This window comes from Variovorax sp. PMC12 (assembly GCF_003019815.1).
Classification (GTDB): domain Bacteria; phylum Pseudomonadota; class Gammaproteobacteria; order Burkholderiales; family Burkholderiaceae_C; genus Variovorax.
In genome coordinates, this window is sequence record NZ_CP027774.1 from 57672 (window position 1) to 114957 (window position 57286).

Sequence of the window (57286 nt, forward strand, 5' to 3'; positions counted from 1 at the left end):
TCGGAGGCTCCATCGAGTTCGAGGTGGCGCCGCAGGTGGGCTCGGCACTCGCGGTGCTTCTGTTCTCGGCGGCGTTGGCCCACAGGCTGCTCGAAGAGCGCCGCCAGCGCGCCATCGCGGCGGAGCTTGCGCGGACCAACGCGACACTGGCCGACTCCATGCGCGTGCAGCAGCAGCGCTCCGAGCTCCTGCTGAAAATCAAGGACCGTCTGCGCACCGATGCCGAGCGCAGGGACCAGCGAAAATCCCGCTTCCTGGCCGATGCCATCCACGATTTGCGCCAGCCGCTGCAGGTGATCGGGAACGCACTCGAACCCATCGGTGAAGCGATTCAGGCGGGTCGCACGGCCGACGCTCTTGGCCTCGCCGGGATGGCGAGCCGCGCAGCGGGCAACATGCGCGCCCAGCTGGCCGCCATCATGGATCTCTCGCGGCTGGAGTCGGGCTTCGTGAAGGCGGAGCTGTCCGACTTCGACCTGGTGGCGCTGCTCAGGGACACGGTCGAGCAGACCAGGGCCATCGCCCACGAAAGCGGCACCTGCGTCGAATTCGATCCGCCCCCGGGGAAGCCGGTGTTCGTGAGGAGCGACCGCCACTTCCTCCAGCGCATTCTCTTGAATCTCGTCAGCAACGGCGTCAAGTACCGGTCCGCGGAAGGGGGACGCCGCAGCCACGTGCGCCTGCTCCTGACGGCGCACGGCGAGCTCACGCGCCTGGCCATTCAGGACAACGGCCTCGGAATAGCCGAGGAAGCCCTGCGCAGCGACATCATCTTCCGCCCCTTCGTCCAGCTGAACAATCGACATGCGCAGGCGGCCGACAAGGGCGTGGGCCTGGGGCTGTCGATCGTCTCGGCCATGCTGAAACTGCTCGACGGCCATCAGCTTTCGATCCAGTCCGAGGTGGGCGTGGGAAGCACCTTCACGCTGGAGATTCCGGCATCGGTGATCGCACCGGCCTTCGACGGCATTGCGCTCGACGACTTCATGGCCGGCGGCGTCGAAGCGAGCCGCGGCAAGTACGTCGTGCTGATCGAGGACGACGAGTTGGTCAGGCGGTCGCTCGCCGCGGTATTCAATGCGCACGGCGTGTTGCACGAGGCGTGGGGGTCGATCGAGGAGATGAGGCGACAACTGCCGCTGACCGAGCGGGCGCCCGATGTCCTGCTCAGCGACTATCGTTTGCCGGACGGGAAAACCGCCCTCGATGCGATCGAACTGATGCGCGCGCACTGGGGCGATGTGCCCACCCTCATCGTGACCGGCGAGTCGCTGAACTCCTATGCGCTCACGTCCTTGCGCGGGATCCCGATCTGCTACAAGCCCGTGGCGCCTCTGGACCTGCTGCGCCGGATTGCCGCCAGCGCGAGGCGCGCGGCCGAGCCGCCGGGTGCTGCCGGCGACGACGATCAATCGCCGTAGCTTTTCCCGACCCGCATCAGTTCCGGCGTACCGATCACCTCGTTGAGTGCGTCGAAATCCAGCATCTGTGAGCGCCAGGGCTGCGTGGTGCGGTGCCGGTGCAGGCTCGCGTAGTAGCCCTGCAGGGTGTGCACCACCGCACGGGCGGTGCCGCCGGGGAAGATGGCGATGCGAAAACCGTGCCTTTGCAGCGCGTCCGCATCCTGGATCGGCGTCTTGCCGCCTTCGACCATGTTGGCCAGCAGCGGCACGCGGTGCGCGAAGCGGCTGCAGGCCGCATCCATCTGCTCGGGCGAACGCAATGCCTCGATGAAGAGCGCGTCCACACCGCATGCGAGGTACGCTTCGGCCCGCTCCAGTGCGGCGTCCAGGCCCTCCACCGCCACCGCGTCGGTACGGGCCAGGATCAGCGTGTCGCTCGACGCACGCGCGTCGAGCGCGGCCTTGAGCTTTCCGACCATCTCGCGCTCGGGCACCACGGCCTTGCCGTCGAGGTGCCCGCAGCGCTTGGGGAAGGTCTGGTCCTCGATCTGGATCATGGCCGCGCCCGCGCGTTCGAAACCGCGCACGGTGCGCTGCGTGTTCAGCGCATTGCCGAAGCCGGTGTCGGCATCGACGATCACCGGCAGGCGCACGCGCTCGGTGATGTGCGCAAGCGTGTCGGCCACCTCGGTGAAGGTCGTCAGGCCGATGTCGGACCGGCCGAGTCGCGTATAGGCGATGGATGCGCCCGAAAGGTACAGCGCCTCGAAGCCCGCCTGCTCGGCCACCAGCGCGCTCAGCGCGTCGTACACGCCGGGGGCCAGCACCACGTCGGGCTTCGACAGGCGGCTCTTGAGGGTGTGATTCGTCATGCCGACGTCTCCTTGGATCGAATGAGCGCGGCGGCCGTGCGCGCCGCGATGAAGCCACCGGCCACGGCGCTCAGCAGTCCGTTGCCGGAGAGGTAGCCCCACACCGCGTCGCCGGAAACGCCACCGGCCGCGCCGCCTGCGGCCAGCAGGTTGGGCAGGGGGGTGCCGTCCTCGCGCAGCACGCGGGTGTCGGCGGCAATGTCGAGGCCACCCTGGGTGTGGAAGAGCGCGCCTGTCACCTTGACCGCGAAATACGGGGCGTCGAGACCGCGTGCGAACACGCGTCCATCGGGTGCCGGCGCGCTGCCTCGCAGCGTGTCGAGCGTTTGCTGCAGCACGGCGTCGTCGCAGCCGATGCAGGCGGCCAGTTCGTGCACCGACTCGCATCGGCGCAACGCGCCGGCCGCTTCGGCATCGCAGAAATCCGGAAAGCCCCGTGCCAGCGCGAGCAGCGGTGTGTCGAACACGTTCCATGCCACGCCGCCGGGCTGCGCCAGCACATGCACCGCAGCCTCCGAGTAGCCCTGCGTCTCGTCGTGAAAGCGCCGACCCTCGCGGTTGATCTGCACCCCGCCTTCCATCATCACGGCCCACGACATCAGCGCGCCCTGCGGGGTGACCCAGGAGCCGTGTCCCTGGTAGCCGCCCAGGTCGCGCAGCCGCGCGCCCAGCGCCTGGCCCCAGAGGATGGCGCTGCCGTCGTTGCCCACATGGCCGCCGAATGCGGCTTCGGCCATCTCGGGCAGCAGCGCGCGCACCATCTGTGCATTGCCCCCGAAGCCGTTGCAGGCCAGCAGCAGCGCGTCGCAGCCGAGCGACTCGCGCCGGCCGTCAGGGCGCAGGTAGTCGATGCCGATCACGCGGTCGTCGGCGTCGAGCACCAGCGTCTCGGCCACGGCCTGCGTCAGCACCGGAATGCCCGCGGCTTCGGCCGCCGCCTGGAGCCTTGCCATCAGCGCGGCGCCGGTCTTCTGGGGCAGCGTGTGCATGCGGTGCACGCTGTGGCCGGGGTAGAGAAAGCCGTCGAGCAGCGTCCAGTCGAAGCCGTGGCGCGCCTGCAGCGCATCGAGCGCCGGGCCGATGGCGGCGGCATACGCATCGACCAGCACCGGCGCGGCGCGGCCGTGCGCCTTGGCCTGGATGTCGGCGGCGAATCGCGCGGCGCTGTCGTCGACACCGTGCGCGCGTTGCACGCGCGTGCCCGGCGCGGGAATGAAGCCCGAGGACAGCGCCGTCGAGCCGCCCGGCTGCGCATCGCGTTCGAGCACCACGCAATCGACGCCTGCGTCCGCCAGCATCAACGCGGCCGTGAGCCCGCAGGCACCGCCCCCGACAACGGCCACCGACACATGCGCGTCGGCCGGAAGCGACGCCGCACGGCGGACGGTTCGCACGGGCGCCGTCGTCATGCCAGCGAATCCGCGAAGGGTTGGCACGCCGTGACCTCGGCCACATTGCGCATGTCGGCCAGCGCTGTCTGGTGGCGCTCCTCGCCGAAGGCCGCGCAGCCGTCCGCCAGCACCAGCGTGCGGTAGTCGCGCATGTGGGCGTCGCGCACGGTGCTCGCCACACCGCCGTTGGTCACGATGCCGCATACGGCCACCGTGTCGATGCCCGCGCGGCGCAGCACCCAGTCGAGCTGCGTGTTGAAGAATGCCGAGTACGCGACCTTGCTGACCGTCACGTCGATCAGACCGGTTAACGCATCCACGTTCGCCTGCCCCCAGCTGCCGGGGGCAAAGTCGCCCTTCTTCAGGTATGGGCGCAGGGCCTTGAGATGCGGCGACACCATCGGCTCTCCGCTCGCATCGGGCCACAGCGTGAACTGGCTCGCGACGACCAGTCCACCGGCCGCCTTCAGCGCGCGTGCCACGGCTGCCACGCGATCGGGCAGCAGCAAGGCGGGTGGATTGGTGTCGCCGCCGCGTGCGTAAGCGCCCTTCGCGTCCAGGAAGTCGTTCTGCAGATCGATGATGACCAGCGCCGTATTGGCCGCGACGATGCGTTGCCCTTCGCTCATGACGGCCTCACCAGCAGGTTGCCGTACGCATCGACCTCGGCATGGAAGCCCGGCTCCAGCCAGACGGTGGTGTCGGCCTGCTCCAGGATGGCGGGGCCGTCGATGCGCGCGCCCACCGGCAGTTCGAGGCGGGCGTAGCGCGCGGCGTCGTGCCACTGGCCCTGATGGAACACGCGCTGCGTGCCCAGCGGCGCAATGCTGCCCTCGCCTTCGGGCGCCAGCACGGCCAGGTCGAACTTGGGGCGCACGCCGATGCGCGCATAGCGCAGGTTCATCACGCGGATCGCGATGCCGTCGAGCACGCGGCCGAAGGCGGCGCTGTAAGCGGCTTCGAAGGCGGCGCGGACCGATGCGGCGGTCAGCGGCGTCTTGCCGGTGTCGGCCAGCGTCACCGGCAGCGTGTGCGTCTGGCCCGCGTAGAGCATGTCCAGCGCCACCACCTCGCGCACTTCGTCGAAGCGCACGCCCGACGAGTCCAGCCGCTGCTGGCAGCTGGCGGCCAGTTCGTCGATGCGGCGCCGCAGGTCGGCCACGTCGAGATCGGCCAGCGGCGTATTGAGGGTCTGCACCGCGTCATGCCGCATGTCGGCGATCACGCAGCCCAGCGCCGAGGTGACACCGGGATAGCGCGGCACGATGCCGGTGGCCACGCCCACTTCACGCATCATCGCGCACACGTGCAGCGCTCCGCCGCCGCCAAAGGGCATGTAGGCGAAGCGGCGCGGGTCGTGCCCGCGCTCGATGGAGACCAGACGGATCGCGCCGGCCATGCGTGCATTGGCCAGAGTCAGGATCGCCTCGGCCGCCGCATGCACGTCGAGCCCCAGCGGGCGCGCCACGTGCACTTCGATGGCCTCGCGCGACTTCTGCGCATCCAGCGCCGCGAGCAAACCGCCACCCAGCGGCCGGTCGGCGGCGATGCGCCCGAGCAGCACGTTGGCATCGGTCACCGTAGGGCGCATGTTGCCGCGTCCGTAGCATGCCGGCCCGGGCACGCTGCCCGCCGACTCCGGCCCGACCTGGAGCATGCCGCTGGCGTCGACGGACGCGATGGAGCCGCCGCCGGCGCCGATGGTCTCGATCTGGATCATCGGCGAGCGGATCACCATGCCGAACTCGATGGCGGTCTGCGCCGCCAGCGCGGCCTCGCCGTTGGCCACCAGCGACACGTCGAACGACGTGCCGCCCATGTCGCCCGTGATGGCGTTCGGAAAGCCCGCCGCACGCGCGATTGCCGCGCAGGCGATGACGCCCGCCGCCGGGCCCGAGAGCGCGGTGCGCACCGGCAGGTCGCTCGCGGTCTGGCGCGACATCACGCCGCCGTTGCTTTGCACCACCAGCAGTTCGCCCGCGAAGCCCTGCGCACGCAGGTCGCTCTCCAGGCGTCCGAGGTAGCTGCCCACCACCGGCTGCAGCGCCGCGTTGAGCGTGGCGGTCGAGCAGCGCTCGAACTCGCGGATCTCGGGCAACACCTCGCTGGCCGAGGTGACGTGCGGGTTCGGCCAGATCTCGCGCACCGCCGCCACCGCGAGGCGCTCGTTCTCGGGGTTGGCGTAGGTGTTGATGAAGAACACGCAAACCGCCTCGCAGCCGGCTTCGAGCAGCGAACGCGCTTCGGCGCGCACCTGCGCCAGGTCGACTGCCGTGTGCAGCGTGCCGTCGGCCAGCACGCGCTCGTCGACCTCGCGGCGCAGGTCCCGCGGCACCACCGGCAGGAAGCTGCCGCGCAGGCCCCAGGTCTGCGGGCGGTCGCGGCGGCGCATCTCGAGCACGTCGCGAAAGCCGCGCGTGGTGATGATGCCGGTGCGGGCCACCTTGCGCTCGAGCAGCGCATTGGTGCCGACCGTGGTGCCGTGCACGATGGTGGCGATGGCCGCGGCCGAATTGGCCACGCGCGCCACGCCGTTCATGAAGCCGCGCGCTTCCTCGCCACGCGTGGAAGGCACCTTGACGATGCGCGCGGTGCCGAGGGCTTCGTCGAGCACGAAGAGGTCGGTGAAGGTGCCGCCGACATCGACGCCGACGACCAGGGATTTGCCAGGGGAACTCATTGGGACGCTTTCTTGTCGTTGCTGCCGTTGGTCACATAGCCCATGGCGGCATCGGCTGCTCGCTGTTCGAGGGGCCGCCCGGCGGCGTGGCCCCAGCCGCCGCCGCCGGGGGTTTCGAGGCGCACGCGCTCGCCGCGCGCCAGCGTGATGCCACGCATCTTCGACACCATGGGCGGCGTATGCCATTCGCCGGCGTTCTCGTAGCGGAACACGTTGACGGCACCGCTGCCGCCGCCCGCGATGCCCTTGGGCGGCGAAGTGCCGCGCTCGCCGAAGACGAACACTTCCGCATCCTTCTCGAGCAGCTCGATTTCGTAGACGGCCCCCAGGCCGCCCCGATGCTGGCCATCGCCGCCGGAGTCGGCGCGCAGCGACCATTCGGTGAATCGCACGGGATACGCCGCCTCCAGAATCTCCAGCGGCGGAATCGTTGCCGTGGAGATCGGCGCGTTGCCGTGCGCCAGGCCGTCGCCGCCCGAATGGCCGCCATGGCCGCCGCCGAAGAAGCTGAACATCACCCAGCGCTGGCCCTCGCGGCCCTTGTCGCTGCGATGCCCGGCAATCGACAGCGCATTGATGGTGCCGTAGGCCTGCGCCACGGCGCGCGTGGGATCGGCCTGCGCGGCGGCGCTGAAGATCACGTCGATCATGCGCAGGATGGTCTCGGTGTAGCCGCCGACCGGGCGCGGGCGCTCGCAGCTGATCACCAGCTTGTCGGGAATGACGAAGTCCACCGCGTCGAGCACCCCCGCGTTCGCGGGCACGTCGGGAAACAGGTGCTTGAGCGCGACGTAGCAGGCAGCCACCGCGGTCGCGCGCGAGATGTTCACCGGCCCCGCGCATTGCGGCGACGTGCGCGAGAAATCGAGTGTGAGCCGGTCGCCCGCCACGGTCATGTCCAGTGCGATGGTCAGCGGCTCGTTGACGATGCCGTCGTTGTCCAGCACATCCTCGAAGCTGTAGCGCCCGTCGGGCAGCGAGGCGATGTGCGAGCGCATCAGGCGCAGCGCGCGGCCGCGCAGTTCGCCCAGCGCGTTCATCACCAGGTCGTCGCCGTACTCGTCGAGCAGGCCGTTCAGCCGCCTGGCGCCGAGTTCCAGCGCGGCGAGCTGGCCGTTCAGGTCGCCCCAGAGGCTGTCGGGCAGGCGCGTGTTGGCCTGCAGGATGGCGAGCACGTCGACGTCGAGTTCGCCATTGCGCACGATGCGCACGGGCGGGATCTGCACCGCCTCCTGCCAGCATTCGGTGGCGGCGGGGTTGTAGTTGCCGGGTACCGCGCCGCCGACGTCGTGCCAATGGGCCGCCGAGGCCATGTGGCAATACAGCTTGCCGTTGCGGAAGAAGGGCTTGACCAGCTTGAAGTCGTTGGCGTGCGTGCCGCCGTCGTAGGCGTCATTGCTGATCCAGACGTCGCCGTCCTTCATCCCGCCGCGGGCGTCGGCGGCCTTGGCCGTGGCTCGCACGGCGAAGGCCATGGCGCCCACGAACACCGGCAGGCCCGACTTGCCCTGCACCAGGGTGTCGCCGGTGACGGCGTCGTACAGGCCGTGGCAGGCGTCGTGCGCCTCGGCAATGATGGGATTGAACGCGCTTCGATAGAGCGTGGCATCCATTTCGTCGGCCACCTGTTCGAGGCGGCCGCGCAGCACGGCGAGCGTGACGGGGTCGAGGGTCGGGGCACAGGAGAGATCAGGCATCGGGGGCTTTCGTGAAGGCGGTTCGGGCAGCGCGCTGGCGCAGCTGGTTCAACAATCCGCCGGCGCGGACCATGTCCATGAGAAATCCGGGCACCGGCTCGCAAGCCAGGCGCCGTGCGCCGGGCGCGACGATCTCCGGCGAGCCCGTGTCGAGGGCGATCTGATCGCCCTCGCTCAGCGTCTCTGCCTCGGCGCAGGTCAGCAGCAGCAGCCCCACGTTGAAGGCATTGCGAAAGTAGAGGCCGCTGTACGAGGGCGCGATGACCGCCGCCACGCCCAGTTGCACCAGCACGGCGGCGGCCTGCTCGCGCGAGGAACCGATGCCGAAGTTGGGCCCGGCCACCAGCACGTCGCCGGGCGCCACGCCCGCGGCGAAGTCGGGGCGGATGGCCTCCAGGCAGTGCTTCGCGATCACGTCGATGCCGTGCTTCATGGCATGGCCCGGCGCGAGCAGGTCGGTGTCGATGTCTGCGCCCAGGCGCCAGACGCGATGGGTGGCCCGGGTGACGCTCATGCCAGCACCTCGCGCGGATCGGTCACGCGGCCGCGCAGTGCCGCGGCGGCCACCGTGTAGGGTGAGCCCAGGTACACCTGCGCGGTCGGCGAGCCCATGCGGCCCTTGAAGTTGCGCGCCGTGGTCGAGATGACGGTGATGTCGTCGCCCATCGGGTCGCCATAGCCCGAGCAGGCTCCGCACGCGGTCGGAAGCAGCTCAGCGCCCGCGTCCATCAGCGCCTGCAGAACGCCCTCGGCGCGCGCCTGCTCCTGGTCCTGGATGCTGGCGGGCGCGACGATCAGGCGTATGCCGGGCGCCACCCTGTGTCCGCGCAGCACCTGCGCCGCGGCGCGCAGGTCGTCGAGCTTCGCGCCGGTGCACGCGCCGATGTAGGCCACATCCACGCGCGTGCCCGCATAGCGGCTCACGCCGTGCGAGTTGGCCGGGCTGTGCGGCGCGGCGATGTGCGGCTCCAGCATGGCGGCGTCGAAGCGGTGGCGCGTGAAGTCCGCGTCTTCGTCGGTGAACCAGCGCGCCATGTCGGCGCGCGGTGCGCCCGCGCCTTCGAGGAAAGCAGCCGTGGTTTCGTCGGGCGCGATCAGCCCGGCCTGCGCGCCCAGCTCGGCGCTCATGTTCGACAGCGTCATGCGCTCCTGCATCGACAGCGCGGCCACCGCCGGCCCCGCGAACTCCACGGCCTGATAGCGTCCACCGTTCATGCCGAAGCGCCCGATCATGTGCAGCATCATGTCCTTGGCGGTCACCCCGGCGGGCAGCGCGCCGTCCCACCACATGCGGATGGTCTCGGGCACGCGCAGCCAGATCTCGCCGGTGACGACCACGCCCAGCATCTCCGTGCTGCCCACGCCGAACATGTAGGCACCGAATGCCCCGCCGGTGGGCGAGTGCGAGTCGCCGCCCACGCACAGCATGCCGGGACGGATGTGGCCGTGCTGCGGCACCACCACATGGCAGATGCCCTGGCTGTCGTACACGTGCGGCAGCTGCTGGTCGCGCGCCCAGTCGCGCGCGATGCGCACGATGCGCCGCGAGTCGTCGTCGCGCTCGGGCACGTAGTGGTCCATCACCAGCACGATGCGCGAGCGGTCCCAGATCTGTGCGCCCAGTTCCTCGAGCATGGGTTTCAGGCGGCGCGGACCCGAGGAGTCATGGAACATGGCGAGGTCGACGCCGCAGGTCACGATCTCGCCCACCGCCACGTGCGCCCGGCCGCTCGCGCGCGCGATGAGCTTCTGCGCCAGTGTCTGCGGCGCTGTGCGGCTTGGCATTCGGGTTGCTGCGGAAGGGCTCATTCCGGCTTGGCTCCCGAGAACTTGACGACCTTGGCCCAGCGCGGAATCTCGCTTTGCACGAACGCGGCGAACTGCTCGGGCGAGTTGCCGACCGCCACGGCACCCTCGGTGTCCAGCCGCTTGAGCATGTCGGGCTGCTGCAGCGCATGGCGCGCCGCGTCGCTGAGCTTGCGCGCCACGTCGGCTGGCAGGCGCGCCGGGCCGAACAGCCCGAACCACGCGCTCGACTCGTAGCCCGGCAAGGCCTCCGCGATGGCCGGGACGTCGGGGAACGCGGGCAGGCGCTTCGCGGTGGTCACGCCCAGCGCCTTGAGCTTGCCGGCCTGGATGTGTGCCTTGACGTTGCCTACCGCCGCGAACATCAGCTGCACCTGGCCGGCGAGCAGATCCTGCACGGCGGGCGCGGTGCCTTTGTAGGGGATGTTCACGATGTCCACGCCCGACTGCATCTTGAAGGCCTCGCCGGCCATGTGCAGCGAGGAGCCCACCGCGCCGATGGCGAAATTGAGCTGTCCGGGCCTGGCCTTGGCCAGCGCTATGAGCTCGCGCACGTCCTTCACCGGCAGGCTGGGACTGGCCACGAGGATGGACGGCGAGGTGGCCACGCAGGTGAGCGCGGTGAAGTCCTTCACCGGGTCGAAAGGCAGCGTGGGGTATAGCGTGGCATTGATGGCGTGGCTGGTGAAGCTCAGCAGCAGCGTATTGCCGTCGGACGCGGCCTTGGCGACCGCGTCGGCGGCGATGTTGCCGCCCGCGCCGGGCCTGTTCTCGACGATCACGGTGCGGCCCAGGGCGGGGCCCATGCTGACGGCCAGCGAGCGCGCGAGCGTGTCGGTCGAGCCGCCGGCGGGCGCACCGACGAGGATGCGCACGGGCGCGTTGCCGACCTGCGCACGGGCGCCGGCGGCAAAGGCCAGCGCGGCCAGTGCGGGGGGCGCGATGAGGATGTCACGGCGTTTCATCGGGAGGTCTCCTTGTATTTCTTGAAGGGCTCGGTGGGCTCACAGGCCCAGGTACGCACGCCGCAGCTCGTCGCTGCGCATCAGCGCATCGGGCTTGCCGGAGAAGCGCACGCTGCCGTTCTCCAGCACGTAGGCGCGGTCGGCGATCTCCAGCGACTGGCCCACGTTCTGCTCGACCAGCAGCACCGCGAGGCCGCCGTCGCGCAACTCGCGAATGAGCGTGAACATTTCTTCCACCAGCAGCGGCGACAGGCCGAGCGAGGGTTCGTCGAGGATCAGCAGCACGGGTTCGGCCATGAGCCCGCGCGCGATGGCCAGCATCTGCTGCTCGCCCCCGCTCATGGTGCCGGCGTGCTGCGCCATGCGTTCGCGCAGGCGCGGGAAGATGTGGAACATCTTCTCGACGTTGGCCGCGCGGCGTGCGCGTGCGCGCGTGAAGGAGCCGAGCTCCAGGTTCTCCAGCACGCTGAGGTTGGGAAACACCTTGCGCCCTTCGGGCACCTGGATGAGACCGGCCTTGACCACGTCGCGGTAGTGCGCACCGCTCAGGTCCTTGCCGTCGAAGCGCACGCTGCCGCTCCATGCGGGCACCAGGCCGCAGACCACCTTGTTCAGGGTCGACTTGCCCGCGCCGTTGCTGCCGAGCAGCGCGACCATCTCGCCGGCGTCGACCTGCAGGTCGACGCCGCGCAGCACCTCGACGCGGCCATAGCCGCCGCGCAGGCCCTGGATGTCGAGCAGCGCGCTCATGCGGATGCTCCCGCAGCGGCCTTGCGCAGCCGCGCCGCCGTGCCGTGCCCGAGGTACGCCTCGACGACCCGGTCGTCGGAAGTCACCTGCGCGGGGTTGCCCTCGGCGATGAGCCGGCCCTGCGCCAGCACCCACACGTGCTCGGCGAGGTTCATCACGGCCTGCATCACGTGTTCGATCATCAGCACGGTCACGCCGCTGTCGGCGATGCCGCGCACCACCGGCATCATCTCGGCGATCTCCTGCGGGTTGAGGCCTGCGAGCACTTCGTCGAGCAACAGCAGGCGCGGGCGCGTGGCAAGCGCGCGGGCGAGTTCCAGGCGCTTGCGGCCGGCCACGGTGAGGTCAGATGCGGCCTTGTCCAGCTGCGGCGCCAGGCCCACGCGCTGCGCGACCGCCTCGGCGTTGCGCAATGCCTCGGCGCGGTTGCGCACGTGCAGGTGCGCGCCCACGGCGATGTTCTCGCGCACGGTCTGCGCGGCGAAGGGCTTCACGATCTGGAAGGTGCGCGTCATGCCGAGCACCGCATTGCGGTGCGGCTCGTGGCCGGTGATGTCCTGCCCGGCGAAGCGCACGCTGCCGGTGTCGGGCTTCAGAAAGCCGGACATCAGCGCGAACAGCGTGGTCTTGCCCGCGCCATTGGGACCGATCAGCGCCGTGAGGCTGCCCTGCGTGACGGCCAGGCTCACGTCCTGCACGGCTTTCAGGCCGCCGAAGGAGCGCGAGATGCCGTCGAGTTTCAACAAGGGCTCAGTCATTGCGCTCTCCCTTTGCCTTCCACAACTGCCGCACCGACAGGCCCAGCCCCGCCACGCCGCGCGGCAGGAAGATCACGATCAGCACGAGCACCGTGCCGTAGATGACCATGTTGATGCCCGGCAGCTCGCCGAACAGGTTGCGCGTGAGGTCCGACAGCAGATGCAGCACGGCCGCGCCCAGCACCGGCCCCCACAGCGTGCCCATGCCGCCCACGATGGCCGCGACCAGCGCCTCCACCGAGGTGACGGAGCCGTAGGCGATGCCCGCGTCGATGTACTGGAACACCTGCACGTAGAACGCACCGGCCGCGCCCATGAAGGCGGCCGACAGGCCGATGGCCGCGAGCTTGACGCGAAACGGATTCACGCCCACGGCGCGCGCGGCGTCCTCGTTGTCGCGCACCGCCTGCAGGTAGGCCCCGAAGCGGCCGTTGCGCAGCCACCAGGTCACGAGCAGCGCCACGACCACCATTGCCAGCACCACCCACAGGTAGCCCGCGCGCGACGCGAACTGCATGTTGCCCACCGCTTCGCGCAGCGGCACCATGAGGCCGACGCCACCGCCGGTGAAGGGCACCGAAGTCGCGACGATGCGGAACACCTCGGCGAAGGCCAGCGTGACCAGCGCGAAGTAGGAGCCCTTCAGGCCATAGCGGAAGGTGAGCGCGCCGACGAAAAGGCCCACCACCGCGGCACCAGCCACCGCCAGCGGCAGCGCGACCCACGCGTTGATGCCGCCCTGCAGCTGTGCGATGGCCTGGATGTAGGCGCCGGTGCCGAAGAACAGTGCGTGCCCGAAGGAGAACTGCCCGCCAAAGCCGCCGAGGATGTTCCAGGCCTGCGCGATGAGCGTGGCGTAGAGCGCCATCATCACGAAGTTCAGCATGACGCCCGACTGGGTGACCAGAGGCACGCAGCCGACGACCACGGCAAAGAGCGCGATGGCCGCGAGCTGTCTGTATCCGGCGTTGATTCCCGCTTTCATGCCTTGGCTCCGAACATGCCCTGCGGGCGGAACAGCACCACGCCGATGAAGATGGCGAAGATGCCGATCTGCCCGAGCGACTCGCCCAGGTACAGTCCGCCGAGCGACTCGACCACGCCCACGAGGAAGCCGCCGATGAGCGCGCCCACGAAGCTGCCCATGCCGCCGAGCACGACGATCGTGAAGGCCACGAGCACGAAGCCGCTGCCGACCTGCGGGTTGACGTAGTACGCGGGCAGCAGGAAGCACGCGGCCGCGCCGAGGCAGGCCAGGCCGATGCCGAAGCTCATGGCGTACACGTGGTCGACGTCGATGCCCATGAGCTTGGCGCCCTCTTTCTCCTTGGCGACGGCGCGAATGGCACGGCCCAGGTCGGTGCGGCCCATGATCCAGAACAGGATGCCCGAGACCACCAGCGCGCCGGCAAAGGCGACCAGCTTGGGCACCGCGATCATGGCGGGGCCGATGGCCACGGTGCTCAGCGAATAGGCGGTCTCGATGCTGCGGGTGTCGGACTTGAAGAACAGCAGCGCGAGGTTCTCCATGACGATGGCGATGCCCAGCGTGGCGAGCAGGATGTTCTCGTCCTTGCCGTGGCCTGCCTTGTTGATGACGACGCGCTGCAGCGCATAGCCCAGCGCGAACATGCCGATGATGGCAATCGGCAAGGCCATGTAGGGGTCGATGCCCCAGCGCTCCTTCAGGAAGTACACGGCGTACAGGGCCAGCATCAGGCTTGCGCCATGGGCGAAGTTGATGATGTGCAACACGCCGTAGATGAGCGTGAGTCCCACGGCGATCAGGGCGTATACGGCGCCCGTCGTCAGTCCGTTGAGGACCGAGGGGAAAAGAATGTTGATGTCTGGCATGAGGCTGGCTGGTGCTTGGCTTCTTGTCTCTTCATGAAGGCCGCCCGCCATGCGGTGCCGGCCCTGCGGCTCAAGCCTTCAGCGGGAAGACGGGGTCCACTTCGCGGTAGTCGCGCGGGATGATCACCTTGATGTCGTTCTTCACCACCTGCGTCATCAGGGGCTGCGCGCCTTCGTTCTGTCCGTTGACGAACTTGGTGGGGCCGTACGGCATGATGTGATTCGAGAAGGTGCTCTTCTCCAGCGCGTCGATGATGGCGGCGCGCTCCGTCGACTTCGCGCGCTCGATGGCATCGGCCAGCAGCCACATCGAGGTGTAGGTCATGAAAACCTCGTAGCTGAAGAACTGGCCCTTGGCCTCCACGCGCTTGCGCAGTTCCTGCGAGCGCTTGTCCTTCGGGTTGAACCAATGGTTGCAGTCGATGATGCCGTTGGCCGCGTCCGGAAACTCCTTGACGAACTTGTAGCTCGACGCGGCGCCGCCCAGCACCGAGAAGATCGCCTTGGGCACGACCTTCTGTTGCTGCATGGTGCGCACCAGCAGTGCGTATTCGTTGTAGTAGTTGGCGGGGATCACGATGTCGGGGTTGACCGACTTCATGCGCAGCACGATGTTGTTGAAGTCGCGCGTGGGGTTGGCATGCTTGACCACCTCCTTCACCTCGAAGCCGTAGCCCGGGAGCTCGCGCGACAGCAGCTGCGCGGTGCCAGCGCCGAACAGCGACTCCTCGTGGATGATCATCACGGTCTTGGCGGGGCTGCCCGCGGCCTTGTTGAGCACCAGCAGGTTGGCCATGGCCACCTCGGTCGACTTCCTGTAGCCGGGACCGAAGCGGAAGGTGTTCTTCAGGCCGCGCTCGACGATCTGGTCGGCCACGCCCACATCCACCACATGCGGCAGGTTGTACTTGGCGGCGGCCTGCGTGGTGGCCAGGCAGATGGCCGAGGCGAAGGCGCCCACGATGGCCGAGACACCGGCTTCGTTCATCTTCTCGACCTCGGCCGCGCCGGCCTGCGGCTGCGACTGCGCATCGCCCAGCAGCGCCTCGAGCTTCGCGCCGCCGAGCGACTTGATGCCTCCCGCGGCGTTGATGTCCTCGATGGCCATGAGCGCACCCAGGCGGCACTGCTGGCCGGAATAGGCGAGCGCACCGGTGACCGGATGCAGCACACCGACCTTGACGGTCTTGGGCTGCGCGCCGGCCACGAGCGGGAAGGCGACGGCAGTGGCCAGGGCGGCGGACTGCGAAACGAAACTGCGGCGGTTCTGCATGGGGCTTTCCTTCTTCTTCAGTTGAACTGGGCTGACACGTCTTTGCTGACCCACACCTTCGCGTCGATGCTGCCCACGCGGGAGAGCTGCATCTCGTAGGTGTAGCGGTCGGGGCGATAGAGGCCGTGCAGCCACTGCACGGGCCGCTCGTCTTCGTCGTAGATCAGGCGGCGCACCGCGAGCAGCGCGGAGCCGACGGACACATCCAGGTGCTGTGCGAGCACGTTGTCCGCCAACCGCGCCGAAATGGTCTGGTGCGCGCGCCCCACCTTGACGCCGGACTCTTCCAGCAGCACGAGAATGGGCTTCTTCGACAGCTCGCGCCGGCCGAAGCGGCGTGCGATGGAGTCGGGCACATAGGTCGTGATGTGCGAGAGCGGCCCTTCCTTGGTGGAGCGCACGCGCACGGCCTTCTGAACCGGATCGCCGAGGTCCAGTTGCAGAGCCTGGGCGACCTGCGTGGACGCGGTGATGGTCGCCACCTCGATCACCTTGACGGAGGTATGAAGGCCCATGGTCACCAGGTTCTCGAGCAGGCCGCGCAGATTGGCACGCTCCATGCTCTTGCCCTCAGGCCCGTCGCCCGCGACGGGCGGCGCCAGTGCGCGCGTGCGGCGCCCCGGGTTGCGCGCGATCAGGCCCTCCGAGGCCAGCTGTTCCAGCGCGCGCCGGACCGTGACACGCGCGACATTGAACTGCGCCATCAGCGCAAGTTCGCCCGGCAGGCCTTCCGCGAAACGCCCCTCGTGCAACTGCTCACGCAGGACCAGATAGATCTGGTGGTATTTCGGCAAAGGCATTTGCGACATGCCTTTGATGTTTTTGCAGTTTCAATGTTCTGTCAATGGGACATTTAAAACGCCAACGCTTTCCGGACTAGTCGCACGGTCACCCTAAAGTTTTCCTATTTGTTACCGATATGTGAAACCGTGGGCGTTCAGCGTCCGGCAGGCGCAGTCCGCGTGGGCAAGGCGATGGCGGAGCGCTGACGCACATGCGACGCGACCGGCGAGGTCGATGCGCTTCGTTTCGGCCCCAGTCCCGGACGGATTGGCTCGGCGCCAGACACCGCGTAAGGGGCTCTCACAACCATCAGAGGAAAAGACAAGTGACTATTCGGACTTACTACAGGCCACTGGCTGCGGTGAGCGCTGCCGCGCTGCTGCTGCTTTCAGCATGTGGCGGTGGTAGCAATGGGGGAGGCTCGTTCTTCGCGGGCGTCGGTGCAAACGGGAACACCAGCAGCAGCGGCAACAGCGGCAATCCGCCTACCAGCGGCGAGACCACAACCAACACCGACTCGACCGCCAAATTCACGATCGGCGGCACCATCTCGGGCTTGAGCGCCGAAGGGCTGGCACTTCAGAACAACGGTGCGGACTCGCTTTCAGTGGCCAGCGGTGCCACGAGCTTCAAGTTCTCAAGGGCACTGACGTCCGGCGCCTCGTACAGCGTTGGTGTCGCGGGCCATCCCTTCGGCGAAGTCTGTTTCGTCAACGGTCCGTCTGGTACCGCGACCGCGGACGTGGTGTCGATTGCCATCGTATGCGGTGACTGGGTCGCGGTCTCGGCGAAAGTCGATGTGTTCTCGGGCGCCACGACGCCGGGCGTCGCGGACGGGGCCGGTTCCAGCGCACGCTTCAAGGGACCCTATGGGCTCGCCTTCGGTCCTGACGGAACCATGTACGTTGCGGACACCGCTAACAACACGATCCGCAGTATCACGCCCGCAGGCGTCGTTTCGACGCTCGCCGGCGATTCCAGCCTGCCAAGCGGGGGGCACGACGACGGAGCCGGAACGGCAGCGAGCTTCAAGGGACCCAGAGGTGCCGCCGTCGGTGCGGACGGCACCATCTATGTGGCCGACTATGAGAATCACATGATCCGCAAGATCACGCCCCAAGGTGCCGTGAGCGTCTTTGCGGGCAGTACGGCTGCGGGCAACGCCGATGGCTCGGGCACCAGCGCGCAATTCCAGTATCCATGGGGCATCGTGGTGGACGCCGGCGGCAATCTCTTTGTCGCGGACCAAGGCAATCATCTGATCCGCAAGATCACGCCCGCGGGTGTCGTTTCGACCTTCGCTGGCTCGGGCGCGCCGGGATTCGTGAATGCCAACGGGACGAGCGCGCAGTTCCACTACCCCACCGGACTGGCCATCGATGCCGCGGGCAACCTCTATGTGGGAGACCAGAACAACAACGTGATTCGCCAGATCACCCCCCTGGGGACAGTGTCGACATACGCCGGCAGTGGGGTGTCGGCTTCCATCGACGGCACAGGCTCGTCGGCGGCGTTCAATCTCCCGATCGGCGTCGCGATAGATGCCGGCGGCAACGTCTACGTGACGGAGTTGCTCAGCAACAGCATCCGCAAGATCTCGCCGGCGCAGAAGGTGACGACGCTGGCCGGTGGCAGCTCTCTCGGCGCATACGTGGATGGTCCCGGTAACGACGCGCGCTTCAGCGACCCGATGGGTGTTGCCGTCGATCGCAACGGCGATGTGTTCGTTGCGGATCGCTCGAACAACATGATCCGCAGGATCACGCGCACCCACTGACCCTGTCCTTCCCACGAAGCCGACGGGCGCATCCTGTATGCGGAAGCGCCTGGCGGCTGGTGCGCAAGAAGATCGTCGAGCGTGCTGGCCATTCGCTTGGCGCCTTGGCAGCCGTCAGCAGCATGCGGAGAGTGCATGAGCCGCGAACTCGCCAGCAAATGCAACCCCGACGGTCCTGACCCGCAGAGCCACGACCGAACCAAGGCGCTACTTGAAATCGTCCGCCAGGATGTCGAACTTGCGCAGCTTGTCGTGCAGCGTCTGCCGCGCGATGGCCAGCGCGGCGGCCGTGGCGGGCTGGTCGCCCTTGTGCTTGCGCAGCGCCTCGACGATCACCGCGCGCTCGAAAGCCTCGACTTGCTGCGGCAGCGCACGCGGCAATGCCGGCAGGCCGTCGCCGCTGGCGCGCGTCTGCGTGAGGCGCTCGCCGAGCAGGCCCAGCACGAAGCGGTCCGCCACGTTGCGCAGTTCGCGTACGTTGCCTGGCCACGCATAGGCCATCAGGTCGGCCAACTGCGCGTTGGTCAGCGCTGGCGCCGGGCGCTCGTAGCGGTTCGCGGCCAGCAGCGTGAAGTGCTCGAACAGCAGCGGAATATCTTCGCGCCTCTCGCGCAGCGGCGGCAGTTCGATGAAGGCCACGCCGAGCCGGTAGTACAGGTCGGCCCGGAATTTCTGGCGGTCGCTCATTTCCTTCAGGTCCTCCTTGCTCGCGGCCACCACGCGGCAGTCGAAGGGAATGGCCTTGTTGGAGCCGATGCGCTCGATGCTGCGCTCCTGAAGCGCGCGAAGCAGCTTGATCTGCACCGGCATCGGCATGCTCTCGATCTCGTCGAGGAACAGCGTGCCGCCGTTGGCGTATTCGAACTTGCCCACCCGCGCGCGGTTGGCGCTGGTGAAGGCGCCGGCTTCGTGGCCGAACAGCTCGCTCTCGGCCAATGCCTCCGGCAGGCCGCCGCAGTTGAGGGGCACGAAATGCTGGCGGCGGCGCTCGCTGTGCGCATGCAGGCATTGGGCGACGAGTTCCTTGCCGGTGCCGGTTTCGCCGTAGACCAGCACGTCGGCCGAGGTCTCGGCCAGCGTCATCACGGTGCGGCGCACGTGCTGCATCTGGGCCGAGCGGCCGAGCAGCACCGACTGGATGCCGTTCCAGTTGTCCAGCGCGTCGCGCAGCTTGCGCACCTGCAGCGTGAGCTCGCGTCGTTCGATGGCGTGGCGCACGATGGCCACCAGTCGCTCGGAGCTGAAGGGTTTCTCGATGAAGTCGTAGGCACCCTCTCGCATCGCCTGCACAGCCATCGCGATGTGTCCGTGCCCCGTGACCAGGATGACTGGAAGCTCCGCGTCGGCCGTGTGCAGTTCGTTCAGCCATTCGGTGCCGCTCATGCCCGGCAGGCGCACGTCGCTGATCACGATCGCCGGAACGCCGAAACTGATGTGCGCCCGGGCGCGCTCGACACTGGCGAAGGCTTCGACCTCGAAGCCCGCCAGGGCCAGCACCTGGGCCGTGCTCAGGCGGACGTCTTCGTCGTCCTCCACCAGCAGCACACGGATGGCAGGGTTGTCGCTCACTTGGGCATCACTCCTGTGCATTGGAATCAAGGGAATTGGAAGGAAAGGAACCGGGCGGGTTGTGGATCACGGCAATGGCAGCAGGCAAGTCGACCACGAAGCAGGCACCGCCCTGCGGCAGGTTGGCTGCGCGCAGCGTGCCGTCCATCGCGCGCACCAATTGTGCCGAGATCACGAGGCCCAGGCCCAGACCGGCACCCGCCGGCTTGCTGGTGACAAAAGGTTCGAACAGCCGCGGCAGGATGTCGGGATGGATGCCGGTGCCGGTATCGCTCACACGAAGGATCACACGGCCCTCCTCCAGCCGCGCTGCGAGCCTGAGTGTGCGCACGGGCGCCTCCTGCATGGCGTCGACGGCATTGCGCATCAGGTTGGCCAGCACGCTGCCCAGCGCCGCCTCCTCGGCCATGACGCTCAGCGTGGCGGGCTGCACATCGACCTCGATGCCGATGCGGTGCTTCCTCGCGGCCTCGGCCACCATCGCCTGTGCATCGGCTATGGCCTGCGACAACGGCAGCGGCACCAATGGCAGGTCGCTGCGGTGCGCGAATGTCTTCAATTGCGAGGTCAGGCGCGCGAGCCGGTCGACCATGCCGCAGATGCGCTGCAGGTTGCCGCGCACGTCGTCTAACCGATTCCTGTCGAGCAGGATGCCGGCGCTCTCGGAGAGAGTGCGCATGGCCGTGAGTGGCTGGTTGAGTTCGTGCGCCACGCCGACCGACATCTGGCCCAAAGCGGCCAACTTGCCCGCATGCACCAGTTCGCCCTGGGCCGCGCGCAGCTGCGCGGTTCGAGCCACCACGGTCGATTCGAGCGTGTCATGCGCCGCCTGCAGCGCCGCCTGGTTGGCGAGCTTCTGGTGCACCGCGCGTCGGCGCTGCAAGAGCGCGACGGCCACCAGCAACAGCACCGCCATGGCCAGGCTCGCGGTGATGGCCGTGTTGCGCGCCGCCACCCGCACCGGCGCCAGATTGTCGAGCACCATCAGTTGCCAGGGGGCATCTCGCAGAGGCCTAGCCGAGGCGAGCTGATCGGTACCGTCCAGCGCGATCACCTGGACGTTGCGGTCCAGCGCCTGCTTCTGCGTCCACTGCAGTGGCTGCAACGTGGCGTTGCCGTAGGGACGCGAGCGCAAGACCTCGGCGCGTTGCAGGGCGTCGAGCGGCAGCAGTGGACGGAATTTGAGGTCTTTGCGCGTGGAGAGGATCACCACGCCGCGCTGGTCGATCAGCGCCACGTCGCCCGGCAGCTTGCGCCAGGCGCGCTCGGCCTCCTCGAGGTTGACCTTGACGGCCACCACGCCACGCGTGGGCTGGCCACGCCGAAGCGCGTACGACAGGTAGTAGCCTGGCCGGTTGCTGGTGATGCCCACGCCATAGAAGCGGCCTCGCCCCTGGCTCAGCGCGTCGATCACGTAGGGTCGGAACGACAGGTCCTGTCCCAGGGTGGTACCGGGCCTGTTCCAGTCGGACGCCGCCTGCGAGATGCCGGAGCGGTCGAGCACGTAGAGCATCTCGGCGCCCGCGGTGGCGTTGACGCCGTCGAGGTAGCGGTTGACCGCGTCGCGCAGGTGTGTGTCTGACGGCGTTTCGAGCAGCGCGGGGACGATCGGGGTCATCTCCAGTAGCGCAGGCAGGTACTCGAAGCGGGCCAGGTCGGCGTCCAGGCCCGTCGCGAGCATGTCGAGGCGATGGTCCGCAGCTTCGCGCAGCCGCGCCAGGCCGGCCTGCATGGCGAACTGGTGGCCCGCGAAGGCGGCCATTGCCACCAGCGCCAGCGCGCCGCACCAGCGCGCCAGGCCGCGCCATCGTCTGGAATCGTCGAAAGGCAAATCGAAGCGCCGGGCCGGCTCCCTTGAAGTCAAGGAAGCGTTATTGCACAAGGCCGTGGGGCGCGCATCGGTGCCTGCCCGGTGACGGGCGGGCAGTAAGTGAAAGATGAGGTGGGCCGCGGACCGCATACCACCGAGTATCGGGGCGGACGGCCGCCTGATCTTGCTGTCGCGCGCCGCCTCGCCGCTTGCGAGACAGCGACGGCGCTCAGCGCACCGAGCCGGCGGGCATGTGTGCCTCGGTGGCGTCGAGCACGCGCTCGGGCTCGTCGGCTTCCAGCGGACTTTCCTGGTTCAGGTGCTGGTGCATGCGCACTGTGTCGAGGTCGCCGGTCCACTTGGCGACCACGATGGTGGCCACGCCGTTGCCGATCAAGTTGGTGAGCGCACGGGCTTCCGACATGAAGCGGTCGATGCCCAGGATGAGCGCGAGCCCCGCCACCGGTACGTGGCCCACAGCCGACAGCGTGGCTGCCAGCACGATGAAGCCGCTGCCCGTGACGCCTGCGGCCCCCTTCGATGTGAGCAGCAGCACCGCCAGCAGCGTGAGCTGCTGCGTGAGCGTCATGTCGGTGTTGGTGGCCTGCGCGATGAATACAGCCGCCATCGTCAGGTAGATCGACGTGCCGTCGAGGTTGAACGAGTAGCCCGTGGGCACCACCAGGCCGACCACAGACTTCTTCGCGCCCAGATTCTCGAGCTTGGCCATCATGCGCGGCAGCACCGATTCGCTGGACGACGTGCCCAGCACGATCAGCAGTTCTTCCTTGATGTACTTGATGAACTTCCAGATGCTGAAACCATGGGCCCTGGCGATGCCCCCGAGCACCACGAAAATGAACAGCAGACAGGTCGCGTAGAAAGTGGCCATCAGCTGGCCCAGTTGCAGCAGTGAGCTCACGCCGTACTTGCCGATGGTGAAGGCCATCGCGCCAAAGGCGCCGATGGGCGCGACCTTCATGATGTAGCCCACGATCACGAAGAGCACGTGCGAGCCCTTCTCGATCACGTCGAACACCAGCGTGCCGCGCCCGCCGAAGCGGTGCAGCGCAAAGCCGAACAGCACGGCAATCAGCAGAACCTGCAGGATCTCGCCCTTGGCGAAGGCGTCGACCAGCGTGTTGGGGATGATGTTCAGGATGAAATCGGTGGTGCTCTGCATCTTTCCAGGGCCCGTGTAGGCCGCGATGCTCTTGGTGTCGAGCTGGCTCACGTCCACGTTCATGCCCGCACCGGGCCGCACGATGTTGATGATGACCAGGCCCACCACCAGCGCGATGCTGGAGACGATCTCAAAGTAAAGCAGCGCCAGGCCGCCGGTCTTGCCGACCTTCTTCATGTCCTCCATGCCGGCGATGCCGACCACCACCGTGCAGAAGATGATCGGCGCGATGATCATCTTGATGAGCTTGATGAAGCCGTCGCCCAGCGGCTTCATCGACGCGCCGGTGTCCGGGTAGAAATGCCCCAGAAGCACACCGAGCACGATCGCGGTGATGACCTGGAAGTACAGGGACTTGTAGAAGGGTTTGGGTGCGGATTGGGATTGGTTGTCCACGGAGGGTCTCCTAGAAATTGTCGGGGGCCGGCAGGGGCGAGGCATGGCGTGGCAAGGTCGGCGACGGCACAGTGGTGCCGTACATCTCGCCCGTGGGGACGAGCTCGCCCATGTGGCTCATCGGCCTGTCTCCTGTGTCATGGCCGCGACTCGCATCGGACATGCGGCGGGCCTTGTCCCTCAGCAATCGACATGCCACGGCCCCGGCGCACGCAGAAATGCGCTAAGTCGTTGATTTTTCGAGGGCTCCTGCAGACGAAGGAGCGCTGTCGCGCCGACATCCCGGATGAAGCGGTGACGAGCCGTCCGGCCATCCGGATCAACGGATGAGTACAAACCCTAGGGTTGCATCCTGGTCGCGGCGAACGCTCGGTGTGGATGAGATCCCCGACGACCTTTGAGCGCGGCTGATGACCGCCGCGCTGAAGGAGAGCTGCCGGACCTCGAGAAGCTTGGCCGAAATCGTCGTCCAGGAATGCGGCCTGTCCGAAGCGGCACTGACACTGCTGTTCCCTGTCGAGCACAAGCGCGGTCTTGGAGTTGCACCTAACCTCTCCCCTCGCCGCTTGGCCCCATCTTTTGTCTGCCGCGAAAGCCCTGAATAGAGTCAGTTAAAAAAAGACTAACGGCATTGGCCGCAAAAGAAACCAGTTTTCCGAAAGCAAGTCGCGCAACTCCCATATTGATGCATGCCGTTAGTATGTTTATCATCCTGAACCATGGCCGCCGCCCCACCACCTCCTCGCCGTGCCGACGCTCCCCACCCTACAGGAAACGTGACTGCCTTCGGGGAAGCTTTCGAGGCTTGGCTCTCCGACCAGCGCGACTCGGGCCTGCTGCGTCAGGAAGGCTCGGTTTCCGTCTACCAAGACATGTGGCAAGCCTTTGTGGCCTGGTGCCTGGGACAGTCCCCTGTGGTGAGCCTGTCCAGCCTGGATCTGGCTGACCTGCAGGCATTCCAAGCAGCACGCTTCGGTCGCAAGACCTCGGATCAGTCGCTCACCCCCCGCTATGCACTGCGGCTGATACGACTGATCGACAGGGTGCTCCGCCACCATGCAGCGAGAACCGATACCAAGGTCAACACGGCTGCGGCAAACTGGCTGGCGGCCAATCCCGAGGTCCGCTATGCAGATGCCTCGCATGCCGATCCGCTGCCGGAGTACCTCTCGCCGAGCGAAGCCGGGCAGCTCATCGCCTTTCTTTCGGCCGCCCGACCACGGCCCGGCACTGTGCGAGAAACTCAGCCAGCGCTGCCCTGGCAGGAAGTCCGCAACCGCGTGTCCGTGGCTTTGCAGCTCGGCGCCGGGCTCACGCCGGGCGACGTGCGGGCGTTGACGCTCGCCTCGCCTCTCACGCAAGGCGGCAACGCACGCGAGCGACCGTGGAAGCTTCATGTGCCTGGAAACGGCAATTCACCGGCGCGCGAAACGCCGGTGGCGCCCTGGGCTGCGGAGCTGCTGCGGCACTGGCTGACTGTGCGAGCAGAGTCAGGTGTAACGGGACAATACCTGTTCCCGTCCACGCGCAGCGGCAAGCAATGGCAAAAGCCCTCTCAGTACGAGCGCGCGAGACAAGTGCTCGAAGACGCCGGCGTGAGCTCTCGAGAAGGCGGATCGTTCCGCCTGCGGCACACCTTTGCCCTTAGGCAATTGCGACGAGGAACATCGCCGGAGGAGGTAGCCCGATGGCTGGGCATCGAGCCGGGGAAGATGAGGCGCTACGAACGGGTGCTACCGGCCTTGGTCGAGGTGGTCTGAGTAGAGGTTTGTGAGGTGCGCCAAGTCGCGATTCCGCCCGCAGATCGAATGGGCCCGTAGTAACCGTCCGCTCACCGACTCGCGGAGGGTCGCTTGGGCATTGCTTGTTGATTTCCATGCAATCCTGACCCACGGGGGGTGCGGATAAAAACTTGGACTGGTTTTATGCCGCAAGTCTAAGGCTCACCCGGTACTCGATAGGGCTGAGAGAGCCAAGGGAGATCTTGATCTACTTCTCGTTGTACCAGCGGATGTACGAGTCGACCACCTCGATGAAGTGCTCAATGGTGGCGTTCTTCCAGTCTCGAGGATAGAACAGCTCATTCTTCAGCCGTCCGAAGAGGCCTTCGCAAGCTGCGTTAGCTGCCGCCCTCTGTTGCTTCGAGAACTTGGCTGCTCGGCCCGTAAAGCCCGTCGGCAAGTCGAGCTTCTGCTGGTCTTCGTTGTACCAGCCCTTCAGAGAATTCTTTGTTGGATAACCCAACTGACGGATAGTGGGTCTGACGCGTTTGCCAAGCTTGATGTAGAGCTCAACGGATCGAATCCGATCTTCGTATGCTCCCCCGCAGCCGCTGGGTCTTCTACGCCTTCTATCCGGCACACCTCTCGCTGCTCGCAGTGGTACAGCAGCGGGTGTGAAGTACCTCAACCGCAGCAGCGATAGCTCTCAACAACCCATTTCTCCACGTGACTTTCGCATTCGCGCTCCGGACATCCATTTCGCCTGTCCGACGCAGAAGCTCCCGTCTCACATCGAACAGGAAGCTCATGGCGCCCGCCCACTGTTAAAGCTACTCCCCTTGCCATGAACAAAAAGGACGCCAGCCGCAGCAACAGATGCCTGCTCAGCTTTCGTCACTTGACAGCCGAGGCTTGCATTCATTCGGGAAAGAATCGCAGAATACACCGCCATCGGCGACAGCTCACGCCGAGGCCTTGGCGGCAGCCGTCGCTCACGGGCTTACCGGGCCTGCTCGTCCGCTGATCTGGTACTCGTGCGCTCCGAAGTTTGGCTTCTGACCTGCTCGCTCCAGCGATCGGCCATTCGCCGCGCATCGGTCTCTACGACCGGCATACGCGCGATGAAGCGATCAACACGGTCCGCCAGATCGCCCTGCCCTTGCCTTCGAAGCACCTCTGCCGTGGCAAGCCAATCTGCGACCACGGCTCCTCGTGTACGTTGCATCACATCCTTGCCAATGTCCAAGACACTGCGTCTTGAGCGTAGGGCCTGAAGCACGCCTTTCAGCTTCAGGAGCATGAAGACTGAAGTCTTCGGCGGTTTGCGAGCCGCCCGTTCGCCGCTCGGCAACTGCTCAAACGTTCGAAGCGCCCGCAATCGGTGAAGCATCGCGTCTCTGAACGGCTTGCGAATCTGCCCCCGAATCTGTCGCGGCGTCGCATTGGCTGCCACGCCCTGCTCGCGCATCAGGGCGGCAAACTGCTCTCGCCATCGCCGCAACGTGTCCTTGCGGATATAGAGACGCTTGCCGAGCTCGAACTCATGCTCGCACTTGACCACCAGGTGGACGTGCGGGTGCGGCTGATCGGTGTGCAGCACCATGGCATAGCGGTATTGCAGCGCGAAGTTCTCGCGCGCGAACAGGCGCGATGCGGCCAGAACCTTTTCCGCCGGCGTGCCAGCCGGCATCGACAACACGATGTTGTGGACCAACTTCGCACGCGGGTCTTTCCGATCTCTGGTCGACTTGGGCTTGTACTGGCTCCTGCAAAGGTCCAGTTGCCAGTCCGACGCGATCTCCTGGACCGCGCCTCGACCCTGGAGCGTCAGTCCGTCATCGATTTCAATCGGCAGCTTGCCGTGCCGGCCAATGTAGCCCAGATGCGCGCCGACCCCGGCCACATCTCGTCCACCACCAGAAACCTTCACCATCACCTCAGGTGTGCGGGTCACAGTGCGCTTGATTTGTGCGATCTGGTCGACGCCAAAGCGCAAGTTGCCCCCCGGCCCTCGCCGGCCATAGCTCACGATATCGAGCGCCATGTCGCTCATTGCACGAGCCGGCCCGCAATTGCTGCGCCCAAGCCGGACCGTCTGCTTAGGCATGACCCATCTCGCTGCCGGTCTCCCAGCTGACAAGGTTCCAGCGCACAACAGCAGCCGTAACTTCACATGCCATCTCGACTTCTTTCCGGACCAGTGTGATCACGTCGATCAGTTCGGACGTTGCCGCCGCCGAGCGGTTCGACATGCCGAACATCCGAAGCAGCCGTCCGAGCGCGGCCAGTTGTGCACAAGTCACCCTGATCTGGTCTAGTTCCTTCGGGGGCAATACCGCCGGACCACGGACATGGTTGTGGATTAGCATGGCCAAGTAGGTGCCGGTCTTCATTCGACGGGCAGCGGCTCGCTCTGCTGCCAACCTTCGATCACCCTCGCGAAGCCGCAGTGTGACGCGATCTTCGAGAGGGTCAGGGGCGATCGAAACGGGGGTGAGCGACCGCGTGGCTGACCCGCATGTCACCGGGTCGTTGGTCTTCACCACTTCGTTGATCATCGCGGCGAGCAGCCCTGCCTCGCTGAGTTCATGGCGCGCGGCCAGCGCGGCGAACCGCGCCCTCGCTTCAGGCTGCACCCGGACACCAATCACGCTTGATCGAGAGGGCTTGGTCATCGCAACGCCATGGCTGTTAACAACGTCTGACGGCAGTCTATCCTGCCCTCATCACCGCACAAGAACCTCGCTCAGCACGCGTGCCCACGACCTTCACCGCCCCCTCACGGCAGTGCAGGGAGGCGCGCCCCCGCCCCGTTTCAACCAGGGCGCGCCCGCCGTCACCGCTGCCGCCTCTCCCCCCTGTCGCCAGGCCGAACGCGTCTCGATGTTCGGCGCGCCGAACATCGACTACGACGCCTCATCTGGCGTCGACTCCGAGATCACGTGCAGCGGTGCGGGCAGCCAGCGCGAGCCTTCCAAGCTGACGGCGCAGTGCACCAAGAGCTCGGCTGAGCTTAAGGCTAGCCATGGCCTGCGCGGCATCGATGTCGCTGACCTCCTTCACGGCATCCAGCACCTTGAGGCCGATGCCGCACGGCGCGTAGCGCAGTGGCTGGGCTGGCAGGCCCAGGAGCGCGTCCGGTGAAGCCTCGAGCGGCGCCTGCGCGATACGCATATCACGCAGTTCAAGCTCATCGCAGACTTCGACTGCAGCTGGCCCACGCAGGTCGATCGCTCGGTCATCGAGGAACTCATGACGCTGCAGTTCCTCGCCGACGCCACCCACGGCGTGGGCAAGAAGATGTGCGCCTGCAACCTGGGCTGCCAGGCCATACTCTCCAGTCAAACGGCGCTGTTCGTCATCGCCGGGCAGTTGCTGGGAGACCTCGCCGCCCCGGACAGCGACTCGGCCCTGCGCAGCAAGCTGCGCCGCTACGCCGCGCCCGACGTACTGCTCATCGACGAGGTCGGCTACCTGTCCTGCTCGAACCGTCACGCCGACTTGCTTTTCGAGTTCGTGAGCCGCCGCTATCAGCACAAGAGTACCGTGGTGACAATGAAAAAGGCGTTCGCAGACTGGGGCGAGGTCTTCCCCAACGCGGCGCGCGTCGTCTCGCTCGTGGACCGCCTCATGCACCGCGTCGCGGTCATGCGTATCGAGGGCGAGTCCTATTGCGCCAAGGAAGCTCAGGAGCGGCTCGCCGCGCGCGCCGGGCAGCGCTCGGGCAAGTCTGGCAGGAGCAAGTCGTGAGCTCGCCAGGCGCCGCACCACCGCCACTACGCACGCACTGGACGCCGCAGTAGGCCCTGGCCGTCTTCGCGTGTCTGCATGTGCTGCGCGAGCAGTTGTGGTCGATGTCTGGATCGGCCGCGCAGCAGGCCTGGCGGGAACAGCTTGTGCAGCACCCGCCTGAGCCGTCCTTCGATCCGGACGAACCGTTCTGAGCTACCGCGACTCCTCCAATGCAACGCGGGCCTCTCACGGGCCCTCAGCGTTTGCGACTCACGCGGCCGGCAAACCCGCCGCCTCGCCGCCGAATTGAAGCGGATCTACGCCGCCGCCAACAGTTGGGGCCGTTCGAGCGCGGCGCTCCCGCTTGAACAAGCTAGACGACCTTGTAGACCCGGATCACCACCGCCTCGCGCTCCGGCCGCAGCGAATTGAGTGTGCCGACCTAGACGAAGTCGTTCAGCCAGCCGTACTTGCCCTCGGGCGCGGTGATTTGCAGGGTCGAGAACACGTGGCGCGGGCAGTCCTTGGGCGAGCGCGAAAGCACGGTGTTGCGCACCGAGATGATCACGCCGTCCTCGGTCTTCAGCTCGTAGATCGCATCCAGGTTCTTGGCGCCGTCGTGGCGCAGCAACTGGCGGTCGGCGCCGCCGGCCATCACCTTGCCGCGCAGGCCAGGCCCCTCGAAGCTGCCACCGATGATCGGCACCATGAAGCGCTCGCCGAAGGGCGATGCGCCCAGCGGCAGCGAAGGCGACAGGTCGACGATCGACTCGTAGACGAACTCAGTGCGCGTCAGCACGACCGGGATGCGGGCGCTGGTGGGCGTGACGGCGGCCGAGGGTGCGTCGGCCGCGGTGGCGGCAACGGCCGAGCCGGACACCGCGGCGGCCAGGCCGGCCAGCATCAGCTGGCGGCGTGACCCGGCGGGCGCGAAGGAAGTGGTGGGCGAAGGCGTCATCCGGCGGTCTCCCGGAAGCCGGCGCCACGCGGGGTCAGCGCGCCGGGCACTGTCGATCATGGTTATAGAAAAAAATCAAATAGTCGAGACTTACTCGGGCGCCCAGCCCGGGCGCCGATGCGCCGGCGCTTCAGCCCATCACGTGCGCGCAACCCGACACCCGCACGCTCGCCCCCCGCTCCGGCGTGATGCCGACGTGCAGGCGCGACCGCATGCCCATGTCCTCACCCTGCACGATCTCGATCGCGCCTGCGTGCGGCCAGCCGATGTTGCGCAGGTAGCCGCCCAGCGCCGCGGCGGCCGCGCCGGTGGCCGGGTCTTCAAGCACGCCGCCGATGGCGAAGGCATTGCGCGAATGGATCAGGCGCGGCGTCTCGGCATGGATCAGGTCGATGGTGCCGATGCCTTCGGCCGCCATCAGCGCGCGCCCGACCTTGAGTTGGTAGTGCATCGCCGCGAGGCGTTCGCGGCTGCGCAGCGCCAGCACCGGGTGATCGATGCCGGCATTGGCGATGGCGGGCGGGATCCGTGGATCCAGGTCGCCGCCGTGCAGCGTGAACAGTCGCAGCGCGGCCTGGCGCAGTGCGCCGTCGCGCCGCCCCTTGACGCTGATCCGGGCGGCATTGAGTTGGAGGGCATAGCGGGCGTCGCCCAGTCGCATCGCCAGGACGGCACCGAGCGCGATGGTCGCGTGCCCGCAGAACGCCACTTCCACTCCAGGCGCAAAGTAACGCACCCGCCAGCCGCCTTTCAGCAGGGTCCTCGACCAGTTCAGCGGCACTTCTTCAACCTGCCGGACAGACGCGCATGCATACAGGATTCAATACCTTCGAGGATAGGAGCCCAGAAGCCGGAACTCTGCGTGCTTCGCCAGCAGTTGGACGATCTGCGGCTGCGACGCATGACCCGCGACATCGACCACATACCGGTGCCCATCCAGCGACTGCTTGCCAGGGCGTTCGTAAATGGCGAGCACCCGGGCCGACCTCGCGAGCGCCTGTAGCGAACGCTGGAAGCGGGCTTCGTCGACCGTCAGCAGCAGGCTGGTCTTGTCGTTGCCGCTCGGCGCGGGCAGTGCGTGCCCCAGCACCCACCAGCGTGTGGTGTTGTGAGGTCCCTCCTCGATGCCGTCGGCGACCGACTTCAGCCCGTGGATGCGCGCCGCGCTCGGCGGCCCCATCGCCGCCATGTCCAACCCCGTCGCCTGTGCCACCAGTTGCGCCGCGGCGCCAGCACTGGCCGCGGGCCGGCGCTCGACGTGCGGCATCTGCTGGTCCAGCCAGGGTTTGACCTCCTGCAATGCCACAGGATGGGCAACGACCGTGCGTATGTCCTCCCGGCCGGCCCCCGGCTTCGCCAGCAGGCTGTAGCCGAGCACCTTGGGGTACTCCGCCACCACCTGAACGTTCTCCAGCGCCAGCACATCGTCCAGGTAGGGTGTGGCGCCGACCACCGAGGTCGTAACAGGCACACAGGCGCGCTCGATGGTCTTCGCGCGCATCGCCTCGAACAGCGCGGCCCCGTCGAGGGCGATCAGGTCGGCATCGCCGAAGAGTTCGAGACAGGCCTGGTGGGTCCAGCTGCCGGCCGGCCCCAGGTAGCCGGTGCGTACACCGGCGGCGGTGCAGAGACTCATGGACAGCATGGTAATCACGGCGGCGCATTGGGAAGGAATTTTCATGGTTGGTGCAAGACAAGAAGGCAGCAAAGCGAAAATGCGGTCCTCGGACAACGGAAGCCAGGCAGCTTGCACATCTGAATCAGGGACGACGCCATGATCCGGGTGCGGGACATCTCCCGCAACGCTTGCATGGCATGCATCTGCCGCACGTCGGCATGCCCCGCTCTTCCGGGCGCCAGGCTCATCGGCATTGCGCCGCGGGAAACCCCACGCAAGCCGGACGCGCGAGCGCAGCCGATCAGAATGACAATGTCCGACGAGATTTCCGTGTGCCTTCGATCAGGAGTGATGGCTGGTATTCGGCGCCAGCGTCCCGACGTGCGCTGGCCCGTGCGTCGACAGCCCGCGGTCCGGCAGCGGAATCGCGGCCCCTTCAAGCGCAGGCATCTCTGGCACTTGCAATGAATGCGCAGGCGACCTCGTTCCGCCCCCCCGTTGCCGAGAAACCGCCGTGCGATCGGCGCGTCGCACGCGCAGCAGGCGGCCATGCGAAGGTCTTGCTCGATCGGCAGCCCCAGCATGCCGCGCAAGCCCGGCCAGCTCCGCAAGGCTCACGCAGCCCAAGCTCCGCAAAGCCCATGCCGAGGTCGCACAGGGTGAACGCGATGTCGGGATCCTCGAGGTCGATCTCGCTGAGCAGCCAGGTGGCGCCCGCATCGGGCGTGAACAGCTTGACCACGGACAGCGGATCGAAATCCGCCTGCGCCCTCGCGGTCAGGCCGTTGGCTACCAGCTGGTCGAACTGCGCGTCGGTGAGGAAGGGAAAGATGGAAGCAGCCATGGCGTTCTCCTTGAACGGCTGAGGGCGGGATTGCCCGGCACCGCCCTCGGGCACGCCGCAGCGCAGCGGTCACGGTTCGAAGACGGCCCGCGCACCGCCAGCGCGCCACGAAGAGGCGCGCGCAGCCCTTGACGGCAAGAACGACGTGCCATGCTGAAGGCGCCCACAGCAAGCCAGCCATCCCCCTTCCGCCTTGCTTCTTGCCGTGTTTCTTTTCTGCTTCTTCAGGCGGCCACGAAGCGAGCCGATGCGGGCCGCGCCCGCGAAGCGCAGCTCACGGCCCCCGGATGCCGTCGCGTGAGCGCACGCGGTTAGGATCGACCTCTATTCACAGGAGCGAGGCAATGAAGAAAAAAGCGGGATGGCTGATCGGAATCTGCATGACCGCGGCAGCCATGACGGCAGCGGCCGGCCCCTTCGGGCTCAACGCAGGAGACACGGTCGAGACTGTGGGCAAGGTCGCACAGCTCAAGCCCACCGAGCAGCAAGGCGTCTACACGGTGAGCCGCCTTCCCAACGGTCATCCCGACCTCGACGGCTACCGGTTGATCTTCGGCACCACCACCGGGTTGTGCCGCATCGCGGCGTGGACACCGATCGCCCAATCCAGCGCATACGGTGACGAGATCCGGCGCGATTTCCGCTCCTGGCAGGAGGCCCTGACCTCGAAGTACGGCGCGCCCGAGAAGTTCGACTACCTGCGCTCCGGAAGCATCTGGAACGAACCGAAGGACTGGACGATGTCGCTCGCCAAGAAGGAGCGCAAGCTCGTCGCGTTCTGGACGCCCACGCCGCCCATCGATCAGGTCTCGAGGATCGCCGTGGAAGCGATCGCGACGAGTGCCGGCAAGTACTCGATCAACCTTGAGTACGAGTTCGACAATTTCGATGCATGCAGCGCGTCGCTCAAATCCAAGAAGAACGCCAATCTCTGATGGCACGCGGGACCTGCGCCTGCTTTGGTTCTTGCCGCCCCCTCTCTCGGGGCCGCCCCATCGTCTGACCAGACCGCGGCTGGCCAGTCGCGCCGCCAGGTTGCCGAGCTAGTCAAAGTGGCCGAAGACCTGCACGCGTGGGTGAGCGCCGGTTGCAGGCCGGCGCCGGCACGCCGCAGCGCGGAGGGTTCGAGCGACGGCCACGAGGCCGCCAGCGCGCCGCAACGAAAGAGGCAAGAGGCGCGCACAGACCTTGACGGCAAGAACGGTGTGCCACGATCAAGGAGCCAACAAGCACATCCACGCACCGCCAGCCCACGCGTCAGCGCACGGCTGGCCCGCCTTGTTTCTGCGCTCCTCCTTCGGGCATGCGCCAGCACCTGCTTGGGTTTTCGTGCATGCCCGTCGGGCAACGGAGCCCGTGATTTGCAACCGTCGCCGAAGGGAAGCGCCGCCTCGAGCTCGGCGAAGCGGCGCATCAAGCCTTCAGCGCGGCATCAATCCGCCGGCCCCACCATCGCCTGCAGCCGCTCGATCACGCCTGGCTCGACGAAGACGCAGGGCACATCGGGCGCCAGCGCAATGTTGGCCACCCTCGCGAAAACCTCGCGCTTCAGATGCGCCAGCCGCCCCGTGCGCCAGGCCTGCTCGGCCCGCATGTGGTGCTGGTCCGCCGGCACGCCGCTGCGCTCGGGGTCGCATTCGATGAGCGCGACAAAGCCTTCCTCGAACAGCTTGCGGTGCGCGTCGCACAGGCCCCAGCCTGTCACGGTGTGGCGCTCCATGCTCTGGCGCAGGCGCCTGTCGAACAGGATGCCGCCGGTATCGAAGCCGAGGCCGCATACCAGGCAGAGGTGCTGTTCCAGCGAAACGTGTGATTTTCCGTTCATGACGATCTCCGGTTGTTCGGGCGGAATTGCCCGCCGCTGGGACCGCACGGCGCAGCGCAGCAGTCAGGGGTCGACGACGGCCGCCAGGCCGCCAGCGCCGCACCGCAGCGCGCAGCCCTTGACGGCGAGAACGCCGTGCTACGGTGAAGGCCACTGCAAGACCGCCCTCCCCTTCCGGCTTCTGGGTGCGGCACGGGGCGACACGGACCGACGCGTCCATCGCACGGCCCGACCGGATGTCGCACACCCAGGGGCGCCCCAGCGCCCCCGGTCTCGCTCAGACGAGGCCGCGCTCGGCCATCGAGACCGCCCGGTTGCCGGCGACCACGAAGTGGTCGAGCACGCGCACGCCGATCAGTGCCAGCGCCGCCTTCAGGGCTTCGGTCACGTCCAGGTCCGCAGCCGACGGCTCCACGGCGCCCGAAGGGTGGTTGTGCGCCAGGATCACGGCCGCCGCGTTGTGCCGCAGCGCGCGCTTGAGCACCTCGCGCGGGTAGACCTCCGTCTGGGTCAGCGTGCCGCGAAACAGGTCCTCGAAGGCCAGCAAGGCGTGGCGCGCATCGAGGAACAGGACTGCGAAGCTCTCGTGCGCCTGTCCCGCGAAGTGCAGCTTGAGGTAGTCCGAGACGGCCGACAGGGACCGGAACGCCTCGCCCGGGCGCAGTTCCTCGGCCAGCAGTTCCCGCGCCAAGCGCAGCCCGCACAGCAGCTGCGCGCACCCCGGCAGCGAAGAGTCCTGCGCAAAACAGACCAGCTTGTGCAGCGAGCGGCCCTGCGCCGTGTACAGCCCCTCGGCCTCGGCACCGAGAAACGGACGCAGCGCGTCGAGCACGCCCAGCTCGCGTGCCGTGAAGACGCCGGACGATGCGGCGGAACAAAGCGACGACGGCCCGGACGCAGAAGGATCGACGGGGCATGAGGATGTGTTCATGACGAACTCCTGTGGATGACACAGGCGGGATTGCCTGCGAGACCCCGCCACCCCCTCGCAGCGCAGCGCTCAGGGCCGCCGCAGGCGCGCGGCACGCGCCGAGCACGCGAAGCGCGCGCAGGGCCTTGAACGCGAGAACGAGGGGGTAGCCTCAGGGCTCACAGGCAAGCCCTCCCCCACCCGAAAAGAGGCCACGGAGGTGCCCGCCTCCGACCCCATTCGCCGCCGTGCGGCGAGCGCCGTCACAGGCCGCAGGCAGGTCCGACAGGAACAGGATGCCCAGGGGGCGCAGGCGCAGCCCCCGCACCCTCCCCAGCGATCCAGGCGCAGCGGCAGCGCGCGATCGAACCGTCAAGCCTTGTCCGTGACCACTGTGAGGTGCCGCTTCGGGGGCCTCCCTCTCAGCGTGAACACCATCGACGCGACGGCACCGGCCGGACCTCGCTCGCCTCGATCCCGGGCAGTGTCTGCGCGTCGAACCGAGGCGAGCCCTCTGCCCTCGCCTCGACCACCTTGGCACCGGCCCCTTGAGGCCGCATTCGGTGATCGATCAGAACCGTCAAAGACCGCACGATACGGCAGCGACGATGCGGCCCCGTGCCCTGGCAGCCCATGAGCGAAACCGCCTCTCAGCCACGATCGAACGGCCGGGACGAGCCCAATGGTGCTAGCTGCGGCATCTCCCTGGCAACGATGAACGCGAAGGCTGCGCTCGCATCGCGTGCGGCTGCGAAAATGGCGCTCGGGTCGCTGCGCAGCATCCGCAGCCACGCATCGAGATAGGAAGAAGCGGCATGCCCTTGCATGCCCCCCCCGGTCAGGCCGCAATGGCCCATGAGGAAGATGCTGCCGAGTTCGGCCACCAGCTCCTCGAATACCCAGGCCGCCTCGCCCGTGCAGCGTCCGAAGTCGCGGTCCAGCCGGCTCGCATGGCCGCTCCAGTGCACCAGCGCGCGCAGCAAGGCCGCGCAGTGGGCCTGCGCGCTCGCGAAGCTCGCGGGCCACGGCAGGCGGATCTCGTCGAGCACCGGCAGGTAGGCGGCGCGTTCATAACCATGGCGGATGACCGCGTCGCAGCCGCACAGCAGGCGCAGCACACGTTCGACGGGCGAGAAGGACGACGGCAGCGTCGCCTCCTCGGCGCAGCGCGCGAGAACCTCGGGCGGCAGCCCATCGATCTGCGCGACGTTGAAGAGCCAGAACGGCTCGCACCGCAGCACGCCGCGCGACCGCGGCACACCCCGCGCCCTCCCCGCCTTCGGACCTTCCACATCCCCGGCGGGATTGCCACCTCCCGCACCACCTCCCGCACCACCACCACGCCCGCTACGCGCGAACCGCGCACACAGCACTGCCCGCTCTCCCCGGCGCACCTGGGCACCGAGGCCGGCGGCCTGCCGGTAGGTCAGCCACACGTTGGAGGCATAGCCCTGTGCGGCCATAACCTCCAGCAGCAACAGCACATTGATGCCACGGTACGGCACCCCGGTCCGCCCATTGCGCGGCATCCCGTGCATCGCCGCGCGCCCCCAACGATCGCGGAACACGGACTCGCCCGAAGCAAGCACTGCGGCGACCCGATCGGTCACGACCCGCTGGACATCCATATCCCCGCGCCCGCGAGGACGACCGCCGCGAAACGGGCTACCCGATCTCCCCTCACCTGCGGCAGCCCGGAGATCACGCTTGCGCACAAAAGGAACTGGCGTCAATGACAACGAAGGACTCGCATGCATGGCAGATACCTCCAGCAGAGCGCGCCGCAGCGCGAGAATTGACCGAACGTCGGACCCGCGATACCTTCCCCGACATCACAAGCGCGAGCGATGCCTCTGTCGGACAGCGGCCCCAGGGCAAGCCCTACAGGGCCTCAACTACGCCCTGAGCGTGAACACCACCGAGAGGTACGACACCGGACCCGAATGGATCGCCTCGATGCCATGCAGCGCCGTCGCATCGAACAGCAGCGTGTCCCCCGCATTCACCTCGAACGCTTTCGAACCGTAGCGGTAGGTGACAGCCCCTGACAAGAAGTACAGGCACTTGAGCCCCGGGTGCTGGAAGGTCACGTAGGGCCCGGCCTCCGGCATCAGCGTGACCAGGTAGGGCTCCACGAACAGGTTGCCCGACAGCGAGTGTCCGAGCAGCTCATACCGGTAGCCCGCCACGGCGCCGATGCGATCGACCACCAGCCCCTGCCCTGCACGCACATGGCAGAAGTCCGTGCGCCGGGCCTGATCCCCGAAAAAGCGCGACACGGGCACCTGCAAGCCCTGCGCGAGCCGCTCCAGCGTCGCCACCGAAGGCGAGACCAATCCGCGCTCGATGCGCGAACGCATCGAGGCCGAGATCTCCGACGCTAGCGCCAGTTGCCCGCCAGACAGCCCCGCCGCCATGCGAAGCGCCCTCACCTGCGCACCAATACGAGCGGCGGACAGGCTGCGTACAACAGGTGCGGGTCGCTGGGGCCGCGCGCGCGTGATCGACGCCGGCAGCTTCGGCAAGTGCCCCGTAGGAAACGGAGATGGAAGCCAGACATTTCGCATGAACACAGACCCATTGCAGAAGCATTCAGCAGGTCTATTGACTGTGACTCAAACACGGCTGACTTAAAAGCATCTTTCTCGAAGACTTCCACTGTGACTAGTTCTAGGAATTCTTCGAAGCAACCCGCAGCCTCGGCAAGAGAAGTGCTTGCGTTGAATTTGATCCGGCAACGCGGATTGAGGGGATGGTCACAGGAGGCCCTGGCGTTCGAGGCAGGACTGCATCGGACCTTCGTCGCTCACGTTGAACGTCAGGCTCGCAACATTTCACTTGACAATCTTGAGCGTCTCGCAGTGGCATTGGAGCTCAGGCCGTATCAGCTTCTTGAAGAGTAAATGCCGTTTCTCTTCCGAGGCGATCATAGAAATTCGTCTTACGTGAAGCGCGCACCAAGGCGCACTACACCCGGGGTGCGTTTGCACGCACCGCAGACCCAAGAGCGGATCGATAGTAAAAATATGGCACCGAAGCGCCGCTGCGGCGCTCGCCCCGCCTGCATCAACAACACCTTCTGTTGATTTCCATGGAATCCTGACCCACGGGGGGTGCGGCGATCCCAAGGGCACCTCGGTACTCGACGGGGCTGCAAGCGCCCAGTGAACTCTTGATGCGTTGCTAGTTGTACGAGCGAGGGCCTGCATACCGCGGGACAACATATCATGTTCAAAACGATAGGAGCCGAAGGGTGATCGAAATCATGCTCAATGGCCGTTCTCTGGAGGCAGCCTCGCTCGAGCAACTGGATGTTTACTTTGACTTGGTCAACGCCGTTCCACAGTTCGAGCTGTGGGTGTCAGTGCTGGAGGGCCCGTCGATGTGCATGCTGCGCAATGGCCAGAGCGCTTGGCTGATGTACCTTCGAGGATCAGGTGACAGTGGCTTCAGATCGTGTGGTGAGCCAGGCCGACTCGGGGACGAGAATTTCGTGTTGAATAACGGACAGGTTGATGAGTACCCGCTGTCGTGGTGCATTGATCTTGAGCAGTGCTACAAGGCTATCGCCTACTTCTATCTGAACGATGGCGCGAGGCCCGAATGCATCACGTGGCATGAGGAATAGTGACGGTCTTCAGAGCCAGTACGTTCAGTGCAAGATCCAAACCCATAATTGCCCAACACGTTACGCCGCCGAGACGACTCGGCTTGGGCCCGAATCTGTCGACGAAGAAGGCACGCAAGCGCAAGTTCCTTGAGGAGATGGATCGGTTGGTTCAGTGGAATGCGCTGGAGTAAATTGTCGAGCCGCACAGCACGCGGGCCAGGACAGGACGCCCAACCTTTGCCGTCGAGACGATGCTGCGGATTCACCATATGCAGCAATGGTTCGGGTCGAGCGACCCTGCTATGGAGGAAGCACTGCACGATGTGCGTTGTACCGAGAGTTCGATGCACGCGGCATTCGGCGACTCGGTCTATCGGGGCACGCACAAGTGAGCGGAGGCTGCGGGACGGACCTGGCACGTGGCGATGCGCCCGGGCAATCGCAGGCTGCTGAATCCGTTCATTGAACCTGACTTCGTGGCCGAGTGGGTGAAAAAGATGAACGCCAGCATCCGAGCCAAGGTCGAACACCCGTGCCAAGTGCGGAGGGCGCTTGCAGCACTCGAATCTGGCTGATAAAGCCCATGTGAGCGTGTCTGGTGCCGCGGAACGATGTTGGAATTGATCGCCCGCATGGCTCGCCGTCACCCAATTCAATCCGCTGCGATTGCAAACCACGTTCTGCAGACCATCCCTGGAAAAACTGCCACGAGTAAAGCGAGGACGTCAGATGCTGCCCCTTCAATCGAGGACCAATTCTTGGGCGGCGCCAACAGGACAAGGTCTGCTTGTCACGCATCATCGAATGCTTCGATGGGATAGTGGCGAGTTGAGAAAGTTCTGCTGCCACGACGCTGCTCGCACCAGGCGGACATCGCGCGGAAACCGCGCGATGTCCGCACGACGCTGGCTTGACAAGCACGGCTATACAGTCGGGACTGTTCCGCCATCAATCACGTGTTCCGAGCCCGACACCGATCCCGCGCGCGGCGACACCAGGAAGGTGATCAGGTCTGCGACCTCCGTCGGCGTGGCAGGCCGCCCGACCGGAATTCCGCCTAGCCAGTCCATGACCATCTTCTTCCCACCTTCGTAGTCGGTCCCTGCTTCAGCACCCATTCGCTGGGCGAACACGATCGACGCTTCCGTTTCAATCCAGCCGGGTGAGACGCGCAGAACGCGGACACCTTTGGGCGCGACCTCCTTCGACAAGGACTTACTGTAGGTCGAAAGGGCACCCTTGGCAGCCGCGTAGGCGGTGGTCGATTCTGGAAGCGGAAGCACACGCTGGATTGAGGTCACATGGAGCACGACGCCTGCTCCTTTGGCCAACATCGCCGGCAGCAACGCACGGTCAAGACGAACTGCGGACATGAAGTTCAGGTTGAACTCGTTGAACCATACCGCATCATCGAGTGCGGCAAACCCGCCTGCTGGCGCGCTCGAACCGCCCACGGAGTTGATCAGGATATCGACACCGCCCCAACGCTGCTTCACCGCGCGCGCCAGCTCGGTCACTCCTTCCCCGGTCGCGAGGTCGGTCTGGACGTAGGTCACTCCTTCCAGCGGATTCTCTGGTGCAGCGCGCGCACTGGTCATGACCTGCACGCCGACCTCTCGGAGACCCTTAACGAGTGCAGCACCCAGACCCTTGGTGCCGCCCGTGACCAGGGCACGCTGCCCTTGCAGTTGGAGGTCGAAGTTCATGCCGTGATCTCCAGCGATGCGATCAGGCCGCGTTCCAGGCGAAACCGGTACGACAGATCGATGGGGCTACCGGGGAAGTTGCCAGTGACCTTGGCGCGGACAATCTGGAAGTCATCCTCACGCTCCAATGCAAACGGCATGCTTGTGGCGCTGTACTTGGCGGACGCCTCAGCGATGAAGGCCTTGATGGCATCAACGCCCGCGTAGGTGTGGCCGTCGTCTTTCATGACGGCTTGCGCTGTGAAGCAACGCGCAAGAGCTTCGGGTTTGTGCTCGGCCGCGAAGTAAGCGGCAATGGGCTCAGGAAGGGTCAAGCTGTTCATCTCGATGGCTCCATGCAGTGAACGAAGGCTTGAGAATGCGCGTTGGAGTGAATTTAGTGAATACTCTAGAATTCGGATGGGCTATGTAGAAACGGATGCATGATGCGAGGGTCTGAATTTGCGGAGCTGAAAGCCTTCGCTGCAGTGGTCGAGCGGGCAAGCTTTGCCCGGGCCGCTGAGCATCTGGGCCTGTCGCCTTCCGCACTCAGCCAGACCATCCGCCAACTCGAAAGCCGGATCGGTGCTCGACTTTTGAATCGCACGACACGAAGCGTCGCACCCTCGGCAAGTGGCGAATTGCTCTACCGGCGCATCGCACCGTTGTTCCGCGAGATGACGGCCGCGGTCGCTGAGGCTAGCGAAGCCGCCGGCCATACACGTGGCACGCTTCGTATCAACACGCTGGGTATTGCGGCGAGAACCATCATCGCGCCCAGGCTTCCACGCTTTCATCTGGCGTACCCTGACGTGGTACTCGACATCGTGGTCGATGACGCGCTGGTCGATATCGTCGGCGGCCGATTTGACGCCGGCATTCGCGTGGGCGGACGGCTCGAGAAAGACATGATTGCCGTGCGTCTCACGCCAGACCTGAACATGGTCGCCGTGGCGTCGCCCGATTACCTCGCGCGGCGAGGCACACCCAAAAAGCCCGAAGAGTTGCATCAGCACGCGTGCATCAACTGGCGACTCCAGATAGACGGCAGGTACTACCGCTGGGAGTTCGAGAAAAGGGGAAAGCGTCTCGAAGTGCCGGTAGACGGTCCTGTTGTCACCAACCACGCTGACATAGGCCTTGCTGCTGCGCTCAATGGGCTAGGCATTGCCTATCACTTCGAGCAGGACGGCGTGGGTGAGCTATTGGCGCAAGGACGGTTGGTCCAGGTCCTCGCGGACTGGTCAATCTCCCGGCCCGGACTGTTTCTCTACTACCCCAACAGGCAGCACCGCCCAGCCCTGCTGGGTGCCTTCATCGACTGCCTGTTAGACAAAGATTGGGCATGAGCCCGCCGCCGCATCAGAACTGCGATTTGCTGGTAGTTCGTTGATTCCGGGCTGCGGCCGGTTTCACAGACACCTTGTCAGGTGTGCAATAGAACCGGAGGTGGTTCATGGGAACGAGAAGGCAAGTCAGCCGAGAGTTCATGTGCGCGCAAGCCAGTCACCCGCCCCACCCCCCGCCGTGCGCATCGATAGCGGCATGATCGTCAACGCCGGCTTGGTCACCGACGCCCCTGCCTTCACATTGCTCCAATCTAGTACATGAGGGTTGGCAGCGCATTCACACTCTCGGCGCCGTCGACGATGCTGTCGCGCATGCCCGGCACCTTGTTCAGGATGTGCTCGGCGTAGAAGCGCGCGGTGGCTACCTTGGCCAGCATGAAGTCGGTGTCGAAGCTGCGCGAGGCCAAGTCCTGCGCAATGATCAGCGAGCGCGCGAGCTGCCAGCCGGCCACCAGGTTGCCCGCGAGCATCAGGTAGGGCACGCTGCCGGCGAACACGGCGTTGGGCGATGCCTTGGTCTGCCCGGCCACGAAGTCGACCACTTCGACGAACGCCAGGCGCGCGGCCTTCAGGCGCTTGAGCACGGCAACCGCGGCGGGGTTGTCGCTCTTGGCCAGCTCGGCTTCGGTCTTCTCGATCTGCGCGGCAATCGCCTTGGCGGTCTGGCCGCCGTCGCGCGCGGTCTTGCGGCCCACGAGGTCGTTGGCCTGGATCGCGGTGGTGCCTTCGTAGATGGTGAGGATCTTCGCGTCGCGGTAGTACTGCGCGGCGCCGGTCTCCTCGATGAAGCCCATGCCGCCGTGCACCTGCACGCCGAGCGATGTCACTTCCAGGCTCATCTCGGTGCTGTAGCCCTTGACCAGCGGCACCATGAATTCATAGAAGGCCTGGTTCTGCTTGCGCGCGTCGGCATCGGGATGGTGGTGCGCCGCGTCGTAGGCGGCGGCGGCCACGCTGGCCATCGCGCGGCAGCCTTCGGTGTAGGCGCGCATCGTCATCAGCATGCGCTTGACGTCAGGGTGGTGAATGATCGGTGCGCTGGCGTTGATGGAGCCGTCGACCGGGCGGCTCTGCACGCGGTCTTTCGCGTAGGCCACGGCGTGCTGGTAGGCGCGCTCGGCAATCGCGATGCCCTGCATGCCCACGGCGTAGCGCGCGGAGTTCATCATGATGAACATGTACTCCAGGCCGCGGTTCTCCTGGCCTACGAGATAGCCGACAGCGCCGCCATGGTCGCCGTACTGCAGCACCGCGGTGGGCGATGCCTTGATGCCCATCTTGTGCTCGATGCTCACGCAGTGCACATCGTTGCGCTCGCCCAGGGAGCCGTCCTTGTTCACGAGGAACTTGGGCACCACGAACAGGCTGATGCCCTTCACGCCTTCGGGCGCGCCGGTCACGCGCGCGAGCACCAGGTGCACGATGTTCTCGGCCATGTCGTGCTCACCGTAGGTGATGAAGATCTTGGTGCCGAACACCTTGTAGGTGCCGTCGGGCTGCGGCTCCGCGCGGCTGCGCACCATGGCGAGGTCGCTGCCGGCCTGCGGCTCGGTGAGGTTCATCGTGCCGGTCCACTGGCCGCTCACGAGCTTTTCGAGATACACCGCCTTCAGCTCGTCGGAGCCGGCCGTGAGCAGCGCCTCGATGGCGCCGTCGCTCAGCAGCGGGCACAGCGCGAAGCTCATGTTGGCCGAGTTCAGCATCTCGCCGCAGGCCGCGCCGATGGTCTTGGGCAGGCCCTGGCCGCCGAAGTCAGCCGGATGCTGCAGGCCCTGCCAGCCGCCCGACACGTACTGCGCAAAGGCTTCCTTGAAGCCCGGCGTGGTGGTGACGGCACCATGCTTGAACGACGAGGGGTTGCGGTCGCCCGCGATGTTCAGCGGCGCCACCACGTCCTGGTTGAACCGGGCGCACTCCTCGAGCACGGCCTGCGCGGTTTCGAGGCCGGCCTCCTCGAAGCCGGGCAGCTTGGCGATCTCGCCGATGTTGGCCAGGTGCTCGATGTCGAACAGCATGTCCTTGATGGGGGCGGTGTAGCTCATCTCATTGCTGCCTTTAAAAGCAGTTCCAAATTACTCGGTGAAAACAAGTCGCGTGCGGATCGTCCGATCAGCCGGCTCCAATTTCTTTTTCCATCTTTTCCTTCTTTTCATGCGCATCGACGAGCTGTGCCAGAAGCCTCATGAACTCGGCGCGATCTTCGGGCGACAGCGGTTCAATCAGCAACTCCTGGGAGCGGTGAATGCTTTCCTGCAGATCGTTGATCAGGTTGAGCCCATCCGTCGTGATCACCGAGAGTCTTGACCGGCGATCGTCCGGATTGACGCGGGTTTCAACCAAGCCCTTGTCACCAAGACGTTTGAGCACTTCTGCAGTCGTCGTGCGGTCGAGCGACAGTTCCCGACCGATCGCTTTCTGATCCAGCCAGGGGTTCATCGAAAGCGCCGTCAGCATGCCGACCTGAAGCGGTGTGATGCTTTCCGACTTGCAGAGATCGAAGAAGATCGCCTGTCCGATCTGCGTCAGCCTGCGGATGAGGAAACCCGGCCGGCGCCACATGACCTGGCGCAATGGATTGAACGGCTCCAGGATCGGATGCTTTGCCACATCGGCTGAGCCGACCATCTTTTTTTGAGCGGGGGAACGCTTTGTCATCATCTCGAGATCGCTGAAGGTGTCAGCCGACGAGTTTATCGACTCCCCTGTCTGTGAAACGGAGCAAGACACGCTTCGGATTGCGCTAACGCAGATCGAGCTTCAGGTAATCGCCGAGCAAGCGATAGAAATCTTCTTCGTCATCCCACGGGATCATGTGCCCGGCGTTCGACGCCGTGCATTGCGACAACCCGGGCGCAAGAGACCCGATCTCGGCAAGGTCCTCCGGCAGCATCACCCCTCCGCGGCCTGCCGCCATCAGAAGCCCGGGCGTCTTTAATTGGGGGAGATCGGCGTGGATGTCGTCCTCGTGGAAGCCGGCGTGCGCCTGGACGATGGCATCCGGGTCGCAGGTATGGAGCCATTCGGCCCTGAGGCGCAATTGGTCGTCCGTCCACGTGGGTGCATAGGGGCGAAGCTCTTCGGCCGTGATGCCCTTGAGCGCCATCTGGATGGAATCGACATACCAGGCCAGCGGAACCGGATAAGGACGCCGGCCCGGGCCGGACACTGGCGGATCGACGAGCAGCAGCCTCGCCATCCGTCCCGGATCGCGCGCAGCGGCTCGAATCGCCACGCGGGCACCCATCGAGTGGCCCAGCACCGTCACCGACGACCACTGCAGCACGTTCAGCAGGTCCAGCACATCAGCCGCCATGGCATCGAGGCTCGCGACCATGCCCGGCGCGCTGAAGGACAGGCCTCGCCCCCGGAAATCAAGCACATGAACATCGAAATGGCGAGCCAACCGCTCTGCGACGAAGCCCCAGGTGATGGCGGGACTCGTGATGCCGGGCAACAGCAGCAGGCGAGGACCCTGCCCTCCATAGCGCAGAAGATGCAGCCGCACCCCGTTCGCACGGACGTGATAGCCAAGAAGAAAGGAACTCATTCGGACGCCCTCGGCGGCTTGCCGAACCAGCCGCGGAAGCGGTTCCAGAGCACGCTCCACATCATCCCGGCGACAGACACCGTGGGTTGCGGCTCGTCGGTCACAACCGTTTGGCCGCCCAGCCTTCGCGTGATCTGCTTTCCGAAGTCTGCGACCATGCGTCGCACGAAGTCCTTCACGAGTCCGGAGCGCGAGAACTGCGCGAGTGGACCCTGCAGCGCATAGATCATGTCTACGTGCACACGGGTGCTGTCGGCCGTCAGGGCTTCCAGCCGATAGGTGATGTCGCCCTGGGTGCGTGACTTGCTCAGGCTGTCCTGGCCGGCACCGCGCAGGACCGCGCGCCTCGCGGCGTCGTCGCGCTCCAGCCGCGCAGCGCCTGCGAATGCCGCCGACATCGGACCGAACTTGATCGCGATGGTGCCCTTGACACGCTCTCCTTCGTATGAGTCGATGGTCGCACCGGGCAGGCAAGAGGCCACCGCAGGCAGGTCTCCCATGAACTTCCACACCTGGTCTTCCGGATAAGGCACGTCGAAATGCACTTCGATGGCGTTGCCCTTGGCCTTGGCCTTGGCCATCGCGGCGGGATCGACCTCTGCCATCTCCGCGGACGCCGCAGATTCCGCCGCGGCCTGCCTGGCGGCGGCAACCGCGAGCGGCTGCGCCTGGCTCGGCGCCGTGGCCGGGCGCGGTGCAATAGTTCGCGGGGCACTCAGTGCATGCCGCAGCTTTTCGACTTGTGCGTCCGGGGTGTCGCGCTGCTGCTGCAGCACATCGAGAATGGCGTCCACGATGCCCTGGTAGCCGGTGCAACGGCACAGGTTGCCGGAGAGTTCGAGGCGCACGCGCGCTTCGTCGGCCTGGGGCAGACGCAGGACGATGTCGCGCGCCGTGGTAAGCATTCCGGGTGTGCAGAAGCCGCACTGCAGCGCGTGATGCCGCGTGAACGCCGGGCGCAGCCGCTGCATCACCGCATCATCGTCGTAGCCTTCGATGGTGGTGACTTCCTGGCCCTCGCACGCCACGGCGAAGGTGATGCATGAGCGCGTCGGCTGGCCGTTGACGAGCACCGTGCATGCGCCGCAAACGCCATGCTCGCAGCCAAGATGGGTACCTGTCAGGCGCAGTTCGTCGCGCAGGAAGTCACCAAGATGCGTCCGTGGTTCCGCGTGCCGGCTGAAGCCGCGGCCATTGACCTGAATAGCGATGGGGATCAAGTCTGTTACTCCGCTGGCTTGTGGTTGGAAAAAACACCCGACTGCGCTAGGGCGCGCTCGACGCAGGCCGTGAAGAGCTTTCGGTCGATGCCGTCGCGATCAGGCAGCGCCCGGCCTACGGCCGCGCCCACCTTGTCGCGCTCTGCGGCTTGCGCGCCCTTGCTTGCAACTTCCGCCGCGAATTCGTTCAACAGGATCGGCGGCCCGTCAGCCGCCCCCAGCACCACGCGCGCACGGTTGCGCGAAACATCGAAATACACCGCGGCGCTGGCCTCGGCAAATTCGCCAGGCTTGCGGCAGACCTTGTGATAACCCCAGCGCGTGGCCGGCGTCTCGCACGGCACGTGGACGGCCACGATCAACTCATCGGACTCGAGCACAGTCGTATAGGCTCCGAGCATCACGCCATCCGCCTCGATCGTGCGTTCGCCGCGCGGCGACCTGAGCACGATGCGTGCACCGAGCGCGGCGAGCGTGACCACCCAGTCCGCGGCAGGATCTGCATGCGCCAGGCTACCTCCGACAGTGCCGCGGCTGCGGATCGCCCGGTAGGCGATACCGGCCGCGACCTGACGCATGGGATGCGCCGCCAGCGGCGGGTGCACGCCATCTTCGATCTCGGCATGTGTGACTGCCGCACCGATCTCGATCCACTCGCCATTGCGACTGACTGCGCGCAACGCTGCGATGCCGGCGATGTCAACCACCTGCGCCGGTCGCGCAAGTCTCAAATTGAGCATCGGGCCGAAGGACTGGCTCCCACTCATCGCCTTTGCCATGCCGTCGCCCTTGGCCAGCACCTCGATTGCCTCATCCACGCCGAGCACTCGCGTGTACTCAAATTTCGCGGCCTTCATTTGACGAGCTCCTGTTGCGGCTTCGCGCTCTCGAGGGCCTTGAGCAGGCGCCGCGGTGTCAGAGGCGTCATCAGCACCTCGGCCGCGCCCGTGCCTCGCAATGCGTCGTTCACGGCGTTGAAGATCACCGCGGGCGGCGCGATGGCGCCTCCCTCCCCCACGCCCTTCGCGCCGAATTCGGTGTGAGGCGACGGTGTCTCGAAGTGCTCGATGCGGATGCGAGGCACTTCCGTGGCGCCAGGCAGGATGTAGTCGGCCAGCGTGGAAGCCAGCGGCTGGCCTTGGTCGTCGTACGGGCTCTCTTCGTACATCGCGGTGCCGATGCCCTGCGCGATGCCGCCGATGGTTTGGCCCTCTACGATCATCGGATTGACCATGGTGCCGCAATCCTCGACCACGACGTAGTCGAGGATCTCGACCTCGCCTGTCTGCGTGTCGACCGCGACGACGACGGCATGGGTCGCATACGTAAAGGTACCGGTGTCGACTTTGGGCTTGTACGCACGCGAAACCTCCAGGCCACCAAGATGCACGTTCTCGGGCAGGTCCTGCGGCGTGAGGTACCACGCGCCACCCACCTGGGACAGCGGAATCGACTTTTCTCCGGCCACGGCGAACCCTTCTACCAACGCGACGGTCTGCGGATCCACGCCCATGAGATAGGCGGCGATCGACTGGATGCGGGGCAGCAGTTCCTTGCACGCGGTCGCGATGGCGCCTCCCGACATGACGGTCGCCCGGGATGCGTAGGTGCCCGATGAGAAGGGCGTGAGCGCGGTGTCGCCATGCACGACCCGGATACGCGCAACGGGAATGCCGAGCACATCGTTGGCGATCTGCGCGAAACTGGTCTCCATGCCCTGGCCATGCGAGTGCACGCCGACGCGCACTTCGAGCCCGCCGTCCGCGGTCATCCGCACCACCGCCTGATCAAAACCGGGCACCACCGGAAGACCCCAGTTGGCGAACACCGTCGTGCCGTGCGCGGACTGCTCGGTATAAGTGGCCGTGCCGAACCCGATCCGGCGTCCGTCCGGCTCTCCCCGGGTTTGACGCTCACGCACGGCAGCCACTCCGACCATCTCGACGGCGCGGCGAAGGCTCGCGGGAAAGTCGCCGCTGTCGAAGTGCTTGTTGGCCACGTTGACGTAGGGCATGGCATCGGCCGGCACGAGGTTGTCCATGCGAACCTCCCACGGTTCCCGGCCCACTTCGCGCGCCACGGCATCCATAAGAAGTTCGATTGCAAAACAGACACCGGTGCGCGCCACGCCGCGGTAAGCCATGAAGCCCGGCTTATTGGTCGCGACACACAAGGTCTCGCATCGGTAGCCACGGAAGGTGTACGGACCGGGCAGGTTGCCGATCGCTTGACCAGGCTCCAGGCCCACGAAGAACGGATAGTACGAATAGGCGCCGCCGTCGATGGTGATGACAGCGTCCAACGCCAGGAGCTTGCCCGTGCGGTCCGCGTAGGCAGTGAGCTTGTAGTGATGCTGCCGCGTGTTGGCACCGACGATCAGATGCTCGCGCCGATCCTCAAGATAGCGAAATGGGGTTCGGTACGTCTTGGCCAGCCAGGCAATGCACAGATCTTCGGGGTACAGCTGCCCTTTATAGCCAAAGGCGCCTCCCACGTCGGGGGACACCACACGCACCGCCTCCTCGTTCATCGAGAGGTGCTGGGCGATGCCGACGCGCAGCAAATGCGGAACCTGCGTCGCACTGACGACCACAAGTTGATCGGCCTGGAAGTCCCAGTAGGCCAGCACCGACTTTCCCTCCAGCGGCACGATGCACTGGCGCGACAGCTCGACGGTGCGACTAACTTTCACCTCCGCCTTCGCGGCAAGTTCATCGAAGTCGCGATTGGCCCGCAGCGTGAGAAAGACATTGTCTTTCCACCCAGGGTGAAGGAAGTCTCCCGTCGCCGCAAGAGAAGACTCGGCGCCGTGGTAGACGGGCAGCTCGTCATAGGAAACCTGAACCTCTTCGAGCAGGTCTTCTGCCACTGCACGCGTTGGCGCAACGGCCATGGCGATCGCCTCTCCCACGTGCCGGACCTTGCCCGAAGCCAGCGGCGGCAAGGCCGAGTACTGGTATGTGGGCAGCGAAGACGGCGAACCGATGTCCGCCGCGTCCGTCATCATCTCGCGCACGAAGATCTTCCCCGCATGCTCTTGCGGAATCTCGACACCCGTGATGGTGGCGTGCGCCAGCGGGCTGCGCAGGAAGGCGACCTCCTGCAGACCAGGCAGCACGAAGTCGCCCACGAAATTGCCTTTGCCAACCATGTGGCGCGCGTCTTCCTTGCGAGGCACACGGGCGCCGATGCCCTCGGGCTTAAGAACTCTCGCCGGGATGTCTGCCTGGTTCATGCGTTTCCTTCTGCTTGACTGATTGTTCCCGGGCGCCGCTCGGGATGTGCGGCATCGTCCGAGGTCAGGACTTCATGCGTATTTGTGACAGTACACGTTCATAAGTATAGGCCTGCTTGTCACGCGCGTGAAGACGGTGGTTGATGATGAAAACCCTGATCCATCCATCTCCCTGATTCGGTGCACTTTAGCGCCTATACGCACTGTGTCCGAACTTTTCACACAGGCATCTCCGTCCACTCTGGTGCAAGTCCAACAAGTACAAACCCGCACTTGAAAAAAGAATTCGGCCGCCCTAATATGCCAGTTCACTGAGTATTTATTTCAGTTCTCTGAACGACAGGATAGAAGCCCATGGATTGGATCAAGGTCGCCTCGGCGCAAGAGCTGAGCAACGATGAAGCGAAGACCGTCGATGTCGCTGGCTATGGGGTTGCGCTGTACCGGATCGACGACGAATTCTTTGCCACCGACAGCATGTGCACTCATGCCACCGCGCTGCTGTCGGAGGGCTACGTGGAAGACGGTTGTGTCGAATGCCCGCTGCACCAGGCCCGCTTCGACATTCGCACGGGCAAGGCGATGTGCGCGCCGGCCACCGTGGACCTGCGCACCCACACCGTAAAGCGGGAGGGCGATCACATCTACGTGCTGTCGCCCGCTGGCAAATGACATCGCGCGGCATCGTCATCGTCGGTGCGGGCCAGTCGGCGGCCGTTGCGGCACACGCCCTGCGCGAGCACGGCTATAGCGGGCGCATCACGATGGTGGGCCGGGAGCGCCACAGGCCGTATGAGCGCCCTCTGTTGTCGAAGGCCGTCCTGGTGGCTGCGGAGGCGCCCAGGCTCGACGTGCTCACCGACGACGCCTGGACACGCAGCGACGTCGAACTGCTGAGCGGCAGCGAAGCGGTTGCACTGGATCTCCAGCGGCAGCATGTCCGTCTTGCGGACGGGCGGATACTCGCGTACGAGTCCTGCCTGATCGCCACCGGCGGTGAGGCCACCACGCTGGCGTGCGTGCCGGCCGGCCGCGCGGGCGTGCACTACATCCGCACGCTGGACGACGCGCATCGGCTGCGCACCGCACTCCAGGCAAAGCCGCAGGTCGCGGTTCTTGGCGGTGGATTCCTCGGCCTCGAGGTCGCAAACTCGGCGCTGTCCGCGGGCGCCTCGGTGACGGTGCTCGAACGCGCGCCATCACTGCTAGATCGCTTCGTGCCGCCGCAGGCGTCTGAATGGCTCGAAGCGAAGTTGCACGCAGCGGGCGCCAGGCTCCTGCTCGGCGCTTCCTGCAGTGGCGTCCATTCATTGCCGCAAGGCCGGTTGCGCTTGAGCACCAGCACCGGCGATCTCGAAGTGGACGAGGTGGTCATCGCCATCGGCTTGTCTCCGAACGACGCGCTGGCCCGCGATGCGGGGCTGGAGACGGCAGCAGGCAGCGGCATTTTGGTCGACGCGTCTTGCCGCACGAGCAACGCACACGTGTTCGCATGCGGCGACTGCACCAGCCAGCGCCGTGCCGGACAGGCGGCGCCGACGCGCCTTGAATCCTGGCAGAACGCGAACGAGCAGGGGCGCACTGCCGCTGCCGCCATGCTCGGCCTGCCTCTTCCCGCACCCGCGGTGCCGTGGTTCTGGACTGACCAGGGCAAACACAACATCCAGATGCTGGGCCTGCCGGCCAGCGATCTGGAATACGTGCGCCGTGGTAGCCCGGCCAACGACAAGGTGCTATGGATCGGCCATCGGGACGGCGTGCCGGTGCACGGCGTCGCAATCAACGCAGGCGCCGATCTGCGGGCCGTTCGCCCGCTCTTCGAACGCGGGCGGCGCGTGCAGTGGGACGACTTCGCACTGGACGCTACCAACCTTCGCACATGGGCCAAGCAGATGCAAGCCGACGTCGCGACCACCACTTAAACCACCTCTCTCAAAGCTAAGGAGCTTTCATGTATCAATCGCAGGCGGTCATCGGCATCACGAATGCCCGGAAGAATCCGCCCTTGGAGCAATGCGTCTGGCCCGCGGACGCCATGAACAACATTCCGGACTGGGTCTACACCAGCCAGGCGAACTATGACCAGGAGATCGAGCGCATCTTTCGGGGGGACACCTGGAACTTTGTCGCCCTGGAAGCGGAGATTCCCAACCCCGGCGACTACAAGCGTGGTTATGTGGGCGCCACGGCCGTCGTGATCGTGCGCGCGGAGGACGACACGATCTCCGTCTTCGAAAACCGCTGTGCCCATCGCGGCGCGGAGTTCTGTCGCGCCAGCCAGGGCAACACGAAGGAGTTCGTCTGCCCCTACCACCAGTGGTCATACGACCTCAAGGGCAACCTGCAGGGGGTCCCGTTCAAGCGTGGCATCAACAAGGTGGGCGGCATGCCGGCGGACTTCAAGAACGCCGACCACGGCACCCGCCAGCTGCGCGTAGCCACCCGCAACGGCGTGGTGTTTGCCACCTACTCCGACAAGACCCCTCCGCTGGAGGAGTACATGACGAAGGAGATCGTCGAGGAGTTCGACGTTCCGTTCTCGGGCAAGAAGCTAAAGATTCTCGGCTACTGCCGCAACGAGCTCCCGTGTAACTGGAAGATGTACCACGAGAACCTCAAGGATCCGTACCACGCGACGCTGCTGCATTCGTTTCTCGTGGTGTTCGGTCTGCTGGTCCCCGGCATCAAGTCGATCGTCTTTGCGGACAAGGTGCATGGCCGGCACGGCTTCATGGCGTCGGCCAAGCCGGACGAGATCTACGCTACGGTCGCCGACGACGACAAGGCGCAGATGCGCTCCTTCAGCGACAACCTTCGGTTGCGCGACGAACGGTTCCTCGACTACGTGCGAGAGTTCAAGTCGCCCTGGTCCGCCAACATGATGACCATGTGGCCGAACCTCATCGTGCAGCGCCAGATGAACACGATGGGCGTGCGCCAGATCATTCCGAACGGCCCGAACAGCATGGTGATGCAGTGGACGATGTTCGGGTACGAGGACGACACGCCGGAGATGACACGGCACCGCCTTCGCCAGGGCAACCTCATGGGCCCGGCCGGCTTCCTGGGCCTCGAGGACAACGAGGCTTTGAAGTTCGTGCAGGAAGGCCTGCGCAATTCTTCCACGGACAACAACGTCGTGAAGCTTGATGCCGGCCACCAGGGCACGACACGCAATCTCATCTCCGAGTCCTGCATCCGCTCCCTCTACCAGTATTACCGGGACGTGATGGATGTCCGTGTCGCGGAGAAAGCAGCATGAAGGATCGCCTCGCCTACGCCAAGACCACCATCTCGCCGCGACGCGCGGCCGAACTGCGCGCCGAGATCGAGTCGTTTCACGTCGAGTACTGCGCGGTCCTGGATGCGAACGACGTGGAACGCTGGCCGGACTTCTTCAGCCAGGAAGCGACGTACCGCGTGACATCGCGCCAGAACGCGCTCTTGAACATGCCCGTGGGACTCATCTACTGCGAAGGCCTGGACATGATCATCGACCGCGCCCTCGCCGTCGCGCACTCGCAGATGTTCGCGCCGCGGCACATGCTGCATGTGCTGGGGATTGCCCGCGTACTGGAAGAGACGGAAAACACGATCAGTTCCCAGACGCCCTTCATCCTCATGCAGACCCTTGTGGAGGGCCCATCGACGGTGCATCTGGCCGGGGTCTACCACGACCGCTTCGTGCGCGAAGGCGACCGGCTGCTGCTTGCCAGCCGTGAAGTGATCCACGACACCGAAATTCTCGACACCGCCTTGGCGTACCCGGTCTGAGGCCACCCAGGAAGACTATGAAACAAACTCCCAAAATCGCACTGGAAGAGCACTTCTCGGCCCCAGGGTTCGACGCGTACTCCTCCCCCTACACGCGGGCGCTTCCCGCCGCATTCGTCGCCAAGCTCGACGCTCGGCTGACCGACTTCGACGACCAGCGCCTCTCGGAAATGGACGCAGGCAACATCGAGTACGTCGTGCTATCGCAGACCATGCCCGGCGTACAGGCCGAGGTGGATCGCGACACCGCCATCCGCCGGGCGCGCGAGAACAACGAGTTCCTTGTCGAACGTGTCTCGCGCCATCCGCAGCGCTTCGGTGCCTTCGCCCACGTGGCCATGCAGGATCCGGCCGCCGCGGCCAAGGAGCTGGAGCGCACCGTGGTCGAACACGGTTTCAAGGGCGCGATGATCAACGGCCACACCCTCGGCCGATATTACGAAGGTGCCGCATTCGATGTGTTCTGGGAGCGCGCAGAGGCGCTAGGCGTACCCATCTACTTGCATCCCAACGCGTTCAGCCAAGCACCGGCTCTGCTCGAAGGCATGCCGGTGCTCCAGGGCGCAGCCTGGGGATGGGGCGTCGAGACAGCGGGCCATGCGTTGCGCCTGCTGTTCGGCGGGGTGTTCGACCGCTTCCCGCGCTTGACCCTGGTGTTGGGCCACATGGGCGAGGCCCTGCCGTACCAGCGCTGGCGCATCGACAGCCGCTTCGCCGCGTATCCATCGGGCATCACGCTGGCGCGCAAGCCCAGCGAGTACATCGGCAGCAACATCCTGATCACCACGTCGGGCGTGTGCTCCGCACCGGCGTTGCTGGGCGCCATTGGCGAGCTCGGGGCACAGGCCGTGCTCTTCTCGGTGGACTACCCCTACGAGTCGACCGCCGAGGCCTGTGACTTCATCGAAGCCGCCCCGCTGGACGACAAGACGCGGGCACAGGTGTGCCATGGCAATGCGCGCCGGCTCTTCAAGCTGGGCAGCCCGGAAGACCTGGCGCTGCTTCAGTTCTGACACTCACTCGAAAGGAAAAAAGATGGCAGTCAGCGACTATCAGATGATCAGGGCGTGGGACGAAGTCCTGAAGCTCAGCAAAGTGGAGCGCGGCCAGACCGTCTCCATTCTGTGCGGCCCCCACACACACCCGCAGACACTCCAGACGGCGACGATCGCCGCGCAGGCCGCGGGCGCGATCGTGACCCGGATCGAGCTGCAACCCATCAACGCGGAGAAAGCAACCAGCCGCGACCGGATGAACTATCTGGGTGAAACACCGCTCACGAACAATCCAGTCGCACTCGCTGCAATGAAAAATAGCGATCTCGTCCTTGACTTGATGGTTCTCCTGTTCTCTCCAGAGCAACTGGAAATTCTAGAGTCCGGAACAAAGATTCTTTTGGTCGCGGAGCCGCCCGAGGTACTGGTGCGAGCGATTCCTACTGAGGACGATCGCAAGCGCGTCTTGGATGCATCGAAGCTTCTCAAAAAGGCTAAAAAGATGCACGTGACGTCGGCGGCTGGAACGGATGTGACGTTCCAGCTCGGCGAATTTCCCGTCATCACGGAGTACGGTTTCTGCGAGGAACCCGGGCGCTGGGACCACTGGCCGAGCGGCTTCCTCTTCACTTTCGCCAACGAAGGCGGCAGCGACGGAACCATCGTGATCGATCGCGGCGACATCCTACTGCCACAGAGGAACTACGTCTCGGACAAGATCACATTGAACTTGCGCGACGGTTTCGTGCGCAGCATTGAAGGTGATGTCGATGCCGCCATGCTGCGCGAGTTTATGGAGGCCTACAAGGATCCCGAAGCCTACGCTATCGCGCACATCGGCTGGGGAATGCAGCCCCGTTGCTACTGGCACACGTTGTCGCTGATGGACCGCGAGGCGACAACTGGTCAAGATGCGCGCGCGTTCGAAGGCAACTTCCTGTTTTCCCTGGGCCCGAACAACGAGGCTGGTGGCTCCCGCACCACGCCTTGCCACCTCGACATTCCGCTGCGCAATTGCACGGTGGCGCTGGACGGCACCGTCGTGGTCCGCGACGGCAAGGTGATCGACGAGGCCTTCCAATGAGCTTCGATCAGGCTATCTACCAGAAGCAAGGATTCGGCAATGCCGTCGCGCCGCTGGCGCCCTACGGCCTGCTGATCATCGACTTCGTCAATGGTTTCGCCGATCCGCTCACCTTCGGTGGCGGCAACATCGCCGACGCGATCGAAAGCACACGCGGGCTTCTCGACAAAGCGCGACAGCGCCAATGGCCGATCGTGCACACGCGGGTGGTGTACCAGGACGATGGTGCCGACGCCAACATCTTCGCGCTCAAGGTGCCCCCCATCCTTGCCTTGCGTGAGGATGCGCCGGAAAGCCAGATCGTGCCTCAACTGCAGCCGGAGGCCGGGGAACTGGTGCTGCGCAAGACCAGCCCCTCGGCCTTCTTTGGGACTTCGCTGGCCGCCTGGTTGTCCCTGCGCGGCGTACGCACGCTACTGATTGCCGGGTGCACGACAAGCGGCTGCGTGCGCGCCAGCGTGGTCGACGCGATGTGCCACGGGTTCCGCCCGCTCGTCGTGACCGACTGCGTGGGCGACCGTTCGCTGCAGGCCCACGACGCCAACCTGTTCGACATGAATCAGAAATACGCGACCTTGATGGCCCGCGACGTCGCCCTCGAAGCGACCGGCAAGGCAGCAGACATCGCGCCGGTCTGATACGCCGTTCGGAGCTCCGCCAACTCATTCGACCCTCCGGTGCTCACTGCACCGGCCACGCCCCACTACCCGGATAGAACAATGACCATCAAATTTGTTGCCGCCCTGGCGGTTTCCCTCGCGACGATCTCCTTTCAGTCCCGTGCCGACGTCATCAAGGTGGGCGTCATCGCGCCGATGTCCGGGCCGTTTTCGGTCGTGGGGCAAACCTGGGAGGGTGCGACCAAGGCCTATCAGAAGCTCAACGGCACGACCGTGGGCAAGCACACGATAGAAGTCGTCTACCGCGACCTTCCCGAGATCAACCCTGCGCAGGCCAAGGCGCTGGCACAGGAACTGATCGTCAAGGAAGGTGCGCAGTACATCGCTGGCCTTTACTTCACGCCCGACACCCTGGCCGTGGCTGCGCTAGCGCAGGAGGCCAAAGTACCGGTCGTGATCTTCAATGCATCCACGTCGTCGCTGCTCGACAAGTCTGACTTCCTGCTGCGCACTTCATACACCCTGCCGCAGATGGCGGTGCCCGTGGCCAAGTACGCGCTCGAGAAAAGCGTCCGCAATGTCGTCACGCTGGTTAGCGACTTCGGTCCTGGCCTGGACGCCGAGAAATCCTTCACCACGGCCTTCATCGGCGGCGGCGGCAAGCTGCTCGAGGCCATCCGCGCGCCGTTGAAGACAACCGATTTCGGTCCGCTGATGCAGCGCGTGAAGGCGCTCAAGCCCGATGCCCTCTACGTCTTCGCCCCGGGTGGCCCTTCGACCTATGCGATGGTCAAGGCCTACAACGAGGCCGGCCTCAGAACTGCCGGCGTGCGCTTTCTCGGCACCGCCGAGACCGATGAGGACCAGCTGCGGGCCATCGGCCCAGAGCTTCTCGGCATCGAGACCGGCATGTTCTATTCGGCCACGCACAACTCGGCGCTGAACAACGCCCTCATCAAGGCATTCGGCGAGGTTGCACCTAAGGCTATTCCGACCGTTCAGCTCGCCAACGCCTACGACGGCCTCCACGTGATCTATCGCATGGTCCAGGCCACCGATGGGCAGCGCGATGGGGTCAAGGCGCTCGCCAGCGCCAAGGGGTACGCGTGGGAGAGTCCGCGAGGCCCGGTGAAGATCGACCCGACTTCCCGCGAGTTCGTGCAAAACGTCTACATGCGCGTGGTCGAGAAAGACCCGTCAGGGCGCTTCGTGAACCGCGAATTCCGCACGTTCGAGATGCAGCCCGATTACGGCCGCACCCAGAACGTGTCCAAGTAACGCAGAGCCTGCAGCATGTCTCTCTCGCTCCTGAGCAGCATTCTGATCGACGGGATCGCCTACGCGATGATCCTCTTCATGATCACAGTGGGCCTGTCGATGACGATGGGCCTCATGCGGGTGGTGAACCTGGCGCATGGCGCCTTCGCGATGCTCGGCGGCTTCTTTGCAGCCACCATTCCGCAACGCCTGGGGGTGCCGGCCTGGCTGGGATTCCTGCTGGCCATCGCCCTGGTCGGGCTTGTTGCGCTGCTGTTCGAGCGCATCCTGCTGCGGCGCTTCTATGGACGTGACGATCTCGACCAGATGCTGGT

49 protein-coding genes and 5 pseudogenes (2 of these 54 only partly in view) are annotated in these 57286 nt (G+C 65.8%); 18 read left to right on the forward strand and 36 right to left on the reverse strand.

The annotated features are described in order from the left end of the window. A protein-coding gene (locus C4F17_RS27780) for a hybrid sensor histidine kinase/response regulator (protein WP_106937762.1) crosses the window boundary here: on the forward strand, positions 1-1421 show its 3' portion. The gene continues 1096 nt to the left of window position 1, outside the view; 1421 of the gene's 2517 nt are visible here — the last part of the coding sequence; its start codon lies beyond the left edge, outside the window; the stop codon is at positions 1419-1421. Here the strand turns inward: C4F17_RS27780 and C4F17_RS27785 are convergent. From C4F17_RS27785 to C4F17_RS27850, 14 genes are all read right to left on the reverse strand, one after another. Further along, on the reverse strand, positions 1409-2275 hold the full coding sequence (locus C4F17_RS27785; RefSeq protein WP_106937763.1) for an isocitrate lyase/PEP mutase family protein: 867 nt from the start codon (positions 2273-2275) through the stop codon (positions 1409-1411). The two genes, C4F17_RS27780 and C4F17_RS27785, sit on opposite strands and share 13 nt — an antisense overlap. Next, the gene (locus tag C4F17_RS27790; RefSeq protein ID WP_106937764.1) at positions 2272-3684 is read right to left on the reverse strand and encodes an FAD-dependent oxidoreductase; all 1413 of its coding nucleotides are present in this window, start codon (positions 3682-3684) and stop codon (positions 2272-2274) included. Before C4F17_RS27790 ends, C4F17_RS27785 begins: the two co-directional genes overlap by 4 nt. Beyond that, on the reverse strand, positions 3681-4295 hold the full coding sequence (locus tag C4F17_RS27795; protein ID WP_106937765.1) for a cysteine hydrolase family protein: 615 nt from the start codon (positions 4293-4295) through the stop codon (positions 3681-3683). The genes C4F17_RS27790 and C4F17_RS27795 overlap by 4 nt, the downstream gene beginning before the upstream one ends. After that, on the reverse strand, positions 4292-6346 hold the full coding sequence (locus C4F17_RS27800; RefSeq protein WP_106937766.1) for a hydantoinase/oxoprolinase family protein: 2055 nt from the start codon (positions 6344-6346) through the stop codon (positions 4292-4294). Before C4F17_RS27800 ends, C4F17_RS27795 begins: the two co-directional genes overlap by 4 nt. After that, positions 6343-8043 carry a hydantoinase B/oxoprolinase family protein gene (locus tag C4F17_RS27805; RefSeq protein ID WP_106937767.1) on the reverse strand — a complete coding sequence of 567 codons (1701 nt, stop codon included), beginning with the start codon at positions 8041-8043 and terminating at the stop codon, positions 6343-6345. Before C4F17_RS27805 ends, C4F17_RS27800 begins: the two co-directional genes overlap by 4 nt. Further along, entirely contained in the window at positions 8036-8557 is a 522-nt protein-coding gene (locus C4F17_RS27810; RefSeq protein WP_106937768.1) for a LeuD/DmdB family oxidoreductase small subunit, read from the reverse strand. The genes C4F17_RS27805 and C4F17_RS27810 overlap by 8 nt, the downstream gene beginning before the upstream one ends. Continuing rightward, the gene (locus C4F17_RS27815; protein WP_106937769.1) at positions 8554-9828 is read right to left on the reverse strand and encodes a 3-isopropylmalate dehydratase large subunit; all 1275 of its coding nucleotides are present in this window, start codon (positions 9826-9828) and stop codon (positions 8554-8556) included. Before C4F17_RS27815 ends, C4F17_RS27810 begins: the two co-directional genes overlap by 4 nt. Positions 9829-9848: 20 nt before the next feature. Beyond that, on the reverse strand, positions 9849-10814 hold the full coding sequence (locus tag C4F17_RS27820; protein WP_106937770.1) for a tripartite tricarboxylate transporter substrate binding protein: 966 nt from the start codon (positions 10812-10814) through the stop codon (positions 9849-9851). Positions 10815-10853: 39 nt separating this feature from the next. Continuing rightward, a complete protein-coding gene (locus C4F17_RS27825) occupies positions 10854-11564 on the reverse strand; it encodes an ABC transporter ATP-binding protein (protein ID WP_106937771.1) in 711 nt (236 codons plus the stop codon). Next, positions 11561-12322 (reverse strand): ABC transporter ATP-binding protein, encoded by a 762-nt coding sequence (locus tag C4F17_RS27830; protein ID WP_106937772.1) that lies wholly within the window; start codon positions 12320-12322, stop codon positions 11561-11563. Before C4F17_RS27830 ends, C4F17_RS27825 begins: the two co-directional genes overlap by 4 nt. Further along, positions 12315-13307, reverse strand: coding sequence for a branched-chain amino acid ABC transporter permease (locus C4F17_RS27835; RefSeq protein WP_081266176.1), 993 nt, complete (start codon positions 13305-13307; stop codon positions 12315-12317). The genes C4F17_RS27830 and C4F17_RS27835 overlap by 8 nt, the downstream gene beginning before the upstream one ends. Next, positions 13304-14176 carry a branched-chain amino acid ABC transporter permease gene (locus C4F17_RS27840; protein ID WP_106937773.1) on the reverse strand — a complete coding sequence of 291 codons (873 nt, stop codon included), beginning with the start codon at positions 14174-14176 and terminating at the stop codon, positions 13304-13306. The genes C4F17_RS27835 and C4F17_RS27840 overlap by 4 nt, the downstream gene beginning before the upstream one ends. A 70-nt stretch (positions 14177-14246) precedes the next feature. Beyond that, complete coding sequence (locus C4F17_RS27845; protein WP_081266178.1) at positions 14247-15449, reverse strand: ABC transporter substrate-binding protein; 1203 nt, start codon at positions 15447-15449, stop codon at positions 14247-14249. Between the two features lie 17 nt (positions 15450-15466). After that, complete coding sequence (locus tag C4F17_RS27850; RefSeq protein ID WP_106938481.1) at positions 15467-16249, reverse strand: GntR family transcriptional regulator; 783 nt, start codon at positions 16247-16249, stop codon at positions 15467-15469. Positions 16250-16557: 308 nt separating this feature from the next. Here C4F17_RS27850 and C4F17_RS27855 point away from each other — a divergent pair, with 308 nt between their 5' ends. Continuing rightward, a complete protein-coding gene (locus C4F17_RS27855; RefSeq protein WP_159053756.1) occupies positions 16558-18009 on the forward strand; it encodes an NHL repeat-containing protein in 1452 nt (483 codons plus the stop codon). Positions 18010-18216: 207 nt separating this feature from the next. On the opposite strand, the gene C4F17_RS27860 is transcribed toward C4F17_RS27855, so the two are convergent. From C4F17_RS27860 to C4F17_RS27870, 3 genes are all read right to left on the reverse strand, one after another. Next, on the reverse strand, positions 18217-19599 hold the full coding sequence (locus C4F17_RS27860) for a sigma-54-dependent transcriptional regulator (RefSeq protein ID WP_199852014.1): 1383 nt from the start codon (positions 19597-19599) through the stop codon (positions 18217-18219). Continuing rightward, positions 19586-21442, reverse strand: a complete 1857-nt coding sequence (locus C4F17_RS27865) for a sensor histidine kinase (protein WP_106937776.1) — start codon at positions 21440-21442, stop codon at positions 19586-19588. The genes C4F17_RS27860 and C4F17_RS27865 overlap by 14 nt, the downstream gene beginning before the upstream one ends. A gap of 175 nt (positions 21443-21617) precedes the next feature. Continuing rightward, positions 21618-22967, reverse strand: coding sequence for a dicarboxylate/amino acid:cation symporter (locus C4F17_RS27870; RefSeq protein WP_106937777.1), 1350 nt, complete (start codon positions 22965-22967; stop codon positions 21618-21620). A gap of 776 nt (positions 22968-23743) precedes the next feature. On the opposite strand from C4F17_RS27870, the gene C4F17_RS27875 reads away from it, so the two are divergent. After that, positions 23744-24727, forward strand: coding sequence for a tyrosine-type recombinase/integrase (locus tag C4F17_RS27875; protein ID WP_234383105.1), 984 nt, complete (start codon positions 23744-23746; stop codon positions 24725-24727). 163 nt (positions 24728-24890) lie between these two features. Here C4F17_RS27875 and C4F17_RS27880 read toward each other — a convergent pair. From C4F17_RS27880 to C4F17_RS33565, 3 genes and pseudogenes are all read right to left on the reverse strand, one after another. Then, positions 24891-25088, reverse strand: a pseudogene (locus tag C4F17_RS27880) (IS3 family transposase); the annotation flags it as partial. A 600-nt stretch (positions 25089-25688) separates the two neighbouring features. Beyond that, positions 25689-26741 (reverse strand): relaxase/mobilization nuclease domain-containing protein, encoded by a 1053-nt coding sequence (locus tag C4F17_RS27885; RefSeq protein WP_234383108.1) that lies wholly within the window; start codon positions 26739-26741, stop codon positions 25689-25691. Positions 26742-26787: 46 nt separating this feature from the next. Beyond that, positions 26788-27363, reverse strand: a complete 576-nt coding sequence (locus tag C4F17_RS33565; protein ID WP_234383109.1) for a hypothetical protein — start codon at positions 27361-27363, stop codon at positions 26788-26790. Between the two features lie 364 nt (positions 27364-27727). Between C4F17_RS33565 and C4F17_RS27895 the strand changes: the two are divergent. After that, positions 27728-28438: pseudogene (locus C4F17_RS27895) on the forward strand (ATP-binding protein). A gap of 424 nt (positions 28439-28862) precedes the next feature. Here the strand turns inward: C4F17_RS27895 and C4F17_RS27900 are convergent. The 4 genes and pseudogenes from C4F17_RS27900 to C4F17_RS33230 all read right to left on the reverse strand — a co-directional run. Further along, positions 28863-29378, reverse strand: coding sequence for a DUF3237 domain-containing protein (locus tag C4F17_RS27900; RefSeq protein WP_234383110.1), 516 nt, complete (start codon positions 29376-29378; stop codon positions 28863-28865). 130 nt (positions 29379-29508) lie between these two features. After that, positions 29509-30126: pseudogene (locus C4F17_RS27905) on the reverse strand (PhzF family phenazine biosynthesis protein); the annotation flags it as partial. Between the two features lie 72 nt (positions 30127-30198). Further along, positions 30199-31059 (reverse strand): prephenate dehydratase, encoded by an 861-nt coding sequence (locus tag C4F17_RS27910; protein ID WP_442805206.1) that lies wholly within the window; start codon positions 31057-31059, stop codon positions 30199-30201. 479 nt (positions 31060-31538) lie between these two features. After that, positions 31539-31840 (reverse strand): annotated as a pseudogene (locus C4F17_RS33230) (DUF2958 domain-containing protein); the annotation flags it as partial. A 344-nt stretch (positions 31841-32184) separates the two neighbouring features. On the opposite strand from C4F17_RS33230, the gene C4F17_RS27925 reads away from it, so the two are divergent. Beyond that, positions 32185-32775: a hypothetical protein gene (locus C4F17_RS27925; RefSeq protein WP_081266186.1), complete on the forward strand. Its 591-nt coding sequence runs from the start codon at positions 32185-32187 to the stop codon at positions 32773-32775. 497 nt (positions 32776-33272) lie between these two features. Here the strand turns inward: C4F17_RS27925 and C4F17_RS27930 are convergent, their stop codons facing one another. The 4 genes from C4F17_RS27930 to C4F17_RS27945 all read right to left on the reverse strand — a co-directional run bounded on the left by C4F17_RS27930 (position 33273) and on the right by C4F17_RS27945 (position 36992). Continuing rightward, complete coding sequence (locus tag C4F17_RS27930; RefSeq protein WP_106937784.1) at positions 33273-33665, reverse strand: ATPase; 393 nt, start codon at positions 33663-33665, stop codon at positions 33273-33275. A gap of 277 nt (positions 33666-33942) precedes the next feature. Next, complete coding sequence (locus tag C4F17_RS27935; protein ID WP_106937785.1) at positions 33943-34596, reverse strand: JAB domain-containing protein; 654 nt, start codon at positions 34594-34596, stop codon at positions 33943-33945. Positions 34597-35225: 629 nt separating this feature from the next. Then, positions 35226-36185 carry an ArdC family protein gene (locus tag C4F17_RS27940; RefSeq protein ID WP_234383112.1) on the reverse strand — a complete coding sequence of 320 codons (960 nt, stop codon included), beginning with the start codon at positions 36183-36185 and terminating at the stop codon, positions 35226-35228. Between the two features lie 285 nt (positions 36186-36470). Beyond that, positions 36471-36992 (reverse strand): helix-turn-helix domain-containing protein, encoded by a 522-nt coding sequence (locus C4F17_RS27945; protein ID WP_234383172.1) that lies wholly within the window; start codon positions 36990-36992, stop codon positions 36471-36473. Between the two features lie 294 nt (positions 36993-37286). Between C4F17_RS27945 and C4F17_RS27950 the strand changes: the two genes are divergently transcribed. From C4F17_RS27950 to C4F17_RS33820, 3 genes and pseudogenes are all read left to right on the forward strand, one after another. Further along, positions 37287-37478 carry a helix-turn-helix domain-containing protein gene (locus tag C4F17_RS27950; RefSeq protein WP_240204960.1) on the forward strand — a complete coding sequence of 64 codons (192 nt, stop codon included), beginning with the start codon at positions 37287-37289 and terminating at the stop codon, positions 37476-37478. Between the two features lie 350 nt (positions 37479-37828). Next, positions 37829-38203: an Imm1 family immunity protein gene (locus C4F17_RS27955; protein ID WP_199852015.1), complete on the forward strand. Its 375-nt coding sequence runs from the start codon at positions 37829-37831 to the stop codon at positions 38201-38203. 47 nt (positions 38204-38250) lie between these two features. Then, positions 38251-38528, forward strand: a pseudogene (locus C4F17_RS33820) (transposase); the annotation flags it as partial. A 580-nt stretch (positions 38529-39108) separates the two neighbouring features. Here the strand turns inward: C4F17_RS33820 and C4F17_RS27965 are convergent. Further along, positions 39109-39891: an SDR family oxidoreductase gene (locus tag C4F17_RS27965; protein ID WP_106937788.1), complete on the reverse strand. Its 783-nt coding sequence runs from the start codon at positions 39889-39891 to the stop codon at positions 39109-39111. Further along, on the reverse strand, positions 39888-40214 hold the full coding sequence (locus C4F17_RS27970) for a nuclear transport factor 2 family protein (RefSeq protein WP_106937789.1): 327 nt from the start codon (positions 40212-40214) through the stop codon (positions 39888-39890). Before C4F17_RS27970 ends, C4F17_RS27965 begins: the two co-directional genes overlap by 4 nt. Positions 40215-40316: 102 nt before the next feature. Between C4F17_RS27970 and C4F17_RS27975 the strand changes: the two genes are divergently transcribed. Next, on the forward strand, positions 40317-41219 hold the full coding sequence (locus C4F17_RS27975) for a LysR family transcriptional regulator (protein WP_106938484.1): 903 nt from the start codon (positions 40317-40319) through the stop codon (positions 41217-41219). A 251-nt stretch (positions 41220-41470) separates the two neighbouring features. On the opposite strand, the gene C4F17_RS27980 is transcribed toward C4F17_RS27975, so the two are convergent. The 6 genes from C4F17_RS27980 to C4F17_RS28005 all read right to left on the reverse strand — a co-directional run bounded on the left by C4F17_RS27980 (position 41471) and on the right by C4F17_RS28005 (position 49221). Continuing rightward, entirely contained in the window at positions 41471-43261 is a 1791-nt protein-coding gene (locus tag C4F17_RS27980; RefSeq protein ID WP_106937790.1) for an acyl-CoA dehydrogenase, read from the reverse strand. 67 nt (positions 43262-43328) lie between these two features. Next, positions 43329-43877 (reverse strand): MarR family winged helix-turn-helix transcriptional regulator, encoded by a 549-nt coding sequence (locus C4F17_RS27985; protein WP_106937791.1) that lies wholly within the window; start codon positions 43875-43877, stop codon positions 43329-43331. An 82-nt stretch (positions 43878-43959) separates the two neighbouring features. Further along, entirely contained in the window at positions 43960-44766 is an 807-nt protein-coding gene (locus C4F17_RS27990) for an alpha/beta fold hydrolase (protein WP_106937792.1), read from the reverse strand. Next, a complete protein-coding gene (locus C4F17_RS27995; RefSeq protein ID WP_199852016.1) occupies positions 44763-45986 on the reverse strand; it encodes a xanthine dehydrogenase family Fe-S subunit in 1224 nt (407 codons plus the stop codon). The genes C4F17_RS27990 and C4F17_RS27995 overlap by 4 nt, the downstream gene beginning before the upstream one ends. 5 nt (positions 45987-45991) lie before the next feature. Further along, positions 45992-46843 carry an FAD binding domain-containing protein gene (locus C4F17_RS28000; protein ID WP_106937793.1) on the reverse strand — a complete coding sequence of 284 codons (852 nt, stop codon included), beginning with the start codon at positions 46841-46843 and terminating at the stop codon, positions 45992-45994. Continuing rightward, the gene (locus C4F17_RS28005) at positions 46840-49221 is read right to left on the reverse strand and encodes a xanthine dehydrogenase family protein molybdopterin-binding subunit (protein ID WP_081270284.1); all 2382 of its coding nucleotides are present in this window, start codon (positions 49219-49221) and stop codon (positions 46840-46842) included. The genes C4F17_RS28000 and C4F17_RS28005 overlap by 4 nt, the downstream gene beginning before the upstream one ends. A gap of 354 nt (positions 49222-49575) precedes the next feature. Here C4F17_RS28005 and C4F17_RS28010 point away from each other — a divergent pair, with 354 nt between their 5' ends. From C4F17_RS28010 to C4F17_RS28050, 9 genes are all read left to right on the forward strand, one after another. After that, entirely contained in the window at positions 49576-49893 is a 318-nt protein-coding gene (locus C4F17_RS28010; protein WP_081270285.1) for a non-heme iron oxygenase ferredoxin subunit, read from the forward strand. After that, positions 49890-51143 (forward strand): NAD(P)/FAD-dependent oxidoreductase, encoded by a 1254-nt coding sequence (locus tag C4F17_RS28015; protein ID WP_081270286.1) that lies wholly within the window; start codon positions 49890-49892, stop codon positions 51141-51143. Before C4F17_RS28010 ends, C4F17_RS28015 begins: the two co-directional genes overlap by 4 nt. A gap of 29 nt (positions 51144-51172) precedes the next feature. Further along, positions 51173-52483 carry an aromatic ring-hydroxylating oxygenase subunit alpha gene (locus C4F17_RS28020; protein ID WP_081270287.1) on the forward strand — a complete coding sequence of 437 codons (1311 nt, stop codon included), beginning with the start codon at positions 51173-51175 and terminating at the stop codon, positions 52481-52483. Then, positions 52480-52995 carry an aromatic-ring-hydroxylating dioxygenase subunit beta gene (locus C4F17_RS28025; RefSeq protein ID WP_081270288.1) on the forward strand — a complete coding sequence of 172 codons (516 nt, stop codon included), beginning with the start codon at positions 52480-52482 and terminating at the stop codon, positions 52993-52995. Before C4F17_RS28020 ends, C4F17_RS28025 begins: the two co-directional genes overlap by 4 nt. A 17-nt stretch (positions 52996-53012) precedes the next feature. Next, positions 53013-54008, forward strand: coding sequence for an amidohydrolase family protein (locus C4F17_RS28030; protein ID WP_106937794.1), 996 nt, complete (start codon positions 53013-53015; stop codon positions 54006-54008). Positions 54009-54030: 22 nt separating this feature from the next. After that, positions 54031-55074 (forward strand): 2,5-dihydroxypyridine 5,6-dioxygenase, encoded by a 1044-nt coding sequence (locus C4F17_RS28035; protein WP_081270290.1) that lies wholly within the window; start codon positions 54031-54033, stop codon positions 55072-55074. Next, complete coding sequence (locus C4F17_RS28040; RefSeq protein ID WP_081270291.1) at positions 55071-55712, forward strand: isochorismatase family protein; 642 nt, start codon at positions 55071-55073, stop codon at positions 55710-55712. Before C4F17_RS28035 ends, C4F17_RS28040 begins: the two co-directional genes overlap by 4 nt. A gap of 81 nt (positions 55713-55793) precedes the next feature. Then, positions 55794-56972 carry an ABC transporter substrate-binding protein gene (locus C4F17_RS28045; protein WP_081270292.1) on the forward strand — a complete coding sequence of 393 codons (1179 nt, stop codon included), beginning with the start codon at positions 55794-55796 and terminating at the stop codon, positions 56970-56972. 15 nt (positions 56973-56987) lie between these two features. Then, a protein-coding gene (locus C4F17_RS28050; RefSeq protein WP_081270293.1) for a branched-chain amino acid ABC transporter permease crosses the window boundary here: on the forward strand, positions 56988-57286 show its beginning. It continues 571 nt past the right edge of the window; only the first 299 of its 870 coding nucleotides appear in the window; the start codon lies at positions 56988-56990; its stop codon lies off the right edge, out of view.

Bases quoted from the DNA above. Each gene is read 5' to 3' on its own strand.
- C4F17_RS27785 (WP_106937763.1), bottom strand. From the start codon at position 2,275: ATGACGAATCACACCCTCAAGAGCCGCCTGTCGAAGCCCGACGTGGTG.
- C4F17_RS27790 (WP_106937764.1), bottom strand. From the start codon at position 3,684: ATGACGACGGCGCCCGTGCGAACCGTCCGCCGTGCGGCGTCGCTTCCG.
- C4F17_RS27795 (WP_106937765.1), bottom strand. From the start codon at position 4,295: ATGAGCGAAGGGCAACGCATCGTCGCGGCCAATACGGCGCTGGTCATC.
- C4F17_RS27800 (WP_106937766.1), bottom strand. From the start codon at position 6,346: ATGAGTTCCCCTGGCAAATCCCTGGTCGTCGGCGTCGATGTCGGCGGC.
- C4F17_RS27805 (WP_106937767.1), bottom strand. From the start codon at position 8,043: ATGCCTGATCTCTCCTGTGCCCCGACCCTCGACCCCGTCACGCTCGCC.
- C4F17_RS27810 (WP_106937768.1), bottom strand. From the start codon at position 8,557: ATGAGCGTCACCCGGGCCACCCATCGCGTCTGGCGCCTGGGCGCAGAC.
- C4F17_RS27815 (WP_106937769.1), bottom strand. From the start codon at position 9,828: ATGCCAAGCCGCACAGCGCCGCAGACACTGGCGCAGAAGCTCATCGCG.
- C4F17_RS27820 (WP_106937770.1), bottom strand. From the start codon at position 10,814: ATGAAACGCCGTGACATCCTCATCGCGCCCCCCGCACTGGCCGCGCTG.
- C4F17_RS27825 (WP_106937771.1), bottom strand. From the start codon at position 11,564: ATGAGCGCGCTGCTCGACATCCAGGGCCTGCGCGGCGGCTATGGCCGC.
- C4F17_RS27830 (WP_106937772.1), bottom strand. From the start codon at position 12,322: ATGACTGAGCCCTTGTTGAAACTCGACGGCATCTCGCGCTCCTTCGGC.
- C4F17_RS27835 (WP_081266176.1), bottom strand. From the start codon at position 13,307: ATGAAAGCGGGAATCAACGCCGGATACAGACAGCTCGCGGCCATCGCG.
- C4F17_RS27840 (WP_106937773.1), bottom strand. From the start codon at position 14,176: ATGCCAGACATCAACATTCTTTTCCCCTCGGTCCTCAACGGACTGACG.
- C4F17_RS27845 (WP_081266178.1), bottom strand. From the start codon at position 15,449: ATGCAGAACCGCCGCAGTTTCGTTTCGCAGTCCGCCGCCCTGGCCACT.
- C4F17_RS27850 (WP_106938481.1), bottom strand. From the start codon at position 16,249: ATGCCTTTGCCGAAATACCACCAGATCTATCTGGTCCTGCGTGAGCAG.
- C4F17_RS27860 (WP_199852014.1), bottom strand. From the start codon at position 19,599: ATGCACAGGAGTGATGCCCAAGTGAGCGACAACCCTGCCATCCGTGTG.
- C4F17_RS27885 (WP_234383108.1), bottom strand. From the start codon at position 26,741: ATGAGCGACATGGCGCTCGATATCGTGAGCTATGGCCGGCGAGGGCCG.
- C4F17_RS33565 (WP_234383109.1), bottom strand. From the start codon at position 27,363: ATGACCAAGCCCTCTCGATCAAGCGTGATTGGTGTCCGGGTGCAGCCT.
- C4F17_RS27900 (WP_234383110.1), bottom strand. From the start codon at position 29,378: ATGACGCCTTCGCCCACCACTTCCTTCGCGCCCGCCGGGTCACGCCGC.
- C4F17_RS27910 (WP_442805206.1), bottom strand. From the start codon at position 31,059: ATGAAAATTCCTTCCCAATGCGCCGCCGTGATTACCATGCTGTCCATG.
- C4F17_RS27925 (WP_081266186.1), top strand. From the start codon at position 32,185: ATGAAGAAAAAAGCGGGATGGCTGATCGGAATCTGCATGACCGCGGCA.
- C4F17_RS27930 (WP_106937784.1), bottom strand. From the start codon at position 33,665: ATGAACGGAAAATCACACGTTTCGCTGGAACAGCACCTCTGCCTGGTA.
- C4F17_RS27935 (WP_106937785.1), bottom strand. From the start codon at position 34,596: ATGAACACATCCTCATGCCCCGTCGATCCTTCTGCGTCCGGGCCGTCG.
- C4F17_RS27945 (WP_234383172.1), bottom strand. From the start codon at position 36,992: ATGGCGGCGGGGCTGTCTGGCGGGCAACTGGCGCTAGCGTCGGAGATC.
- C4F17_RS27965 (WP_106937788.1), bottom strand. From the start codon at position 39,891: ATGAACTTCGACCTCCAACTGCAAGGGCAGCGTGCCCTGGTCACGGGC.
- C4F17_RS27970 (WP_106937789.1), bottom strand. From the start codon at position 40,214: ATGAACAGCTTGACCCTTCCTGAGCCCATTGCCGCTTACTTCGCGGCC.
- C4F17_RS27975 (WP_106938484.1), top strand. From the start codon at position 40,317: ATGCGAGGGTCTGAATTTGCGGAGCTGAAAGCCTTCGCTGCAGTGGTC.
- C4F17_RS27980 (WP_106937790.1), bottom strand. From the start codon at position 43,261: ATGAGCTACACCGCCCCCATCAAGGACATGCTGTTCGACATCGAGCAC.
- C4F17_RS27985 (WP_106937791.1), bottom strand. From the start codon at position 43,877: ATGATGACAAAGCGTTCCCCCGCTCAAAAAAAGATGGTCGGCTCAGCC.
- C4F17_RS27990 (WP_106937792.1), bottom strand. From the start codon at position 44,766: ATGAGTTCCTTTCTTCTTGGCTATCACGTCCGTGCGAACGGGGTGCGG.
- C4F17_RS28000 (WP_106937793.1), bottom strand. From the start codon at position 46,843: ATGAAGGCCGCGAAATTTGAGTACACGCGAGTGCTCGGCGTGGATGAG.
- C4F17_RS28005 (WP_081270284.1), bottom strand. From the start codon at position 49,221: ATGAACCAGGCAGACATCCCGGCGAGAGTTCTTAAGCCCGAGGGCATC.
- C4F17_RS28010 (WP_081270285.1), top strand. From the start codon at position 49,576: ATGGATTGGATCAAGGTCGCCTCGGCGCAAGAGCTGAGCAACGATGAA.
- C4F17_RS28015 (WP_081270286.1), top strand. From the start codon at position 49,890: ATGACATCGCGCGGCATCGTCATCGTCGGTGCGGGCCAGTCGGCGGCC.
- C4F17_RS28020 (WP_081270287.1), top strand. From the start codon at position 51,173: ATGTATCAATCGCAGGCGGTCATCGGCATCACGAATGCCCGGAAGAAT.
- C4F17_RS28025 (WP_081270288.1), top strand. From the start codon at position 52,480: ATGAAGGATCGCCTCGCCTACGCCAAGACCACCATCTCGCCGCGACGC.
- C4F17_RS28030 (WP_106937794.1), top strand. From the start codon at position 53,013: ATGAAACAAACTCCCAAAATCGCACTGGAAGAGCACTTCTCGGCCCCA.
- C4F17_RS28035 (WP_081270290.1), top strand. From the start codon at position 54,031: ATGGCAGTCAGCGACTATCAGATGATCAGGGCGTGGGACGAAGTCCTG.
- C4F17_RS28040 (WP_081270291.1), top strand. From the start codon at position 55,071: ATGAGCTTCGATCAGGCTATCTACCAGAAGCAAGGATTCGGCAATGCC.
- C4F17_RS28045 (WP_081270292.1), top strand. From the start codon at position 55,794: ATGACCATCAAATTTGTTGCCGCCCTGGCGGTTTCCCTCGCGACGATC.